Genomic DNA, 56,739 nt, shown 5'->3' with positions numbered 1-56,739 from the left:
ACGGTGCATATGAACAAACAACAGGTTCGAGCACGACTGGTTGAACGGGGCAGCAGCCTGCGCCAGTTCGCGCTTAACGCAGGCTATGAGCCACGAACTGTCACCCAAGCGGTTAGCCGCTGGGCTGGCAAAAATGAGCTTCCTCGTGGACGTTTGACGTATCGCATTCTGCGCGATCTGTCTGTCGTGATCGGCAAAGAAGTTACACCGGGCATCCTTCAGGAGGCGTCATGAGCAAAACAAATATTTCCAGCTCTGGCTCTCGCATATTGCGAGTTCTTAAAGCGCTTCGCGGTCATGCCCTGAACGGTGTTTCAAACGGTGAGTTGGCCTCAGCCCTCGGAGAATCACCGGCCAATATCAACCGGGCGTTGAATACCCTTATTGAAGAAGGTCTTGCTCTTAAACTGGACAACGGCCGCTTTGCACCTGGCGTCCAACTTTTGCAAATCGCCATGGCGCACAGCAGCGAGATGGCTAGGGCACAAGATCGCATCAATGAAATTAACCAGCGCGTCATGGCTGGCAGCCGCTAAGGAGAAATAATGGGACGTACAAAATCACAATCAGTTGAATTAGTTGAAGATGCGCCACTAGGCGGCGACCTTAATATCAGTCTCAATGCAATGACTGAACATCGTCTTGAAATCATGCAGCAGTTTGGTGATGGCCTGCCGTATGAACGAGATCGTATCGTACATGAGACACGTTTTTACATGGCGCAGAGTGCGGAAGCCATGCTGGAAGCGGGCAAGAGGCTTGTTATTCTTAAAGAGAATGAACCACATGGTGAGTTCATTGAAATAGTTGAATCGCAGTTATCTCTACCAAAGCGGACTGCACAGGTAATGATGCAGGCATCACTCAAATATCTTTCCCCAAAACTTGAATCAAAAGCGCAAGCGCTTGCGCTTTTGGGAAAAACAAAACTCTTCGAGTTGATGACCGAAGATGATGACGATCTGGTCGAATTGGCTGATGGTGGCACTGTTGCCGGTATGACACTTGACGATATCGATCGCATGACCAGCCGTGAACTGAAAGCTGCATTGCGTGAAGCCCGCGAAACCAACTCAGCACAGCAGCGTGTTCTCGCTGACAAGAATGAGAAGATTGACACACTCTCCACAAAACTGGAGAAAAAGTCCCGTATTCAGCCGCCCAGACCTGATGAAGAGGTAAAGAAACTGCGGGCTGAAGTAACAGCATTATCCACCGAAGCGGAATCAGCCATAACCGTTCGCCTGTTCAGCGCCTTTGAAACTCTGTGCGCATATTGCGCAGAAAATCAGATTGATACGCCCAAAGATTTTATGGCAGGGCTTATTTGTGAGCTGGAATATGCTGCCCGCAGCCTTCGTTCGACCTTTGACCTTCCAGATACCCCGACAGGCAACGCTGCTCCAGCCTGGCTGACTGAGCCAGAACCTGAGATTAACCGGCAGGAGGCGTAACCGATGAGCGCCGCCCTGACTGAACGACTGGTTTCTGTTGCCCGCGCGGCACGTGACGCGGGGCATGGAAAGCGCGGTGCGGTATATGACGCCGCCTGCGCTGAATTGGGTCTCTCCCGCGCAACGTTGCTGCGCAAGCTGAAGGAGGTATCTGTGACTGATAAACGTAAAAAACGCACTGATGCCGGGCGCAGCGCACTGAGCCGCGACGAAGCTGCACTGATATCTGCAACCCTGCGTGAAGCAACCCGTAAAAACGGCAAACGACTGTATTCCATCGCCGATGCGGTGGAGACCCTGCGCACTAACGGCTTTATCTCCGCAGGCAGAACGGATGAAGAAACCGGCGAGTTCTTCCCGCTTTCTGAGGACACTATCAGCCGCGCCCTGCGTAACTACGGCCTGCACCCGGAACAGCTGGACGCACCGGCTCCGTCTTCGGAGATGGCCAGCCTGCATCCTAACCACGTCTGGGAGATTGATGCTTCACTCTGCACCCTTTATTACCTGAGCAACGGCCACAAGGGATTACAGGTGATGGACAGCGCGAAGTTCTACAAAAACAAGCCTGCCAATATTGCCCGCATCGCCAGTGACCGCGTATGGAGTTATGAGATTACCGACCACACCAGCGGCTGGATTTACGTTGAGTACGTGATGGGCGCGGAGTCCGGTGAGAACCTCTGCTCCGTTCTTATCAATGCGATGCAGGAACGCGGTGGCGCGGATGTGCTGCACGGTGTGCCGAAAATTCTCTACCTCGACCCCGGTTCGGCGAACACCGCTGGTATGACTAAAAATATGTGCCGCTCTCTGGGTATCGACCTGATAGCGCACAAGCCGCATAACGCCCGTGCGACTGGCCAGGTGGAAAAAGCCCGCGACATTATCGAACGCAAGCTGGAGCCGGGGCTGAAGTTCCAGCCTGTCAACAGTCTGGAAGAGCTGAACGCACTGGCCGTGAAATGGCGCAGCCACTTTAACGCCACGGCAGTACACAGCCGCCACCGTAAAACCCGCACGGATATCTGGCTGAAAATTACCGCCGATCAGCTGACGAAAGCGCCAACCGCTGAAGTATGCCGCGAACTTGCAGTTGCCGCGCCGGAGAGCCGCAAAGTGACATCAAAGCTGCGGGTACCGTTCCGGGGCATCGAGTACGACGTCTCTGCGGTGCCGGGCGTGATGGTTGGCGAAAAGCTGATGATTACCCGCAATCCATGGCGCACCGATGCCGCACAGGTTGTGCTGACTGGCGAAGACGGCCACGAGATGTTCTTCCTCGTTGAAGAGGTTAAAAAGAACGAGTTTGGCTTTGCTGAAAGTGCGGCTGTGTTTGGCGAAAGCCATAAGGCAGTGGCGGACACCCCGGCGCAGACAGCGGCAAAAGAGATTGAACAGCTTGTTACCGAAACAGATAACGCCACTGATGCCGCTGCGGCACGTAAAGCGAAGGCACTGCCGTTCGGCGGCAGGCTTGACCCTTACAAGCATATCGACGACGCCACACTGCCGACTTATATGCCTAAGCGCGGTCAGGCGTCAGAGGTACGCGGCCCACGTGTTGAGCAGCGTCCGTTGACCCATGTGGAAGCGGCGAAAGCCCTGCGCGAGAAATTCAGTGCGAACGGCCATACCTGGAAGCCAGAACATTATCGCCAGTTAGCGGCGCAGTACCCTGAAGGCGTACCCGAAGCCGCGCTGGATGAGGTGATGACCGCTATGACCACTCCGGCCCGCAGCAGCGTTATCAGCATCGTTAACGGCAACTGAGGAGGAAAACATGCTGGTACTGAAGCAACAACTGAAAGAGGCCCGCATCCCGCAGGCGGTGGTGGCAAGAGCCGTTGTCGTTTCCGAGGCCACGCTGGCCCAGATTGTGAACCATAACGAGTGGCCCCGCACCCGCCCGGAGGAAGTGCGCCAGCGTCTGGCGTCTTATCTGGAAAGTCAGGGGATTGATACAGCGAAGAGTTTTGATGCTGCACAGGGCGCTGTCACGCCCCGTACAGCGGGCACTACCGATAAAACCAACCTCAGTGAGGAAGAGAACATGTTACTCAAAAAGCAGGTGTTATTTCCAGCAACTAAAAAAGCGTTTGGCCTTTTCCGTGACCCGTTTGCCGATGATGCCATGCAGGGCGCGGAAGATGTATTCACCACGCCCGATATCCGCTACGTGCGTGAAGCCCTTTACCAGACCGCCCGCCACGGTGGCTTTATGGCGGTTATCGGTGAGTCCGGTGCGGGTAAATCCACGCTGCGCCGCGACCTGATTGAACGCATCAACCGTGAGAATGCGCCGGTGGTGGTCATTGAACCCTACATCATCGCTATGGAAGACAACGACGTGAAAGGGAAGACCCTGAAGGCGGCGGCTATCGCCGAGGCCATTGTCAGTACCATCGCGCCGCTGGAGAACATCAAACGCAGCCAGGATGCCCGTTTTCGCCAGTTGCACCGCGTACTGAAAGACAGCTGCTCAGCGGGTTTCAACCACGTACTGGTGATTGAGGAAGCCCACAGCCTGCCGATCCCAACTTTAAAGCATCTCAAACGTTTCTTTGAGCTGGAGTCCGGTTTTAAACGGTTGCTGTCCATCGTGCTGATTGGCCAGCCGGAGCTGGCAGACAAGCTTTCCGAACGCAACATGGAGGTACGTGAAGTCGTACAGCGCTGCGAGGTGGTTGAACTGCTGCCACTGGACAACAGCCTCGAAGAGTTTCTGGCGTTCAAGCTGCAACGCGCCGGTAAGCAGCTGGCCGACGTTATGGACGCCAGCGCGGTTGACGCCATTCGCGCCCGCTTGAGCAATCTGGGCAGCAACCGCAAAAGCATGGTCAGCCTGCTGTATCCGCTGGCCGTCAGTAACCTAGTGATAGCCGCCATGAATCTGGCTGCTGAAATCGGGGTTCCACAGGTTAACGCCGACGTCGTGAAAGGGGTGTAACAATGAAATGCATCACCGATATCAACCAGCAGCTGCACCATTTGCAGTCTGCCATAGCAGCGCTGAACGCCATGAACAGCACCGTTCAGAGCATCATGATTGTAGGCAGTAAGCCAGTCATCCGCATCGCCAGAAACGGCCACTGTGCCCGCCTACTGGCGCAGGGGAAAGCGAGTTATATCCATGTTGGTCATGACGGCTCAGGGCGCTTTCGTCAGGGCGTCTTTGAGTTGCATGGCTGCCGGATTACATGGTCAGAGTCATTACATTAACCACAAGGTGAACCAAAATGAGCGAAATAAACAAAGAAGAATATATGAAAGACCGTAAAGGCCGTCTGGTGCCGGTTGCGCAGGTATCCGATTACGATCTGGCGATGGACTCTTTTGTCAAAGAGCAGGTCGCGGCTGCTAAGGTCAAAAGTGCTGACCTCAGCGACTTCAAGCAGCGCGCTTTTGATGAGTGCTATGCCTGGCTTGACCTGGTGGCCGAGAAGTACGGCAGAACACGTGGCGGGGTTAAGGGTAACGTAACCTTCAGCAGCTTTGATGGCAGTGAACAAATCACTATCCGTGTGCAGGAAACCCTGACCTTCGGGCCTGAGTTGCAGATTGCCAAAGACCTGATTGACGAGTGTGTCACCGAGTGGTCTGAAGGCGCGAACGCCAACCTGCGGGCCATCATCGGCGATGCCTTCCAGGTGGATAAAGAAGGTCAGCTTAACACCGGGCGTATTCTTTCCCTTCGCCGGGTCAAAATTCAGGATGAGCGCTGGAACCGGGCTATGGAGGCCATATCGGAATCACTGCAGGTGGCTATGTCCAAAACTTATATTAATTTCCGGGAGAAAGACAAACACGGGAAGCTAATTAATATCCCGTTAGATATCGCTGCCATTTAATTTTAATTCAATTTCTTTTTATTTCGGCGTCAGCGCCGTGGGTTTCTGCACGCCGAAAACAGCTTTAAGGAATTAAACATGTCCATCAAATGTACCAACTGCCAGAAAGGTATCACCACCATGAAGTTCAGCGAGGCCAGCGTTATTACCTCCGGTAAATACCGTGTCCCTGCGGTTCTCGTCACGCTGGTATGCCCTCACTGCAGCCAGCATTACTACGTGGAAGTCCCTGCCATGGAGTTCATCCCCTGCGAGGCGAAAAAATGAAAGGCATGAAATTATATAACCGCTCCACTATTTATAGCCTGGCCCTTAAAACCTTCGGCCCTGAAGCACAGGCGCTGAAGCTGATGGAAGAAGCCGCCGAACTGGCCGCTGCTGCCGCCCGCAACATGAACGGGCTGGGTAGTGAAGTTGACCTGGCTGGCGAACTGGCCGACGTTGAAATCATGATCGAACAGTTCCGCCTCAACGGAATGGGCCTGATGATTGACTTTCATAAGCAGAAAAAGCTGGAGCGCCTTGCCGAACGTCTGGGGGTGACTTATGCCGCAGAATAATAAGCTAACTGAAGAACGTCTGCTCTTTATCTATCAAAGCCTGAAGCGCTGGGCCGATCATGATGCCGTATTAAACAGCTATATCAGCGGTCAAAAGATAGACCCAATATTTCATGACTGCGTTGTAGCACTGGCTGAGTTGTTAGATCACCGCAAATCAGATACGTCTGAACCTGTTTCATTCGATGCGCTCAACGCAGCAGTAGCAGAGGTTACTGGCGGCAACCAGCATGCCTGGAATGGCAATATTTACAAGGGCCATCAGGAAGTTCCATTTATCAATTACAACTCACTATCGCGCATTGTTGAGAGATTCAGGGCTGCCCAGCCACCAGTACCGGAAGAGATAATGCCAGACCACGATAACACCTATGACTATGTAAACGGCTGGAACAACTGTCGTGCTGCAATGCTTCGTCACGAAGGCGACAACAGGCCGCATCAGCCAGTGAACGAACAGGAAGAGTGGAAGCTGGGGGCTAAATTATGAAGTTTTTACGCAAGAAGAAAGCATCAAAACCATGTCGTACTACTGCTAAATATCTTTTTGCTCGCGCCTTTTTTAAGAACGTAAGGCCTGGTATTCAAATTGGTGTTATTGCAGGACGCGAGCAGGTTAAAAATTACATGTCAGGTGCATGGTGGAATAACAACCCGATTATTACGGCCCGTAATATTCATATCAACTGGGGCGGGATTCATTATGATCGCTGAATTCTATGTCTCCACACTGTTCTGGTACGGTTTTGTTGGGTGGTGTACTGCTCAGTTGCACCTTTATATGGGCTTTTATTCGCGTTATCAGGGGGCGAAACGCTGGATTAGCTGGTCAGTTATTTGCCTGCTCTGGCCATTAACCCTGCCGCTTTTTGTCGACTTTGTTAGCCAACAGGATGCTGGGGGCGACAGCCATGACTAAACAACAGTTAATCCAGCTTATTCACATTGCCCGTAATGACCTGAAGATGGATGAAGATACCTACCGCCAGATGTTGCAGGGGCTAACCGGTAGGGCTTCAACCAAAGGGATGGATCTTTCGCAGCTAACTAAAGTGCTGGAGTCCATGAAAAAGAAAGGATTCAGGGTTAAGCCTGCCGGAAACGCCAAAACCGGTATTGCGCTGGATGACCATCCACAGTCCCGCAAAATACGCGTTCTCTGGCTGGATATGGCTGCGGCAGGCGTTATCCGTGACAGTTCTGAACTCTCGCTGGCACGTTGGGTGAAACGAGAAACCGGTGTTGACGGATTGCGCTGGCTGAACTCGGAACAGGCCAGCAGTGTTATTGAGAAGCTCAAAAAGTGGCATTACCGGACTACGGGGAAACGAACATGAGCGACCATAGCCAGTTTCGCAGTAAAGGGCCTGAATTGCTGGTTGAACTTGCCCAGCATACCGCTACAACGGTGCGTGAAATCATCGAAATTGACATCGCAGTGGCTGACCAAATCGGCGAGGCAGTCGCTAACCGCATGATGCAAGTCTGGGGCGGGCAGAACGTGTACTTCCCGATGGGCATGGTCTGGAAGGTCAGCCAGCGTGACAGGGAAATCTTCCTGGAGTTCGACGGACGCAACCATCACGAGCTGGCCCGCAAGTTTGGCGTTTCGCTACAGTGGATCTACAGCGTGGTGAAACGGGTTAAAAGGGAAGAGCTGGATCGGATGCAGGGTAAGCTGTTTGATGGTGAACCTGATGACGATGCCGGAACAAGGGAGTAAAATCACAATCCAGGCTGGTTCGAACTTGTTTTTTTTCGGGCCGGTCTGATTTTCACATACTGTAAGGTTATTGCACATTCCATCCAGTCTCTTCCCATGTTGACCCAGTTCATCCCATAATTATCTCACTAACTCCCTGTCATTTATCTCAAGTCTAATCATCTGCCATCAAATGATGAATCAGCTTATCGGTGAATGCCTGAGGGAGTTCTAGCCGCTCGCCGGCCGTTTGATAGAAATCGATCACCGATTGCCCGTTTTGGGTGGTGGCTTCCAGCAAGGCTTCGCAGGCGTTGTACACCAGCGTTCCCATTTGAGCCACATTGGCCATAAAACGCGTAATGCTGGTGGTACTGGCTAGGGGCGGGCTTTGATCCAACTGAGCCTGATCGATACCCACATCGTGGCAAGCGGCCATAAATAACCGGTAATGATCCCACTCTTCGCTGAGATGACGAAATTGGATGCCATGCCCGATTTGGTCATCGGCATAGTGAATAGCCCGAGGCATATGCGACATAACGCTGCGAGTGTAATGCATATTTTCCTGCGCCCAGCCGATAAGCACCGACGGCGATTCTTTACCATCATACAAATCTTGCCATATCTGTTGGTCATACATCTTATGCACCCAAATGGGCAGCCAGCGGTTGAATTCCGTCAAAAAAAGTGGCGTAGGAATCGCCTGATACGCTGGCAGACACCAGATGAAGCCTGCGGACTCCAGAGATGCCAAAGTATGATTAACGGTGGTGATGTCGAGTGATAGGTGTGTAGCGATTTGTTGTGGGGTTTGTGTGCCGTCACAGCATTCAAGCAGGCGTTTGAAGTTATCCCATTGATTGAGGTCTGCGATAGTTAGCGTCACTCCCGCTCGCGAGGCCGTCTTGTCTAAAACTACCGTATTGGGCAGTAATAAAGGCTTGTTGATACCTTCCATGATTCGCTCTCCAGATCATAAATTGTTTTATAAACGTCAGTATGAGCTAACCTCCCTAATATTTTAGGGAGGTCTTGACCGTTATTGTTCGGCTGCTGGTCGAGGTTTATTCTGCTCTGGTAGCTTGGTTTCAAGAATAATAATTTCCATTTTAAAATCCTCCGTGATTTTAAATAAATCCATATATAACATCATGTTAATCAATGTTACTTGAGCGCTTTTCTGCGCGTATTAATCTTTATAACTCGCCGTATAAAAAGTCAACACAGTCTGTCTTAATGTGAAGTTATGACCGTCGAGATAGGTAAAATTTGAGGCATGGCTCGAGTAAACAACCTGGCGTAATCTGAGGGAAGACAACGTATTGATGATAAGTTACGTTATATTGGATGACTGAATACCCAACCCGTGTTGAGTGGATAAGAGAATGTCGAAAAGTAATTACATCACCCGCGAAGGCTGGCAGGCTCTGGACCTCGAACTAAAATATCTATGGCGAGAAGAACGGCCAAGGGTGACGCAGGCAGTTTCAGAAGCAGCCGCAATGGGCGACCGTTCTGAAAATGCCGAATATATTTATGGGAAAAAACGCCTGCGGGAAATCGATCGTCGGGTGCGTTTTTTATCCAAACGTCTGGATGTGTTGAAAATCGTCGATCCCGATCCGCGTCAGGAAGGAAAAGTTTATTTTGGCGCTTGGGTTAGGGTGGAAAATGAACTGGGAGAAGAGCGGTTTTTTCGATTGGTTGGCCCAGATGAATTCGATCCGGCCAAAAAATGGATCTCAATTGACTCGCCGGTGGCGCGAGCCTTGATTGGTAAACAGGTAGATGATGAAATCACGGTTCAGACACCCAACGGCGAGGCAACCTACTGGATATTAGAGATTCGGTACCGGCCATTTGACGAAAAGTGTTGATTATTAGGTAGAACAATAAGCTTTGTAACAATTTCGACTAGAATATATACCATAAATAGCTGTCTGTTAGCGTGAGTTTTTCTAACAATATTCAGGTCGGGCAATACAGCCTTTGGGAGTACTAAAATGCAAGAGAATCACAAGATTCTGGTCGTCGATGATGACATGCGCCTGCGTGCGCTTTTGGAACGCTATTTGACTGAGCAAGGTTTTCAAGTCCGCAGCGTAGCCAATGCTGAACAGATGGACCGCTTGCTAACCCGTGAATCATTCCACCTGATGGTTCTGGACCTGATGTTGCCGGGCGAAGATGGGCTATCTATTTGCCGCCGCCTGCGTAGCCAGAGCAATCCAATGCCAATCATTATGGTGACCGCGAAAGGCGAAGAAGTTGACCGTATTGTTGGTCTGGAAATCGGTGCAGATGACTATATTCCTAAGCCGTTTAACCCGCGTGAGCTGTTGGCGCGTATTCGTGCGGTGTTGCGCCGTCAGGCCAATGAACTACCGGGTGCACCTTCTCAGGAAGAGGCGATTATCTCCTTCGGCAAATTCAAACTGAATTTGGGGACCCGCGAAATGTTTCGCGAAGATGAACCTATGCCATTGACCAGCGGCGAGTTTGCCGTGCTAAAGGCATTGGTGAGCCATCCGCGTGAGCCGTTATCCCGCGATAAATTGATGAATCTGGCTCGCGGCCGTGAGTACAGCGCCATGGAACGTTCCATCGATGTTCAAATCTCCCGTCTACGCCGTATGGTGGAAGAAGATCCTGCTCATCCGCGTTATATCCAAACCGTTTGGGGCTTGGGCTACGTATTCGTACCGGACGGCAGTAAAGCATGAGGCGATGGCGCTTTTCTCCGCGTAGCTCGTTTGCCCGTACCCTGTTATTGATTGTGACCTTGCTGTTCGTCAGTTTGGTCACAACTTATTTAGTGGTACTAAACTTTGCCATTTTGCCTAGTTTGCAGCAGTTCAATAAGGTTCTGGCTTACGAAGTTCGTATGCTGATGACCGACCGGCTGCAACTGGAAGACGGCACGCTACTGGAGGTCCCGCCCGCTTTTCGGCGTGAAATCTACCGTGAGTTGGGAATTTCTTTGTATACCAATGCTGCGGCGGAGGAGAGTGGCCTGCGTTGGGCTCAGCATTACAAGTTTCTCAGCGATCAAATGGCCCAGCAGCTTGGAGGGCCAACGGATGTGCGGGTTGAGGTTAATAAAAACTCGCCGGTCGTCTGGCTGAAAACCTGGCTATCGCCAGACATCTGGGTGCGGGTTCCTCTGACTGAAATTCATCAGGGTGATTTCTCGCCGCTGTTCCGTTATACGCTAGCGATTATGCTGCTGGCGGTAGGCGGAGCCTGGCTGTTTATCCGCATTCAGAATCGGCCCTTGGTGGAGCTGGAGCATGCGGCGCTACAGGTGGGGAAAGGCAATATTCCGCCGCCGCTGCGGGAATATGGCGCGTCTGAGGTGCGCTCGGTAACCCGGGCATTTAACCAAATGGCCTCCGGAGTAAAGCTGCTGGCAGATGACCGCACGCTTCTGATGGCGGGCGTCAGCCATGATTTACGTACACCGCTGACCCGTATTCGCCTAGCGACGGAAATGATGGCAGAAGAGGATGGTTATCTCTCTGAATCCATTAATAAAGATATTGAAGAATGTAATGCCATCATCGAACAGTTTATTGATTACCTGCGCACCGGGGAGGAAATGCCGACGGAAACCTGCGATCTGAACGCCATTTTGGGCGAAGTCATTGCAGCAGAAAGCGGATATGAGCGGGAAATTGAAACAGATTTATGCGACGGCGAAGTGAAGGTCGAAGTGCATCCGTTATCGATTAAACGTGCGTTGGCGAACATGGTGGTTAACGCAGCTCGTTATGGTAATGGCTGGATAAAAGTAAGCAGCGGCACTGAGTTACAGCGCGCCTGGTTCCAAGTGGAAGATGATGGGCCGGGTATCAAACCGGAAGAATTGAAGCATCTGTTCCAGCCATTCGTTCGCGGCGATAGCGCTCGTAGCACCAGCGGCACCGGTCTGGGACTGGCAATCGTACAGCGTATTCTTGATGCTCACTCAGGTATGCTGGATATCGGCACCAGTGAGAAGGGCGGGCTGTGCATTCGCGCTTACCTGCCATTGCCCTTAGACGTGAAATCGGTGGCACCGGGCAAACACGGTTGACGGTGTGAGCGACTAATATCAGTAAGAATCAGCAAGATCAAAAAAGGGCACGAATATCGTGCCCTTTTGCATAAGTAAAACAGATTAGATTTTCGGCCCGGCGCTGACTAAAGCTGCGCCAGCAGGGGTATCGGTATACTTATCGAAGTTGGTGACGAAGCGTTTTGCCAGATCTTCCGCTTTTTCCTGCCACTGCTCAAGACTGCTGTAGGTTTGACGCGGGTCCAGAATCTCTGGATTCACGCCCGGCAACGCCGTCGGTACCGTCAGATTAAATATTGGTAAGGTGAATGTCTCAGCCTTATCAATATCGCCATTCAGGATGGCATCAATAATCCCACGCGTATCTTTAATCGAAATACGTTTACCTGTGCCATTCCAGCCGGTGTTAACCAGATAGGCCTGAGCGCCCGCCGCCTGCATGCGTTTTACCAGTACTTCGGCATACTGAGTTGGATGCAGCGACAGGAAAGCCGCGCCGAAGCAGGCAGAGAAGGTTGGCGTTGGTTCGGTTACGCCGCGTTCGGTACCGGCCAGCTTGGCGGTAAAGCCAGACAGGAAGTGATACTGAGTTTGATCAGCGGTTAAACGAGATACCGGTGGTAAAACACCAAACGCATCGGCGGTCAGGAAAATGACCTTGGTTGCGTGGCCAGCTTTGGATACTGGCTTAACGATGTTTTCGATATGGTAAATCGGATAGGAAACTCGTGTATTTTCCGTTTTCGATCCATCGTTAAAATCAACGGTACCATCGGCCAGTACCATGACGTTTTCCAGCAGAGCGTCTCGCTTAATAGCGTGATAAATATCTGGCTCGGCTTCTTCGGAAAGTTTGATGGTTTTGGCGTAGCAGCCGCCTTCAAAGTTAAACACGCCGTCATCATCCCAGCCGTGTTCATCATCACCGATGAGTTTACGCTTAGGATCGGTAGACAGGGTGGTTTTGCCGGTGCCAGACAGGCCGAAGAAGATCGCTACATCGCCTTTCTCGCCCACGTTGGCAGAACAGTGCATGGAAGCAATGCCTTTCAGCGGTAGCAGGTAGTTCATCATTGAGAACATACCTTTCTTCATCTCGCCGCCGTACCAGGTGCCGCCAATCAGCTGCATGCGTTCGGTCAGGTTGAATGCCACAAAGTTTTCGGAGTTAAGACCCTGCTCTTTCCAGTTCGGGTTCGTGCATTTAGCGCCGTTCATCACGATAAAATCAGGCTCAAAATTGGCCAGTTCTTCATCAGTAGGGCGGATAAACATGTTTTTCACGAAGTGTGCCTGCCACGCAACCTCGGTAATAAAACGAACCTTCAGACGAGTATCAGCGTTCGCACCGCAGAAAGTATCAACCACAAACAGACGCTTACCGGATAATTGTTCGGTAACCAGCCCTTTCAACTGGGTCCAGGTTTCCTGACTCAGCGGTTTATTATCATTCTTGCCTTTGCCCTGATCGGCCCACCACACGGTATCTTGAGTGATGGTGTCGCGAACGATGTATTTATCTTTCGGGGAGCGGCCGGTAAAAATGCCGGTATCAACGGCGACAGCGCCTAAATTGGTGACAGTCCCGCGCTCATAGCCTTGCAGATCAGGCTTGGTTTCTTCCTGAAATAAAAGCTCATAACTAGGGTTGTAAACAATCTCGCTTACACTATGGATGCCATAATCGGCGAGCTCTTGCGGGGTGATTCCTTTAACACTCATGTCTAACTCCTAGGGTCGTCTTATTTTTATGCCACCGATTGTAAATCCTCAGCCTCGATTAACAGCGATTGCTATCAAAGATTTTAATAAATGACCTATTTTTAGCTAGGTTATGAGAGATAGCACACGAATTATAGCAAGCGTGAAACGGCAGGAATCACCGGGCACAGTAAATGTGCCCGGAAAGAACAGAATAATTAATGGATTTGATCGTCAGACGGGCTGTTTCCGCTGAGCAAATTGGCGATATCTACAGCGTCAAAAATATGGTGAGTGCCACAATATTCGCAGTGCATATCAATTTGACCATCCTGCTCAAGCATTTCCTGCACTTCTTCAACAGGCAGAGTCACTAAAGCGTCCATGCATCGTTCACGGGAACAGGTGCAACGGAAGCTGACATTCTGCGGATCATAAATAGTCACTTCTTCCTGATGATACAGGCGATACAGCACTTCATTGGCTGGCAGGGTGAACAGTTCTTCCGCCTTGATAGTGGTTGTCAGCTGCGCCAAATGGTCGAATTCGTCTTCATTTCGCTCTTCGGCAGGCAGAACCTGCAACAGCATACCCGCTGCCGCCGCTTTACCTTCGACTTCACCGGTACGGATAAACAGGCGGGTCGGTAGCTGTTCGGACTGCATGAAATAGCTTTCCAGACATTCGGCCAGAGTGTCGCCTTCCAAGCCAACAACACCCTGATAACGTTCACCTTTAGCTGGTGTAATGGTTATCACCATATAACCATTACCAATCATTTGCTTCAGCGAGCTGTCTTCGGCAATTTCGCCGTTGGTGCGAGCCACGCCTCTTAGTTCCTGCTGGTTATTGCCGTTGATTACGGCCAGAGTCAACGGGCCATCGCCCTGCAGCTGTACGGTGATATCGCCGTCAAATTTCAGAGTAGCGGTCAACAGGCTGGTAGCGACCAACAGTTCACCCAGCAGCTTTTTAACCGGCGCGGGGTAATCATGGTTCGCGATAATCTGTTGATAAGTTTCATTAACGGTTACCAGCTCGCCGCGTACCGCATGATGGTTGAATAGATAGCGGTGTAATTGGTCGTGATTAGACATAGTTTTCTCTCTTAAAAGCAGCCGGTTATTCCGACTCGCCGTATTTAAATTTGATCAGATTGCGACGCTCTTTTTTATCCGGCCGTCGATCCGGATGGGGCATGGTCAGAGCATTGAGTTTACGTGCCTGAGCTACTTTCTCCCGGTTGGCGATACTGGTTTCCGTTTCTTCATACATTGCCTGCGCTTCCGCCGCACCGCGCCGCTGGCTGTGTATGGACAGAATTCGAACCGTGCGCTCGTCATTCCCTTGTCGCAACCGAATTTCCGCATTCAATTCAACCAGTTTACTGGGTTTCCCCCGCTGGCCGTTGTAATGAACTTTACCGCCATCAATCATCTCTCTGGCCATTGCGCGGGTTTTGTAAAAACGCGCAGCCCATAGCCATTTATCCAGACGAACGGCGTCATCGGGAGCGGATTTTTCTTTCACAGAATCTCCTGTCTGCTAAGCCGCGCTGTGGTGCCGAATGGCTGGCAACAGTTGGCGATAGTCGCTGATGGCGGGATGGCTTTGAAACACTTTGCCCGCGCAGCTTGAATCAGGGTTTTCAACGCCCAAACAGTAACGGATACCAAAGGTTTTTGCCGCGTCCAAAATGGCTTCGCTGTCATCCACAAATAAGGTTCTGGCGGGGTCAAAATCGATATGTTGAGCCACGGCCTGCCACAAACGCTGATCTTCTTTCGGATAACCAAATATATGGGTGGAAAGTAACAAATCAAGGTGCTGATCGAGACCGGTATGCTGAACTTTAGTATTCAGGCTATGGGGATGAGCATTGGTCAGTAAAATGGTTTTCCGCCCGGAGTCGCGTAATTCCTGCAAAAACGGCAGTGTATCCTGACGCAAACTGGCGCGCGACCCGACCTGCGTCGTCATGGCATAAATATCCAGATCTAGTCGTTGGCACCAGTAATCGAAGCAATACCAGCTCATGGTGTGCTGCACCGCGTGGTATTCATCGTTAATCATTGCCTTGGCCTGCTCCAAAGGGATATTCCGCTGCTGGCTTAGAGCTTCAGGCACCAGTTTTAGCCAGAAATAGCTGTCGAACTCCAGATCCAGCAAAGTACCGTCCATATCCAATAATACGGTATCGATATCTTGCCAGTTAACATTCAGTGGCATGGTCACTCCAATAAAATAAGCAGGCATTCTGGCTGTTTGAGGGGGAACAGCGACGGACGATTTAGCAGATAATATTTAGCCTAGCATACCAAAATGACAAGGTCTGCGCGTGGCTGATGCTGCGTAGGCGGATTCTGGCGCTTAGCGAAGATAAGGCGTAGCGGTAAGGTGAGTGCTAAAGCAGCTATCATAATAGCGTTGAATATCTTCCATGCGGGTGCGATTTTGGCGCATACGCTTAATGACCAGGTAGCCGTTGACGGACAGGCAAATAATCAAGGCGAATAACAACAGGCTGGTGCCTAAATAGCGGCTGAGCGTGATAACGTCCGGTTCGCTATGCAAAGTAACATGACGCGTACCGTTGGCATCAACGGTAATGCTGGTGATGACTCCTTCAGCTTTAAACGGGGTATTCAGCAGCAAACCAGAGAGCCGCTGAAGTTCTCGCCACTGCTCTAACGCACTGTAATCAAACAGCGGAACGGCAGGAATAGGATGGTTGACCAGTTGTTTGCCTTCATCGCTGCTGATCAGGAAACCGCCCGGCGGCGGGCTATTTAATGCCTCGGTAGCCAGATGAGTTTCGCGGTAAACGAAGGAAGAGGTAGCGGTATTCACCAAACTTTCCAACGCATCGGCGCTGACCGGACGTAATAACACGTTCATACCTTTGAGCGCGCCAGACTGTGCTTTTTTGGTGAGCGCCGCCCAGTTCTTGGCGTTGCCTAAATTGACCAAGGCGTTTTTCAGACGTACGCAATCGGCTTCGCTTCTGCATAACTCTTTGGTTTTCAGTACAATATCGGAAAAGTTATTCAGCAGAATCATCCCGGACTTTTCAATCGCTGTCGCTAACTGTGGGTTAACGTTAGGATCGCTGCTGTCCTGCGGGTGCAATTGCTGATTGACCGTCGCCAGCAGTGCAGCGGCTTTTTCAATAGTTTCCGACTCAGGCTGTGGTAGCGGAGATGCGGTATTCCAGTAAATGCTAGAGCAATCGAAAGGCGTAAAAGCAAAATTATGCGGGCCGAGAGCGTTAGGCGGCACATAGCACATACCCGTTCCCTGAGCTTTCAGCATATCGCCAATGCGAAGCGGCATCTTTTCCAAAGCTTGTACACTAGTGACCTGCTGGCTTTGTGCACCCTGAATCCACGCCATGCTGAGTTTTAGCGGCAGACCGAGCGGAACATAAACGACCAGCAATATCAGAATCGCTAATGAACCGAGCATTAACGTCAGGTTTTTGCCCCAGCGCTGCAATGGAAAATTTTTCATTTCATCATGCAGGGATAAATAGCGTCCCTGACGGACGACCTGCCGATTTAGATAAATATCAACGTTGGTTTTCTTACCCAGATCGTGGGCGAAATAAGCCTGCCAGTGAGGCGGATAAATCAAGTCGATAATGCCCAAAGAGATGTTATTCATCTGCCCTTGATTGGACTCGCCAAATAATCCCCAACGCTTTGGCGTGCCACTCAGGCAATGAACTTCCTTTAAATCCGATTCTGAAAGTGGTCGGAATAACTTCCAGCAGGCCCAGGAAAGCAGGGCGATAGAGACAAGAATCAGCCATGGCAATACTACCCCAGGACTAATAAGGCTGAGGAATAGAAGCAGCAAAGCCAAACAGATAGTCGCCGCTTCTCTCAGGCCGGTAGGCCCGTAAATCGCATGTTCTTCCGGCGTTTCCTTGCGAATATTGACCAAGGCGACGTGTTCGCTGTCTTCTTTACGGATAGACGCATTTTGTGGCGCAGACTGGGCGACTCGCGGCGTTGGGGCTTCCAACGTGTGATCTTTAAGGGAGTGACCATTTAAAGAGATCACCAATGGGATAGTTTTTGTCTGAATGACTTCGACGTAATTATCCTGCGCGATGAATTGTTCCCAGAACGGGGGTAAATGCACTTCGGTGGCATCAAGGTAGTAACGCCATTTATTCGGTTCATCGCTAGCCACGCCGTAGCGGGTAATAGCGCGGGTGACGGCATAGACATTATCGCTTTCCGGGATCAACGCCAGCTCGTTAGACGAGGACGAATGCCCTTGATCCAGATGTGAATCCAGACCCGGCAGCTTTTTAAAGGTGCCATTTTCGGATTGATTAAGCAGGTAATTCTCGACGGCGACGCGTTCTTCAGGCGTAAGGGTACGATGCGTGGGTTTGACAAACGGGAGCGCCACGGGAACGGCAGAGATTTGGTGATATTTGAACCACCATAGCAATGCAACAGCGACAAGGCTGGTCAAGAGTAAGGCCAATATCAACACTATTGTGCTCATCCCATCCCCATCCGAGTGCTACCAAACCTCGTTAACTCTATGAAAGAATGCATATTATGCATAAAAATCGTGTCGAGGCATACGGAAGAGTTATTTCGTGAGCGGGTATAGCGGCATTCTGCTCAGCGATATGATCTGGTGTAGGGGCTCTTCAACTGCCTGTTAGGCGACAAAGATAACAGGGGTAATACGCGGGTAATATCAGCATATTCCTATTTTCATCTTCATACTTTAACGTTCTTGCTGCCTAAATAGGCCAGTTTCTAACCGACTAAATTTTGACTAAACCGATTGTCATGTTAAAAACGGGTAAATTATATCTAACGGCGTTGCGATAAAGGTTCTCATTAACGCACAATGTGATCAAGTTTTAAAACTATCCCTGCACCCAAGACGTTAGCATTATTCTGGACAGGAAAAGATTGGCCTGAAGCACATTTTGGCAGGCTGGTACGCCCTAATAAAACGTCATATTAGAGGTGAATTATTCATTCGGGGCTATCATGAAACACCTGCAAAAACCTAAAATTCTTAATGTCGAAACGGTTGCCCGCTCCCGCTTATTTAACGTAGAGGCGGTCGATCTTGAGTTTAGTAACGGCGTCCGTCGTCTTTACGAACGAATGCGCCCCTCCAATCGCGAAGCGGTTATGATCGTGCCGATTATCGGCGAAGATCTGTTGCTGATTCGCGAATATGCCGTGGGAATTGAATCCTATGAGCTGGGGTTCCCTAAAGGGTTAATCGATCCGGGAGAAGAAGTTCTGGATGCGGCGAACCGTGAATTGATGGAAGAAGTTGGCTTTGGTGCCAAGCGTTTTGATTATCTGACCAAGCTGACGATGGCCCCATCTTACTTTTCCAGCAAAATGAATATTGTCGTCGCACGAGATTTGTACCCGCAAAGTCTGGAAGGGGATGAGCCAGAACCTTTGCCGCAGGTGCGCTGGCCGATTGCGAATATGATGGCGTTGCTGAAAGATCCTGATTTTAATGAGGCGCGTAATGTGAGCGCGTTATTCCTCGCTCAGGCCTTCTTTAATTCGACTCTCTCACGTTAACTTTCTCTTTTGGAATGATAAAAAAAACCGGCCAATCCTGAAGACTGGCCGGTTTTTTATTCGCGAATACCGTTAAAACTGTTTCCGGCTAGCGCGGCTCCCAACTAGAACAATTCCTGACTCTGGCCGTTGTCCATGAGCGTCGTACCCACTTCCTGAACCGCGTGTTCCGTCGGCTGCGTTCCTTCGATAAAGTACTCAGGTCGGCTACCCGAACCGCCGTCAGACAGCTTGCCGGTACGTTTATCGATCACCACGGTAACCACGCCCGGAGGCGGCGTTGTTTTCTGTTCAGGGATACCTTCCAGAGCGACTTTCATGAAATCATTCCACGCAGGCTGAGCGGTTTTCGCTCCACCTTCACCGCCGGCGATCTGGTCTGGAATAGCGCCAGAAGCGGTACTGCGGCCGAGGTTACGTCGATGGTCATCAAAGCCGATCCACACTGACGTTACGGTATCCGGGCCATAACCAGAGAACCAGGCATCTTTCGAGCTGTTGGTAGTACCAGTTTTACCGCCAATATCGTGTCGTTTCAGATCGCGGCCCGCGCGCCAGCCGGTTCCCATCCAACCTGGCTCGCCGAAGATGTTGGTATTCATCGCATCTTTAATCAGGAACGCCAGCGGAGTGCTGATAACGTGCGGTGCATACTGCTGATCGCTATCTTGTTTAACCTGAGACGGCGAAACCTGCTCTAGCTCCGGCATCGGAACGGTGCTTGCGGTATTATTCTGCGAGGTTGCCACGTTCTCTACGTTGTCGTCAGAAAGCACCACAGAACGCTGCGTATCGCCGTAAATAACAGGCAAATTGCAATCATTGCACACAATCTTCGGTTTGGCTTCGAACAGGACATTATTGGCTTCATCGGTGATTTTAGTGATGAAGTAAGGGTCAACCAAATAACCACCGTTTGCCATCACCGCGTAACCGCGCGCGACCTGCAATGGAGTAAAGGACGCGGAACCCAGCGCGAGCGACTCGGAATGTACGATATTCTGCGCAGGGAAACCGAAGCGTTGCAGATATTCCGCAGCATAATCGACGCCCATGGCGCGCATGGCTCGCACCATAACGACGTTTTTCGATTGACCTAAGCCTTGACGTAAGCGGATTGGACCATCGTAGCTCGGCGGGGAGTTTTTCGGCCGCCAGTCAGTGCCTGCACCGGCATCCCAACGAGTAATCGGCAAATCGTTGAGAATGGTCGCCAGCGTTAAGCCTTTATCCATCGCAGCGGTATACAGGAAAGGTTTGATATTCGAACCAACCTGACGCAATGCCTGAGTTGCACGGTTAAACTTGCTTTGGTTAAAGTCAAAACCGCCAACCAACGCTTTAATTGCACCGTTATTGGGGTCGATTGAAACCAATGCGGAGTTCACGTCCGGCACCTGCGCCAGCCACCAGATATCGCCGACCTGACGCACCCAGATTTGTTGTCCAGCTTGTACTACATCAGTCACGCGTTTCGGCGTAGGGCCTTGAGCCGTATCGGATTTAAACGCCCGCGCCCAACGCATCCCGGCCATTGGCAACGTGACGCTGCTGCCGTCGGCTAATATAGCTGTCGCCTGTTCAGCCGTCGTCTGAGTCACAACCGCAGGGCGCAGCGGGCCGTAAACCGGCAGAGTTTTTAAAGAATCGACAATCTGTTGCTGCGTCCAGGCGGCTTCACCCACTTTCCACAGTACGTTTGACGGGCCGCGATAACCGTGGCGCATGTCATAGGCCAAAACGTTGGCTCGTAGAGAATCCACAGCGGCTAACTGGAGTTTTTTGGTGATAGTGGTGTAAACCTGATAACCATCGGTATAGGCATTCTCGCCATAACGTTTGATCATTTCCTGACGCACCATTTCAGCCAGATAAGGCGCTGAGAAGGCGATTTCTGGCGCATGATAATGAGCGACTAGAGGTTCACTGCGTGCCTGATCGTATTGCGCCTGAGTAATGTATTTTTCATCCAGCATTCGGGATAACACAACATTACGACGCGATACGGCACGATCGTGCGAATAAAGCGGGTTAAAGGTCGACGGCGCCTTCGGCAAACCGGCGATCATGGCAATTTCGCTCAGAGTTAACTGATTAATTTCTTTGCCAAAATATACCTGCGCCGCAGCACCAACGCCATAGGCGCGGTAACCAAGATAAATTTTGTTCAGATACAGTTCAAGAATTTCATCCTTAGTCAGTAACTGCTCAATACGCACTGCCAGAAAGGCCTCTTTGATTTTACGCATCAAAGTCCGTTCCGGGCTAAGGAAGAAGTTTCTCGCCAGCTGCTGGGTGATGGTACTGGCTCCCTGAGAGGCGCGGCCAGAAACTAAAGCGATGGATGCGGCACGCAATATACCGACCGGATCAACGCCGTGGTGCTCATAGAAACGGCTATCTTCCGTCGCAATAAAGGCGTGCACCATTTCAGGCGGAATTTGCTTTAAAGACAGCGGAATTCGGCGTTTCTCACCAAATTGGGCGATCAATTCGCCATCGGCGCTATACACCAGCATAGGTGTTTGTAACCGGACGTCTTTCAGCGTGGCAACGTCGGGTAGCTGAGGCTCAATATATTTGTACAGGCCAAATATCGAGGCTGCTCCCAGTAAAATGCAACACACCGTAAGGATCAAAAAATACTTTACGAACTTCACCTGAGATTTCCCATTCAATGTCATTTGGGCAGTTTATAAACAACCGCGCCGTAGTATAAAGGCAAGCCATGCACCGTGGATACGTTCTTTTATGCTCTCTCGATATGGAGGTCGATGAAGATGTGCGCACAGAAAATATGGCAGGTTGGGCTGGATATTCAAATGAACTGCGTCCGGGCGTTAGCGGTATTGAGGCGACGATATGGCTGGCAACTGCGCCATTGGTGGCAACAGCCATTACCGGACGGCGTTTTACTGAATGGGAATTTACAACATTTAGAGGCGTTGAGCGAGTTGCTTTCGCATTTACGCCGGCAATTACCAAGACATATTTCTTTACGTATTGCCTTGCCGGTTCAGCGCATATTACAGCAAAGCTTTCCTCGCCCGGATAAACGGCTGAGAGAACCTGAGCGCAGCCAGTTTATTTATAACGCCGCCGCTCGGCAGTTTCCTTTGAGTGGCCAAACTCTGGCGTTGGATTACCGCACAAATAGCGCCGATGAACGGCAGCTGTTAATCACTGCGGCTCGCCAGCAGGATATTTCTCGCTGGCAGGATTGCCTGCAGCAGGCAAACTTCATGCCTGATGCGATTGATATTTCACCCTGCGCGCTTCGTTATATGGCCGTAGCCGCCAAATTACCGCCTCGACATCTACTACTTCACCGTATTGAGCGGGAATGGCTATGGACTACCTCTGCGGATATGCCTTTTCGCTATGGTTTGATTACGGCGCAGGAGGGAAGCGATACCAAGGCTATTTTGACGGAATTACATCGGTTGAACCCGCCAACCGGTGAGCCAGCTTTCGGTGTTTATTACAGCAGTATTGGCGATGAACCTATCCCTGAGAATACGCTTCCCTGGTCTCCTTTTATTGCTTTTAGACAGCAACAGCCGCCACTTCCTATTTTGCCCGGAGCTTTTGCTTTAGCGGGAGGGTTGGCTATTCGCCCGGAGGACACCGATGTATCAAGTTAACTTTTTGCCCTGGCGCGTTAGCCGACAACAGGCACGCTATCGTTTATGGCGAAATTTGCTGATAGGACATTTAGCGATGACAGCCTTGATATTGGCATGTATTACTTTTTTGTTGCGTTATGAAAGGGTTGAGCGTGGGGCGGAGATCGGCAAATTATCCCATCGTCAATCAGCGCTGGACTCGTTGCATCAACGAATTCAAAAACGGGTGACTGAGTTGCAAAAACTCAAAGAACATCACCATCGCGATAGGCAAATCTCCCGCCGAACTCAGCATTATCTTGTGTTGTTGAATACTCTGTCTCAATCCATGCCGACAGATTGTTGGATCACACAATTAGTACATGACCAAAAAACGACGGATTTTGATGCCATCTGTCGTGACTATCCAGCAATTGGTCAGCTATATGAAAAATTAACGGAGACAAAGGAGAAAACCGCAAACCATTGGGATAACGCGCAGGTTCACGATATACAGCAGCGAGAAAACAATGGGGGTTTTGCGATCAAGGTTCGCTGGATTTCGGGGAGTCTGGTCGATGAATAATTATTATCTACGCTGGATGAGTCAATCGGGCGGGGTGCTTTATCTCTGGCTAATCATTACAACCTTATTTATCGGTTTTACGTGCTACGCCGTGCTCATCAGACCGGAGCTGTTGCTCAGAGTCAACGAAAGGGAACACATTGAAACGCAACGAATTTCTCTGGCGCAGCGGCAACAGGACATCGCCCAGATGCCCACGCTGGATCAGCTTGGACAGCAGCGCGAAGCGTGGCATTTGTATCAGCAACTAAAAACGGCTGAAAACCCGACTAAATCTTTAATCAGCCATATTGGGGAGTGGGTGGTTGCAACCGGTGGCCAGGTATTACGATGGCAACAGTTAGAGGTAAAAAACAAAAATAAGGTAGGAGTATCGCAATGGGAGGGGCTTCTCAGTATGGATTACTCTGGAGCCATTCACTTGCTGGGGAGCCTCAACGCTCTTTATCCCCCCTTTTTGATAGAGCATTTACATATTACTGCGGAAGCGTCGGGATTAAACCTCAGACTGAGGTTAAGAGGGCAGTACGAGGAGGATGAGAATGACAAGGAACGGTCAGAAAAACTTACTATTAATAGCGTCGGTGATGGTAATGGCATCGATGATGGCGGTCAGTCGAGCCACTTCTGAGTTTGTTCCACTCCGTAATCCGTTCCAACCGGTCATCACGCTTTCCTGCCGAGAGCGTGCTGATGCTGCTATGAGCCAATGGTCGCTGCGAGGGATAGTCGGCGCACCGGGTGAATATCGTGTCTGGTTGGAAAAGTCGGATGGCGAATGGCGTCGTTTGGCTGAAGGCGAATTTATTCAGAGTCACTGGCGCGTAACGCACATAGGGCTGCGGCAAATCAATATGAGTTACAGCGGAATGGACGGTTCCTGCAAGATGATGTCACCGCCGGTATCCTGGTTTCTAATGGAACCGGGTAATAAAGGATGAAACAACGGTATTAAAAGGATGTTTGCCTATGTGTTTACCAATATTGTATTTAACCACGTTGTATTTAATAACATTTTTGCGTTGGGCGGGGCTATCTCTGCTATTTATCCTCTGCTTATTAACACGCAGTGAAGCTCGTGAACCCTCGGTGTCTCTGACATTTCAACAGACCCCGGTATCCGTCATATTGCAAGCCTTAGCCGATTATCAATATATGAATCTGGTGACGTCCGCCAGCGTCGGCGGTAGCCTGAGTTTACGTTTGGAAAACGTTCCATGGTCGCAGGCGTTAAAAACCGTCATGCGCATGGGTAATCTGGTTGCCGAACAGGAAGGGAATGTCCTGTTGGTGATGACCAGACAGGAAGCTTCAGAAAGGTTAATGGTTGATGAAGCTGCGGCTAAGGCCAGAAAAGCAGTGCAACCTGATTTACTCAGCAATTATTCGCATATTTTGCAGCATGCCAACGTAGAAGATGTTGCCGCCAGCCTGAACAACGGGCAGGGCGGATTACTGTCCGATCAGGGGCGGGTAATGGCGGATAAACGTACCAATAGATTGCTGATTCGTGATACCGCAGAATCGATAGAAGTTATGAAATCTTGGCTGGCAGAATTGGATTCGCCACTACAGCAGGTGCAACTTGCTGCCCATATCGTCACCATCGGCAGTGAAAGCCTGCATGAACTGGGTGTTCGCTGGGGGCTACCTGCCAGTGAAGGGCAAAGTGCCCCACTCAAAATAAATAATTTTAACGTCGGTTTACCTATTCAAAACAGCGCGTTGACCGCCGGGTTTCACGTGGCGCGTATTAGTGGCCGCCTGTTGGATTTGGAGCTAAGCGCTTTGGAGCAAGAAAATCAGGTGGAAATCATTGCCAGCCCGCGGCTGATGACTTCTCACCAGCAAACCGCCAGCATCAAACAAGGTACCGATATTCCTTATCATGTCACCAATGGCAAAAACGGGGGAACCACTATTGAATTTAAGGAAGCCGTATTGGGAATGGAGGTCACGCCGAGAATTTTGGCTGCGGGAAAAATTACCCTGAAATTAAAAATTAGCCAGAATATGCCCGGAATGGCGATTAAACGCGGTGAAGGTGAGGCACTGGCGATCGATAAACAGGAAATTAAAACGCAAATTACCGTTCATGACGGTGAGACGATTGTTCTGGGTGGTATCTTTCAGCAAAAAAATACTCAGGGTGCAAATAAAGTGCCGGTTTTGTCCAATATCCCTCTGCTGGGCAATTTGTTTAAACAGGATGCCAACGCGCAGAGCAGGCGGGAGTTGGTCATTTTCATCACACCCCGATTAATTAACACTTAGCGCACTTGGGTAGGCAATAGATAAAAAGAGTCTATTCTTGATGATGATCTACAACTTTTTGTGTGATTGGGGACTTCTAAGTTTGACGCTGCGACGTATTTAGCTTACAAGGGTTACCGAATTGAGCTCCGAGGTTTTAAGTAACGTTGATACGCCGATAAAAACGTATGGTTTCCCTCCCACGACGTGTACAACGATTTATTCGGTTGCCAAACTACCAGAAGTGCTGAGATAATTTTCCGTCTGATCTCGCACTATCGCTTATGAGGTTTCAGTTTAGGTCCCGCCGCTGGTGTGATTGGCGGGGCGGGTTATCATTAACGAATAGTCTTAGTAATACCAAAAACATGGCAGAGAAACGCAATATCTTTCTGGTTGGGCCTATGGGTGCCGGCAAAAGCACTATTGGTCGTCAGTTAGCTCAGCAACTCAATATGGAGTTCTTCGACTCCGATCAAGAAATTGAGCGACGTACCGGAGCTGACGTGGGCTGGGTATTCGACGTGGAAGGCGAAGAAGGTTTCCGCGATCGCGAAGAAAAAGTTATTAATGAACTAACGGAAAAACAGGGCATTGTTCTGGCGACCGGTGGGGGTTCTGTGAAGTCTAAGGAAACCCGTAACCGTTTGTCAGCCCGTGGCGTTGTGGTGTACCTGGAAACCACGATCGAGAAGCAACTGGCTCGTACTCAACGCGACAAAAAACGTCCGTTGTTACAGGTTGATGCGCCTCCACGTGAAGTGCTTGAAGCACTGGCAAAAGAACGTAATCCGCTGTACGAAGAAATTGCAGATGTCACCATCCGCACTGACGATCAAAGCGCGAAAGTTGTTGCTAACCAGATCATCAACATGCTGGAAAGTAATTGATTTTAGCATTCTACTTATGCCTTCGGGTGTCAGTTAAGTTACGTTAAGAAGGTCACTGAGCGCGACATGGAGAAGATTACTGTCACGTTAGGGGAGCGTAGCTACCCTATTACGATAGCCGCAGGATTGTTTAACGATCCGGCCTCTTTTAAACCGCTGAAGGCGGGTGATCAGGTAATGCTGGTTACCAACCAAACGCTTGCTCCTCTCTATCTGGATTCTATCCGGGCAGTGCTGGAGGAAGGCGGTATTCGAGTTGATCAGGTGATTCTGCCTGATGGCGAGCAGTATAAATCTCTCAGCGTTCTGGAGCAGGTATTTTCTGCCCTTCTGGAAAAACCGCACGGTCGTGATACTACGCTTATTGCTTTAGGCGGTGGTGTAGTAGGCGACCTGACCGGTTTTGCCGCTGCCTGTTATCAGCGTGGCGTCCGCTTTATTCAAGTCCCTACCACACTTCTCTCTCAGGTGGATTCATCTGTGGGCGGAAAAACTGCGGTTAATCACCCGTTAGGCAAAAACATGATCGGAGCGTTTTACCAACCCGCTTCGGTCATTGTTGATCTCGATTGCCTGAAAACCCTGCCATCTCGTGAACTTGCTTCTGGCCTGGCCGAAGTGATCAAATATGGCATCATTCTTGATTCCGAATTCTTTGTCTGGCTGGAAAACAACATCGACGCGTTGCTGGCGCTGGATATGGATGCGCTGGGTTACTGCATCCGCCGCTGCTGCGAGCTGAAAGCCGAAGTGGTTGCTGCCGATGAGCGAGAAGAGAATGGGCTGCGTGCGCTACTCAATTTAGGTCATACTTATGGCCATGCTATCGAAGCCGAAATGGGCTACGGAGTGTGGTTGCACGGCGAAGCCGTTGCCGCAGGTATGGTTATGGCTGCGGAAACCGCCCGATTAATCGGGCAGTTCTCTTCCAGTGATATTGAACGAATTAAACGACTGTTGGTTCGTGCCGGTTTACCGGTCAGCGGCCCGCAGGAGATGACACCAGAATCTTATCTGCCGCACATGATGCGCGATAAAAAAGTATTGGCGGGTGAACTCCGGCTGGTACTGCCTACTGCTATTGGCAAATCAGAGGTACGCGGCGGCATCTCTCACGAGATAGTCCTTGCTTCTATTGCCGAGTGTCTGGCAGGGTAAATGGCATAAGTATTATGATGTTGTATGCTATAAACATCATATTCTTCGCAAAGGCCCGTTCTGGTCTCTTTGTTGTCAGTCAACTTAATCTGCCGGACCGTCGCTGTATGCAACGGTAGGCTTTTGCCTCGAGTTGGAGGGTTTAGATGGATGAGTTAAAACCGGAAGACGATCTGAAGCCTGATACCAGCGATCGCCGTCCTACGCGTTCGCGCAAGACTTCGAACGGCCCCAAAATTGCTCTCTCACGCCAGCATTTGATGATTGGTATTGGTATTTTGGTGTTGCTGTTGATCATCATTGCTATCGGTTCCGCGTTAAAAGCGCCAACGCAGCATGAAGCTTCTCAGCAGAATCCTAACGTTGCGGCCAGAGATATCAATCTTTCTGATTCCTCTTCACTGACCAACGGCAGTGGCGCTCAGCCGGGTACGGCGAGCAACACCAGCGATGGTCATGACGGCAACGGCGTACAGAATAGTGGCCAGCCGCAAGAGTTGACGGCTCCGCCGGTTTCATCCACCCCTACTGAAGCACAGCCAATGGCGAATGGTAATGCGCCAACCCAGCGCGTTGATTTACCGGGAAACATGTCTGATGCACTGTCTCAGCAGCAGGGGCAGGTGGATTCGGTTTCACAGAATATGAATGGCGCGCTGACATCGACGTTGCCAACGGCACCGGCTACCGTATCTTCTTCAAAAGAGATCAAAACGCCAGCAGTACGTGATAACACCACGCGTCCCGCGCAGAAAACTGCCGCTAAACCTGTGGCTAATGCGCATAAAAATACCCAAGCAGCGGGTACTGGTAGTACAGCGGCCAAAAATACTGCAGCACCAGCCAGCAGCGGTGGGGCATTGAAGAACGCGCCAGGTAGCCACTTTACCTTACAGTTAAGCAGCGCCTCTCGTTCCGATACGCTGAATGCCTATGCGAAACAGCAAAAATTAACTCACTATCAGGTTTACGAAACTAAACGTGATGGTAAGCCTTGGTACGTGTTGGTCAGTGGAAATTATGCTACTTCAGCGGAAGCGAAGAAGGCGATTTCGAGTTTGCCAGCCGACGTTCAGGCGAAAAAACCGTGGGTCAAACCTGTGCACCAAGTGCAGCAAGACCTGAAAAAATAAATCATTTTTATTTGTGCGCTGATGTGCTGTCTGAAACAGAGTACAATCTGCGGCTCTGAATTATTAAGTAGCTAACTGACGGCATGAAGAAAAACCGCGCTTTTTTAAAATGGGCTGGTGGGAAATATCCGCTGGTTGATGACATTCGACGCCATCTGCCAGCGGGAGACTGCTTGATTGAGCCATTCGTAGGTGCGGGTTCAGTGTTTTTGAACACTGAGTATGAATCGTATATTTTGGCCGATATCAACAGCGACCTAATCAACCTCTACAACATAGTGAAGTTACGCACGGATGATTTTGTGCGTGACTCTCGTCTTTTATTTACCGATGAGTACAACAATTCCGATCAGTTTTACCTGATTCGGCATGAGTTTAATGCCTGTGAAGATCCTTACCGGCGCGCATTGTTGTTCCTCTATCTGAATCGTCATTGTTATAACGGTCTGTGTCGTTATAATTTGAGCGGTGAGTTCAACGTACCTTTCGGGCGTTACAAAAAACCGTATTTCCCTGAGGCCGAGTTGTATTGGTTCGCGGAAAAATCTAAAAATGCGGTTTTTGTCTGCGAGCACTATCAGGAAACCTTGCTAAAAGCAGCTTCCGGCTCCGTTGTTTATTGCGATCCGCCTTACGCGCCGCTATCTGCAACGGCGAACTTTACGGCGTACCACACCAATAACTTTGGCATTGCAGATCAAAAAAATCTGGCTCGTCTGGCTTATCAGCTTTCATCTGAAAACCGGATTCCAGTGCTTATTTCTAATCACGATACTGAATTGACGCGAGATTGGTATCATCAGGCGTCATTACATGTGGTGAAAGCGCGCCGCACTATCAGCCGTAATATTCTTGGTCGTAGCAAAGTGAACGAGCTTTTGGCGCTGTACAGCTAAGTGGGATTTCCCGCCTGGTAAGGATACAAACCCTCGTGCTTCCCGAAGCCTATGTGAGCTTTGTGGGGCAGATAAAAAGTTTGGAGAAGCGGATGAAAAAGTTTTTGATTGCCCCGTCCATTCTGTCGGCAGATTTTGCCCGGTTAGGTGAAGATACCGCGAAGGTGATTGCTGCGGGCGCTGATGTGGTTCATTTTGACGTGATGGATAACCATTACGTTCCCAATCTGACGATGGGTCCCATGGTGTGCCAGGCGCTGCGTGATTATGGTATTACCGCGCCGATTGACGTGCATCTGATGGTTAAACCTGTTGATCGCATCGTTCCAGATTTTGCCAAAGCGGGCGCCAGCTATATTTCTTTCCATCCTGAAGCCAGCGAACACATCGATCGCACTCTGCAACTGATTAAAGACCACGGCTGTAAGGCCGGTTTGGTATTTAACCCTGCAACGCCTTTGAGCTACCTCGATTATGTCATGGATAAACTGGATGTGATTTTGCTGATGTCCGTAAACCCAGGCTTCGGCGGTCAGTCGTTTATTCCTGAAACCTTGAATAAACTGCGTCAAGTGCGCCAACGTATCGATGCCAGCGGTTATGACATTCGTCTGGAAGTCGATGGCGGCGTGAAGGTCGATAATATTCGTGAAATCGCCGCCGCAGGTGCAGACATGTTTGTTGCCGGTTCGGCTATTTTCGGTAAATCTGATTACGCTGCGGTGATTGACGCAATGCGCAGCGAGCTGGCGATGGCGGCTCATGACTGAATTTAACTCTATACGCGGGCTGGCTTTTGATCTGGACGGCACTTTAGTTGACAGTGCGCCGGGCTTGGCCAGCGCGATGGATATGGCATTAGAGCATCAGGGGTTGCCTAAAGCAGGTTTGGAGCGAGTTTCCACCTGGATAGGCAACGGTGCCGACGTCTTAGTTGAGCGCGCGCTGCGTTGGGCTGGCGTAGAGCCTCAGGATGAGATTTGCCAGCGCACTCGCGTACTCTTTGATGGCTACTACGCCCAGACAGTTGAGCGCGGTAGCCAATTGTTTCCTCAGGTAAAAGACACGTTGGCACAGTTAGCCGCCTCCGGTCTGCCGATGGGGCTGATTACCAACAAACCGACGCCGTTTGTCGCGCCGCTGCTGGCTTCTTTAGGTATCGCAGATTATTTCTCACTGGTTATTGGTGGGGATGATGTTGTCGAGAAGAAACCTCACCCGGCTCCGCTGTATCTGATGCTGGGAAAACTGGGGCTGCGCGCCAGCGAATTGCTGTTTGTCGGAGATTCCCGCAATGACATTATGGCCGCTCAGGCCGCCGGTTGCCCTTGCGTAGGGCTGACCTACGGATATAACTATGGCGAATCTATTGCCACGAGTCATCCGGATCGCGTTTTAACGCACTTTGCCGATCTGTTGCCCACGATTGGGCTGTCATCTTTAAAAAATCAGGAAGCGTAAAATGAGTAAACCCATTGTATTTAGCGGCGCTCAGCCGTCCGGTGAACTGACCATTGGCAACTACATGGGTGCTCTGCGTCAGTGGGTACAGATGCAGGATGACTATGATTGCATTTATTGCATCGTGGATCTGCATGCCATTACTGCCCGTCAGGACGCGACTTTACTGAGAAAAAGAACGCTGGATACGCTGGCGCTGTATCTGGCCTGCGGTATCGATCCGCAAAAAAGTACCATTTTTGTTCAGTCCCACGTACCCGAGCACACTCAACTGGGCTGGGCGCTGAACTGCTATACCTATTTTGGCGAACTGAGCCGCATGACTCAGTTTAAAGACAAGTCACTGCGCCATGCGGACAATATCAACGCCGGTCTGTTTGACTATCCAGTGCTAATGGCGGCGGATATCCTGCTGTACCAAACCAATCAGGTGCCGGTGGGTGAAGATCAGAAACAACATCTGGAGTTAAGCCGCGATATCGCCGGTCGTTTCAACGCGATTTACGGTGACATCTTCAAGATTCCAGAGCCTTTTATTCCTAAAGCCGGCGCGCGAGTGATGTCTTTGCAAGATCCGACCAAGAAAATGTCTAAATCCGACGATAACCGTAATAACGTTATCGAACTGTTGGAAGACACCAAATCTGTGGTTAAGAAAATCAAACGCGCCATGACCGATTCCGATGAACCGGCGGTAATTCGCTATGACGTGAAGGAAAAAGCCGGGGTTTCCAATTTGCTGGATATTCTGTCTGGCGTGACCGGCCAGTCTATTCCTGAGCTGGAAGCACAATTTGAAGGCCAAATGTACGGTCATTTGAAAGGTGCGGTAGCAGAAGCGGTCTCTGGCATGCTGAGCGAGCTTCAGGAGCGTTATCATCAATATCGCAATGATGAGGCTTACCTTCAGTCAGTAATGCGTGATGGCGCTGCTAAAGCGCGTGCGCGTGCGCAAGAAACGTTGGCGAAAGTGTATGAAGCCATTGGTTTTGTCGCTCATCCGTAAGCGGTAACGATTCAAGAGCGTTTTCTCACTGAATCGCATCAATAAGAAAAGGGACGATAAGCTCGTCCCTTTTTTCATGGTCAATTTTTATAACTATCAGGATTAACCGGCTTGTTCAGCCTGTTCCTGCTGCATATTTGGGTTGGTTTGTTCTTGGGATGAAAACCAGTTCAGTTTTTCCCGTAGGCTGACCACGCTGCCGACAATAATCAGGCTTGGACTGCTAACCTGCTGAGATAGCAGCGCTAATTGACTAAGTTCCCCACTGACGACACGCTGACGACGCGAGGTTCCGTTTTCTACCAGAGCGACCGGCGTTTCGCTGCTCATACCTTGGCGAATCAGCTGCCGCTGAATTTCACTCGCCTGCGATAACCCCATATAAAACACCAGCGTTTGCTCCTCCGCCGCCAGATTAGCCCAATCTAACTGACCGTCGGCTTTGGCATGACCGGTAACCAAACGTACGCTCTGAGCGTGATCCCGATGAGTGAGAGGAATACCGCTGTAAGCTGAACAGCCGGATGCGGCCGTAATGCCCGGAACCACTGAGAAAGGAATGCCGCTGTCGGACAGGGTTTCCAGCTCTTCGCCGCCGCGACCAAAAATAAAGGGATCGCCGCCTTTCAGCCGCACCACGCGTTTACCTTGCTGCGCTTGTTCCAGCAGGATTTGATTGATTTGATCTTGCGGTACGCAGTGATGTCCGGCGCGTTTACCAACAAAAATGCGCTCGGCGTCACGGCGTACCAGATTCATCACCTCATCGGAAACCAGCCGATCATAAACCACTACATCGGCCTGTTGGATTTGCTGCAAACCTTTCAGCGTCAGTAAACCAGCGTCGCCGGGGCCTGCGCCGACCAGAACCACTTCGCCGCGATCTTCTAATGGCGTGCTAAAGAGCTGCTCGACTAATTGATTAGCCTGAGTTTGATCGTCATTGGCCAGAGACTGTGCCAACCGGTCGTGAGACAGTAGTTTTTCCCAGAAACGACGGCGGGCGGTCATGGCGGAGAACTGCCGTTTGACTCGCTGACGCAGATTACCGGCTATACGAGCGAGCTGGCCGAGATGCTGTGGCAGCATGGCTTCCAGTTTTTCACGCAGCAGGCGCGCCAAAACTGGCGCTTTACCGCCGGAGGAGATTGCAATCATGATCGGCGAGCGGTCGATGATCGACGGCATGATAAAGCTGGCGCGTTTAGGATCGTCCACCACGTTGCAGAAAATTCGTTGCTGATTGGCGCTTTGATACACCAGCGCATTAACCTCAACCCGATCCGTGGCGGCAATCACTAGCCACTTTTCTGCCAATAATTCTGGGGCAAATTCCCCATGCACCAGCGTTATCCGGTTCTGTTCTGCCCACAGGTGAAACTGGGGCGAAAACTCACAGGCGTTGACGGTCACCCATGCGCCAGCGTCTAACAGCAGGCGCGCTTTGCGTTCGGCAATATCGCCACCGCCTACCAGCAGGCAGTCTTTGTGGTGCAGTTGGCAGAAAATCGGTAGGTAATCCATCAGCAATCCTTAATTCTGTGGCGGCATATGCCAGCCCCGAAGTAGGGCTGGCCGTCGCAATTATGACTTCGCGGTTTGTGGCGCAGTGGCGCTGACCGCTGCCGGACGCTGATCTTTCGGCGTAGCGTACCAGTAACCCAGACCCATAAAGACCGCACCGGACAGAGTGTTACCCAGAGTGACCCACAGCAGGTTGTGGCCTATGCCGCTCATGGTGTAAGCCTCGCTGTGATTACCAAACCAGGACAGAGCAAACAGAGTCATGTTAGCGACGGAGTGCTCGTAGCCTGAAGCGATAAAGGCCAGCAAACACCACCAGATAGCGAGGAATTTGGCTGCGCCTTCAACGCGAATTGCCATCCAGATTGCCAGGCAAACCAACCAGTTACACAGTACACCTTTGAAGAATAAGGCCATAGCTGGGGCGGTGGTTTTAGCCAATGCCGCAGCGTGAACCAGACTGGTATCTACCGGTAACAGGCTGCCGCCAGCGTAGTAGTAAAGCAGGGCGACAAATACCGAGCCCAGCAGATTACCTAGCCATGTTTGCGGTAATACGGCCCACATCTGGCTGGATTTGATGGTGCCTGCTTTGACGCCGAGAGTCAGGAACATGGTGTGACCGGTGAACAGCTCTGAGCCAGCGATAATGACTAATGTCAGCGCCAGACCAAAGGTTGCCCCCATGACTAAAGGCCGCAGCGCCGGATCGACCAGGTTGCCTAAGGTGAAAATCAAAATGATGGCTAGCCCAACATAGGCTCCCGCCATTGCCGAGCTAATCCAAAAGCCCAGCGGGCTTTCTTTTGCCAGTTTTACGATGCGCGCTGCATTAGCGGCACATTTATTCAAAGTATCTGCGTACATAATTGATCCAAAAGATAAAAATAATTATTTTGATCGTCGACGACGCGATAATTTTTACCGTGTCGCCGCATCAGATCGCTTAAGCCTTCACTTGCACCATGCCGTCGCGAACCCGAACGTCGAAGTGACGTACCGAGCGGCTTTCATCTTCCAGACAGAAGCCGTCATGTAGACGAAAATGCTGTTTTTTCAACGGGCTGGCGACCCACAGGTCACCTTGATGTTCGGCTATCAATCCGCGAGACAGCACGCTAGCTTCGGTAAAAGGATCGATGTTACTGATGGCAAAAACCTGCTCATCTTCGTAAGGGCGAAATATCGCCACCTGTTCTTCCCCGACCAGCGCACAGACGCCGGTGCCGGTTAAAATGACCTCTAATGGACATACAGTGATCCACTGGCTCATTGGTTATTCTCCAGTTCAAGTATCCGCACCGGAATGCGTTCATCAGGGCGGGCAGGGCGGTGTTGTTCGCGCTCGCTAACCACCTGAACGTTCGGGTCACGTAATGGACTATTGATAAAGTGAGCAAAACGTACCTGAGCCGCTGGGTTTTCCACAGTGGCTTTCCACTCGCAGATGACAGCTTCGCGCAGACGGGCAATATCGGCCTCTAACTGATCGTTAATGCCGAGTTTGTCGTCAATAATGACTGAACGCAGATAGGCGATGCCGCCTTCCAGACTCTCCAGCCACACCGAGGTGCGTTGCAGTTTGTCGGCGGTGCGGATGTAGAACATCATAAAGCGGTCGAGATAACGCATCAGCGTGGCTTCGTCCAGATCGGCGGCCAGCAGGTCGGCGTGGCGTGGTTTCATGCCACCGTTACCGCACACATACAGGTTCCAGCCGTTTTCCGTTGCAATGATACCGACGTCTTTCCCCTGCGCCTCAGCACACTCACGGGTACAGCCAGAAACGCCGAACTTCATCTTGTGCGGAGTGCGAATACCTTTATAGCGATGCTCCAGCTTCACGCCGAAGCCTACGCTGTCACCGACGCCAAAGCGGCACCAAGTGCTACCCACGCAGGTTTTTGCCATACGTAAGGCTTTGGCATAGGCGTGGCCGGTTTCGAAGCCAGCGTCGATTAACTTGGCCCAAATTGCGGGTAAATCGTCTTTCTGTGCGCCGAACAGGCCAATACGCTGTGAACCGGTAATTTTGGTATACAGGTTATATTCCCGCCCGATATTCCCGATAGCGACCAGACCTTCTGGAGTGATTTCCCCGCCGGCGGAGCGTGGAATGATTGAGTAAGTCCCGTCTTTTTGGATATTGCCAAGGAAGTTGTCGTTAGTGTCTTGCAGCGGGGTTAATTCAGGCTGCAACACATAATCGTTCCAGCATGATGCCAGTAGCGAGCCAACGGTCGGTTTACACACTTCGCAACCGTAGCCTTTACCGTATTTGCTCAGCAGTTCGCTAAAGGATTTAATCCCTTCAACGCGAATCAGGTGATAAAGCTCCTGACGGGAATAAGCGAAGTGTTCACACAGATGGTGATTAACTTCGATCCCCTGCTTACTCAGTTCAGCATTAAGTACCTGAGTGACCAGTGGGATACAACCGCCGCAGCCGGTACCGGCTTTGGTCGCCGACTTGATAGCTGCCACGGTATGGCAACCATTATTGACTGCCTGAATAATATCGCCTTTGGTGACGTCGAAGCAGGAGCAGATCTGAGCCGTTTCCGGCAGAGAGTCTACGCCGATAGCCGGTTTACTGCCTGCGTGAGACGGTAAAATCAGGCTGTCCGGGTTTTCCGGCAAAGTGATTTTGTTCAGCGCCAACTGCAACAAGTTGCCGTAATCGCTGGTATCGCCCACTAGCACCGCACCCAGTAGGGTTTTGTTGTCTTTGCTGACCACCAGACGTTTGTAGATTTCTTTGCTTTCATCCAGATACACGTAGCTGCGAGCGCCTTCGGTGCGTCCATGAGCATCACCGATGCCGCCGACGTCTACGCCCAGCAGTTTCAGCTTGGCGCTCATATCCGCGCCCTGGAAGGCATTTTCCCGGTTTAGCAGGTGGTCGACGGCAACCTGCGCCATTTTGTAGCCCGGAGCAACCAGACCGAAGGTGCGTTCCTGCCATGATGCGCATTCACCGATGGCATAAACGTCGGGATCGGAGGTCTGGCAGTAATCGTTGATGGCAATCCCGCCGCGGCGCGCCGTAGCCAGACCGCACTGGTGAGCGAGTTTATCCTGCGGGCGAATACCGGTAGAGAAGACGATAAAGTCCACTTCCAGCGAGGTGCCGTCGGCGAAAATCATCGTTTTACGGCATTCGGTGCCGCTATGAGCGATTTCCTGAGTGTTTTTACCGGTATGAACCCGAACGCCCATGCGTTCAATTTTTTGCCGCAGTTGATCCCCGCCCATAGGATCAAGCTGCTCGGCCATTAATACTGGAGCAAATTCAATTACATGAGTTTCAACGCCCAGATTTTTCAGCGCGCCAGCGGCTTCCAGACCCAGCAAACCACCGCCGACCACGGCACCGCGCTTACTGCGGCGGGTACAGGCTTCGATTGCATTCAGGTCTTCAATAGTACGGTAGACGAAACAATCCTGACCTTCGCTGCCTTTAATCGGTGGAATCCACGGATAAGAGCCGGTGGCCATGATCAGTTTGTCGTAATAGAGAGTGCGACCGCTGTTGGAGTGGATCACTTTCTCTTTACGATTGATAGTGATAGCCCGTTCGCCTACTAATACCTTGATACCGTGTTTCTCATAAAATCCTTCCCGCACCAGAGAAAGCTCTTCAGCGGTATGGTGAGAAAAATAGGACGAGAGATGAACCCGATCGTAAGCGATGCGAGGCTCTTCGCAGAATACAGTGATGTCGAATGCGTCTTTGTCTGCTTTATCGAGTAAATCTTCAATAAAGCGATGCCCGACCATTCCGTTGCCGATGACGGCAAGTTTGACTTTGCTCATTTTTGCCTCAATTTTTAGTTTTCTACGCTTACCTTAATCTCCCCGCTATTGCGCTTATTGATGCAAATCAATTTGCCCCTCATATACCTCTAAGGTGGTAGATTGATGATTTATAACGTTTTTTGATAAGTTGTGGATTTTATTCATCTTTAGCTGAATGGTGTCAGTTCTGTGGTTTTTTTACCTTAAATAAATAAAAGGCAACGTGGGGAAGCGAGTTAGGTAAGCTAAAGGAAAGCGATATTTTTTACCGTCAAAGCGGTTAGGGCAGCAGGAGGAAGGATGACTGGGAAGAAGGTGCGAATTATCCACAGTGTGCGGCGCGTCGATCGCCCCGGTTTATGGCAGTTCAACCTGTCGCAGGGCAAGATTATCGGCATTGATGAGCAGCTAACTCAACCGCCTTCCGGCGATGAGGTGCTGGATGGGGAGGGCGGGCTGATTCTGCCACCTTTTATTGAGCCACATATTCATTTAGATACCACGCAAACGGCGGGAGAACCGGCGTGGAATCAGTCCGGCACGCTGTTTGAAGGTATAGAACGCTGGGCAGAGCGCAAGGCGTTGTTGACTCACGAAGATGTTAAACAGCGTGCCTGGCAAACGCTGAAATGGCAGATAGCCAACGGTATTCAGCATGTGCGAACCCACGTGGACGTTTCCGATCCCACCCTGACCGCGCTAAAAGCCATGCTGGAGATAAAGCAAGAAGTTAGCCCGTGGGTCGATATGCAAATCGTGGCTTTTCCGCAAGAAGGGATTTTATCTTATCCCGATGGCGAAGCCTTGCTGGAAGAAGCATTGCGTTTGGGAGCCGATGTGGTGGGTGCGATTCCGCATTTCGAATTCACCCGCGAATACGGCGTGGAATCCTTGCATAAGACCTTCGCACTGGCGCAAAAATATCAGCGGTTGGTGGATGTACACTGCGATGAAATCGATGATGAACAGTCGCGGTTTGTGGAAACCGTTGCGGCGCTGGCTCATAAAGAAGGGATGGGCGCTCGGGTCACTGCTAGCCATACCACCGCCATGCATTCCTATAATGGCGCTTATACCTCGCGTTTATTCCGGCTATTAAAGCTATCCGGCATTAATTTTGTTGCCAATCCGTTGGTCAATATCCATCTGCAAGGTCGTTTTGATACCTACCCTAAGCGGCGGGGGATTACGCGCGTTAAAGAGATGCTGGAATCAGGGATTAATGTCTGTTTCGGCCATGACGATGTTTTTGATCCCTGGTATCCGCTAGGTACTGCCAATATGTTGCAGGTGCTGCATATGGGTCTGCATATTTGCCAGCTAATGGGCTACGGGCAAATTAATGACGGGCTGAAGCTAGTGACTCACAATAGCGCCAGAACGCTGAATTTAAGCGGCTACGGTTTAGCCATTGGGCATCAGGCTAATCTGATCATTCTTCCGGCTGAAAATGGGTTTGAAGCGGTGAGGCGGCAGGTACCGGTGCGCTATTCTCTGCGTGCGGGGGAAATTATCGCGCAGACGCTGCCAGCGCAAAGCCGGATATATGTGGGAAATGAAGAACCTATTGATTTTCGTCGCGAGAAATAAAACCGCCTTCCCACGGCGCTGGCTGGGAAGGCGGTAATAATGGTGACTATTTTATGATGAGGGTAATGAGTTTATTACCGACGGTTAGTGAGTCACATGGCCGTGGCTACGGTGCTTGGTAAAGAAGCCCAGAGCCAGACACATCACGAATACGGCCAGATACAGGCCGTTAGCCGTTGCCAGCGCGGCGTGAACGCCTTTCTCTGCCACGATAGGCCCTGTGACCACGAAGGTCAGCATGGTCCCCACGGTGCCGCAGGTCAGGATAAAGTTAACCAGTTTCGGTGAGGAAACTTTGGTTTGCAGTGAGCCCAGAGTAATCAGGGTGGTGTAAATCGCGCTGGAAACAAAGCCTAGAGTCAGAATGTAGTAGCTCAGGTACTCCGGGCTTTCGGCAGACACAAACATGTACATGGCACCGGTAGCCAGTGCGGCCAGTACGGTAACGATACGTTGCAGGTCAAAGAAGCGCAGGATAAAGCTGAATACCCACATCCCGATCATGTAAGAGATCCAGAAGTTACTGACAAGCTGGCCAGCCTGACCGATGTCCATGCCGAAGGTTTTGGTCGCGTATTCCGGAACCCACTGGATAAAGCCGAGCTGGCCCAGGATGTAGCACAGGGCCGCAATCGCCAGGAACAGAACGCCGATGCCCCATTTTTCTTTCGCTACGGGTTTGCCCGCGTCGGTCGCTTTGTGGCCCAGAACCGGGAATTCGGAGAAAAGAGTCAGCACAAAAATAGCCAGGTACAACAGACCAATACAGGCGTAAACCCAATACCACTCAACGCTGCGAGCTAACAGCATCGCCGCGACTACCGGGAAAATCATCCCCGCCATACTAAAGAAGGAATCGGTAAACAGCAGGCGTGAACCGCGCTGACGGCCTTCGTACATATGGGTTACCAGGAAGGTACCAATAGACATGGTAATACCGCTGACCACCCCGAGAATAAACATGCTCGCGGAGAATATCATCAGGCTATGGCCAATCATCAAGCCAGCGATGGCAATCAGCATCAGAATAAAGCCGAAGATAAGTTGACGTTTCAGCGGGATGATTTCCATCAGCCAGGCGTTCAGGAAGATAGAGATCAGAATACCGGCGTTCAGAAAGGTAAAAGTGTTACTCATGCTGGCAATTGGCAGATTGAAATACTCTGCGATGTTGCCCATCACCATCCCAGTGACGATAACTAACGCACCGGTCAGCGCGTAAGAAAAGTAACTGATCCATGTGAGCCGAATGCGATTGCTGTTGTTCATAGATAGGGCCTGCGTGTCAGTAATAAAAGACGAGTTAGGATTAACTGGCATAGGGCTAAAACGGAACCAAACCGGTTTTCAGCGCTAAGGCGGCGAATCCTAGCACAGGCATGGCTCGTTTTTGTGACTTGTATCCGAATTTTAGTGCAATACATGAAAATTAGTGATGAAAAATGGCGAGTCATCACAAATAAAATGCGTTAATAACCACCGGATGAGCTTATCTCCAGTAAGCTCTCGCCTTTATTATGGTTCGTGTCAGCGCTATTTTTCAGTGCGGGAAAACTCAGGGTTGGAATGCTCTGAGGCCATGATATCGATATTTTATTATTCATCTGGATAAAGGGATTGTTTTGGTGAAGGGATTGACACCCTTGGGCAGCGCGTGACGTTGAGCCGGATAGGTTATCAGCGACGGCGTTTTTCTGCCTGGTTGGGGATATTCGCAATATTAATGCTGTTTATAGCGCCGATGGTGTCTATAACGCTGGCCTCTGCTCAAAACGCCGATTCAGCCGCACTGCTACCGAACATCGACACCGATGATTCGGCCATGTCTGATTATCATTCACACCCATCCAACTCTTATCATGATTCGGTAGCGATGGCGGCAATGAATCATTCCGACGTTATGCCGATGTCGAATCATTCGCCGATGATGAACCATGCGGCCTGTGATTATTGCCTGCTGCTGATCCATCTGCCGTTACTGAATGCGACGGATAAACCTGATATTCGCAGCGTGTCTTTATTGGCCGCGACGTTGCCGGTTTTGTTTATTTCAGAACCTATTGTCACCAAAGACGTTTATTCCAAATTACAGCCACGCGCCCCGCCAGTTTTTTATTCCTGATAGTGAAAATAACCAAATAACCATTCTAATGGCATGGATAAAACCTTGCCGGATGAACCTATTTCGTTTTAGGAATAATAATGTCTAACAAATATAACACCTGCAAAAAAAACAAACTGGCTTACGCCATAGCGTCCTCCTGTTCATTATTGGCTTTCAGCGCTATCAGTGCGTCTGACGTTCGCCATCAGCCTGCGTCGAATGTTGTGAATCAACCGAATGATGCCGAAGTGATTACCGTCACCGCGCCGCAGTATTCACCATTAACCATAGTGACATCGCCTAAAACGCCGCGCCAACCGGTTCCGGCCAGCGACGGTGCTGATTATCTGAAAACCATTCCCGGTTTTTCTCAGATTCGTAACGGCGGCACCAATGGTGATGTGGTATTTCGTGGGATGTTCGGTTCCCGCTTGAAGATCCTAACCGACGGTGCGGAGACGCTTGGCACCTGTCCATCGAGAATGGATGCGCCAACCTCTTATATTTCGCCAGAAAGCTACGATTTGCTGACCGTGGTAAAAGGGCCGCAGTCGGTACTGTGGGGCGCGGGAGCATCTGCGGGAACCGTGCTGTTTGAACGTGAACGACCACGCTTTGAGCAAACCGGCGTGACCGGTAATGGCAGTCTGCTGGTGGGTTCCAACGGTCGTTGGGACAAAAATCTCGACCTGAGTTTAGGCGGCGATCAGGGTTATTTGCGCATGATGGGCAATCAATCCCAAGCTGGCGACTATAAAGACGGTGTAGGCAATCGGGTGCCATCCCGCTGGGATAAGTGGAATGCCGATCTTGCCCTGGGCTGGACGCCGGATGAAGATACGCTGTTGGAAATGACGATGGGTAAAGGCGATGGCGAGGCGCGGTACGCCGGACGCGGTATGGATGGTTCTCAGTTTAAACGAGAAAGCCTGGGGCTACGTTTTGAGAAAAATCATATTGGCGAAGTGCTGGATAAAATTGAAGCCAAAATCTATTACAACTATGTCAATCATGTGATGGATAACAGTACCTTACGTACGCCACCGCATATGGCGATGTCCAGTAATCTGGATCGCCGCACCCTCGGTGGGCGCATGATGGGAACCTGGCTCTGGCAGGATATCAAACTAGAGGCCGGAGGCGATGCGCAAACCGATACTCATCGTAAAAACAATAAAACCCACTGGAGCAAAAACGCCAGTTTCACTCATTACGGCGTGTTTAGTGAGTTGACCTGGGAAATGAATGAGCAGGATAAAGCGATCGTTGGTGCTCGCCTCGATCATCATTCAGTCACTAACTATAAACGCGCTGATGAACCGGAGCGCACTGCCACGCTACCCGCCGGTTTTATCCGCCTTGAGCATAATTTGGCTGATTCGCCGGTGATGCTGTATGCAGGCATCGGTCATACCGAACGTTTCCCCGATTTCTGGGAGCTATTTTCCCCGACCTTTGGGCCTACCGGTTCTGCCAGCGCTTTTGACGGTGTGAAAAGTGAAAAAACCACCCAATTGGATATCGGCGGTCAGTATAGCGGTGAGCAGTTTAACGCCTGGGTTTCGGCCTACGCTGGGAAGGTTAATGATTTCATCCTGTTCAAATACGATCCTAAGAATCTGCGGATCAGTCAGGCAGACAATATCGACGCCACCATTATGGGCGGTGAGGCTGGGATGGCTTATGCCTTTAATGACCGTTGGAAAACCGATGCCAGTCTGGCTTATGCCCGTGGGCAAAATAATACCGACGGCCGACCATTACCGCAGATTTCACCATTAGAAGCCCGATTTGGACTGACTTATGAGAACGGTAATTGGAGCAGCACCGCGCTGTGGCGTTTGGTCAGTAGCCAGCACCGGGTCGCAATTAACGAAGGTAACGTGGTTGGGAAGGATTTTGCCAGCAGCGCCGGTTTTGGCGTACTTTCGGCCAACGTGGCCTATAAGTTTAACCCGCAGATAAAAGTGAGTACTGGTATCGATAATTTGCTGAATAAGGATTACAGCGAGCACCTTAATTTGGCGGGTAATAGCGGCTTTGGCTATTCAGCCAATACTCCGGTGAATGAGCCTGGGCGAACTATTTGGGCAAAGCTCAACGTCACTTTCTGATAGAAACGCATAGATAACCAAGGGCGTGGCGGTTTGGTTGCCGTCACGCCTGAGGCTTATTTCGGCGGTAATACGGATTCGCGGGTTATCACCGTGGGGACGAAGCTCATGGCGGGCGTTTGCGGGTTAATCAACAAACGCGTGGCGTACTGAGCCATTTCGACAATTGGAAAATGTAGGCTGGTGAGTGCCGGAGAAACAAAAGGCGCGCGTTCGCCGCTGTCGTAGCACAGCAGAGAGATATCTTGCGGAACCTGCAAATGATGCTTATTGATAGCCAGCAATGCGCCCAGAGCCATTTCTTCATTACAGCAATAGATCGCCGTCGGAGCTTGAGACTGGCGCAGCGCTTCATCCGCCCGCAGATAGCCGCTTTCCAGATCGTAAACCCCTTGCAGACAGGCGACCGGCGTTAAGTCGGCTGCGGCCATCGCATCCAGAAAACCTTGTAATCGTAATTGACTAGACTGACGTTCAGCGGAGCCGCTGATGCAGGCGATACGTTTATGACCGGCGTCGATCAAAACCTGTGTGGCAATCTGGCTGGCGCGGCGATGATCAAAGATAACGCAGCGTTCTTCCAGACCGCTTACCAGTCTGTCCAGTAACACAAAAGGGCGCTGGGTGGCCGCCAATTGTCTGAGCCGCTCATCGCTGAGGAAGCGAACGTGCAGAATTAATCCATCGCAGCGTAGGTTAAACAGTCGTTGAATAGCTTGCCATTCTTTCTCGGCGTTATCTCGCCCTTGGGTCACCAGTAATTGTTTGCCGTGAGATTCGGCTTCGGTTTGTACAAAATCCATCAACGCGCCAAAAAATCCACCACGGTAAGAGGTGGTGACTAACCCGAGAGTATTAGAGTGACTGGATGCCAATGCGCGCGCCGCAGGATTGGGGGTATAGCCCAATACGGCCACCGCTTGCTCGACTTTTTCTCGGGTCAGGGGTTTGACGTTGGTATCACCGTTGACCACGCGGGAAACCGTAGCTCGGGATACCCCGGCCAGTACCGCGACGTCTTCCAGCGTAACCATGTGCTGCTCCTGTTTTTCCAAACTTCAACCGCCAGCAAAACTGGCGGTTGAAAGCGGGTTGTTATCCCTTTACATCATTTAAACTGAGGTAAATAAGGCTTATTGGCCTCCAAAACCTCCTCTAATAGAGGCTGAGCGATACTGGCATTGGCGACCAGTGGGTTGGTGACCAGAGCCAGCAATGCGCTGCCGCGATCGCCATGGACCGCAGCCTCGATCGTTAAACGCTCATAGGCTTTCACCTGCTGAATTAATCCATGCATTGAGTCAGGTAATTGACCAAATGTCAGCGGATGTGCGCCTTGAGCATCAACGATACAGTTAGTTTCTACCACAGCATCGTCTGCTAAACCGCGAATTGCACCACGGTTTGCAGTATTCACTACTAATTGTGTGCCCAGATTATTATAAATCGACCGAATTAGCTCTAGGGCAACTTCCGAATAGAAAGAACCGCCGCGGAAACTGAGTTGCTCCGGTTTGGTATCCAGCTCTGGATCGGCATAGAGTTCGAACAGCTCTTTCTCCACCTGCATAACCTGCTCGGCACGGGTGCCGCGCTCGGCCGCTGCCGCCACTTCTTCGGTCAGCATATCCTGCGTTTGGTAGAAATAACGGTGGTATGGGCAAGGAATTGCGCCCATTGCTCGCAGGAATTCTGGTGGCCACGGCGCTTCTTTAATGTTGTTCATGGTTAGAGACGCGCCGTCGCACAGCATTTTCAGCACGTCGGCGGTCACATCTTTGCCCCGTTGCAGCACTTCATGCACCCAAACCATATGATTCAGTCCGGCAAAGCGCAGTTGAATATCTTCGTAAGGCGCGTGAAGCAGATTGGCGATCATGTGATGCATACTGATTGGTACATTACACAAGCCAATGATTTTAGCTTTGGTATAGCGGGAAACCGCTTCGGTGACGATGCCGGCCGGGTTGGTGAAGTTAATGATCCAGGCATTGGGCGCCAAACGTTCAACCCGATGAGCGATGTCCATCATCACTGGAATGGTGCGCAGCGCTTTAGCAAAGCCGCCGACGCCAGTGGTTTCCTGCCCAATCAGGTTGTATTTCAATCCCAAACGTTCATCCGTGGCGCGAGCAGGGAGCTGGCCGACACGGAATTGGGTCAGAACAAAATCGGCATCGCGAATGGCGTCATCCAGTGAGAAATGTACGCTGACCTTAACCTGCTCCAGGCCGTGGCGTGCCAGCATGCGCTCGGTGAGTGCGGCGATGATTTCGACTTTTTGACGGCCCTGTTCGACGTCAACCAGTGCTAATTCTGTCACCGGTAACTCATTGATTCGTTGAATTAAACCGTCAACTAACTCCGGCGTATAACTGCTGCCGCCACCAATAATGGCGATTTTAAACTTTTTCACTGTTGGCCTCCAAACGGCTCTGGCGAGGGTAAAGTTCGATCACGTAAAGATTGAATCCCACATGACCAAGGCATTGATAAATGTTGCCGGGTATAAACCAAAGCGATAAGCAATGTGCCGTTTCCTCGGTCATACCTATTAATCGAGTTGTATCTAATCGAGTTGTATCCGCTGCGCTCGCCGGTTTTTCGTCATGTATGTATCAGAGGAAGCTACGAGGAGGTTTTCGGCCAATGTCTATGGGTAGCTACTGTTTTCTACCGACAGAGATTCCGCACTAATCATCCTGTCGCCATGTCCCTCATCGCGTAACTCTGACTAGGTAAATTCAAAATGAGAGCGCTCTCATTTGTAGATGATTAACGATTAACCAAAATCAAAACGAGATGAAGCTCGCAAAAACGGCGGATGAAATGAAAATGGGTGGGCAAGGCGTGATCTGGCCTGCAAAACTATTCACTTATATTGGATGTATAAACGGCTTATTTCGGGCATTAACCGCAATTACACGAGTTTTTATCAGAAATGTCCGTTGTGTTAAGTAAATATTGGTAAATGGGTAGCGCTGAGGGGGACAGCTCTTTAGAATCAAGGCGCTTTTCCGTTGTTTGTCTCTAAGAGAAAGGAACCGTAATGTTTAAACGTACTTTAGTGACCTTCGCTACGCTGATCTCCCTGACTGCCATGGCTCCAGCCGCTTCTGCAGCCGCTGCTCCCCATGTATTGCTGACCACTTCGGCAGGGAATATTGAATTAGCGCTCGATAATCAGAAGGCACCGGTTTCCACCCAGAATTTTGTTAATTATGTTAATAGCGGATATTACAACAACACGGTTTTCCACCGTGTAATCCCAGGCTTTATGGTGCAGGGTGGTGGCTTTACTGCGGATTTGCAGCAAAAAGCGACCAATCCGCCAATCAAGAACGAAGCGGATAACGGCTTGCGTAATCTGCGCGGCACCATTTCTATGGCACGTACCGCCGATAAAGACAGCGCAACCAGTCAGTTCTTCCTGAACGTGGCGGACAATGCATTCCTCGATCACGGTCAACGTGATTTTGGTTATGCGGTATTTGGCAAGGTAGTAAAAGGCATGGATGTCGTCGATAAAATATCGCAAGTGCAAACGGAAAATATCGGGCCGTACCAAAACGTGCCGGTTAAACCAATTACCATCCTGTCAGCCAAAGTTTTACCTTAGTTCTCGACACCCCGTTGCTGTAATAACTAGCCGCGGGGTTTTCACTACTCTCAGCGTTAATTCCGTCCAATCATCCCTTTCTTAGCATCGAATTAAGCGCGACTCTCACCGCTTTTTTAGTCCTCATTATTGCCACATCTTTGCTGTATATTAACCCAACTTGGTTAGGGATAACGTTGGCCGGAATAGAATCCATATTGGGATAGCCCAGGAATCACCACAATAGTATCTGAGTAATTAGCCGAGCAGGGTTGTATGGATTATTTTCTGCGGTGACAAGGTAGTTAATTGACTATGAATCAGGATATTAAAGATCGTCGGCCAATACGTGCCAGAAATACAGCGTGGGCGACGACCTTCGCCAGAGTATTACAACAGCGCGGCGCAACGCCCAACGGCATTTCCCTCTTTAGCATTCTCTTTTCTGCATTGGCTGGGCTCAGTTTCTTCTGCGCTTTTCGTCAGGATTCAGCGCTGGTCAGCGGCCTATTGCTTATCGCCGCGGCTTTCATGATTCAGGCTCGGTTAATCTGCAATTTATTAGACGGCATGGTCGCGGTAGAAGGCGGATTACGAAGCCCTGTGGGCGCGGTATATAACGATTTACCGGATCGCATCTCCGATACTTTGATTTTAATTGGCGTGGGCTACGGTTTAACCGCTTTTACCGATGCAATAACGCTAAGCTGGGCCGCAGCACTATTCGCCGCAATGACGGCCTATGTCCGCGTTTTGGGCGGTAGCTGCGGTTTAGCTCAACAATTCAGTGGGCCAATGGCTAAGCAACACCGCATGGCTCTGTTAACCCTCGGCACAGTGATTGCCGCAGTTGTGCCTGCCTATAACCAATGGATTTTATATCTCTGCCTGTGGATTATTGGCCTCGGGACCATTGTTACCGCGATTTTACGTACCCGCGCGGTAATGAATGAACTCCAGCGGAAGGAATTGCCACCTAATGATTAAATTTCCTTTTATTCTCAGTAGCAAACTGGTGGCGACCATTCTGGTGTCTTTATGCCGTTTGCTGACCGGAATTCGAGCTCGCTGGCTTGCTCCGTTACCAGATAAACAGGTCAGAATTTACTATGCCAATCATTCCAGTCATTTAGATGGGCTGGTGATCTGGGCGAGCATGCCGCGCCATTTGCGCAGTCAGGTTCATCCAGTGGCAGCAGCGGATTATTGGTCGAAAACACGGTTACGCCGTTATCTGGCGAAGTATGTTTTTCACGCGGTGCTGGTGGAGCGCCGTACGGTGGAGGGTCGCGCTGAAGCGCGTAAAAATCCGCTGACGCCGCTATTGGAAACGTTGGAGAACAATCAGTCGCTAATTTTATTCCCTGAAGGCACGCGCGGTGATGGAGAAAATATTCAAAGCTTTAAAAGTGGGATTTATCACTTGGCTCGCCAATGCCCAGACGTCGAATTAGTTCCCGTGTGGCTGGAAAACCTCAATCGCGTATTACCGAAAGGTTCCAAACTGGTGGTGCCTTTTATTTGCTCAGCGACCTTTGGCGTACCGGTGACAGGCTTGCAGGCGGGAGAAGATAAAGCGGCTTTTCTGGCGCGAATTAAAGCGGCACTAGAGGAAATGGCACCATGATGGCGTTTGATAATGAATTAAAATTGCTGCTGTGCGGTTTATTCGGTTTATTGACGATCGCCAGTTTGATTGGCTTTATTCTTTCCCGCGTGAACGTTTCTCCTGCGGCACGTAGCACTATTTTAAACCTGAATGCCCGCATTCGAGCCTGGTGGTTGATGTGTATTATTTCCGTGCTGGCGATGGCGCTGGGCACTATTGGTTCTGTGGTGTTATTTGCTCTGATGTCATTTTTTGCCCTGCGAGAATGCATCACTCTTACGCCAACCCGACGCGGCGATCATGAAGCGCTGTTTTGGTGTTTCTTCATTATGCTGCCGGTACAGTATTTATTGGTTGGTATGGAAGCCTACGGGATATTTGCGGTATTTATCCCGGTTTACGCTTTTCTGTTTATTCCAACCCGCATTGCTTTATCCGGTGATACCCAGCATTTCCTCGAGCGAACGGCGAAAATTCAGTGGAGCATGATGATTGCGGTTTACTGTATTAGCCACGCGCCAGCGCTGCTGATGCTGAATATTCCCGGCTATGAAAATCAAAATATCAAACTGCTGCTGTTTTTGATGATAGTGGTGCAGCTTTCGGACGTTCTGCAATATGTATTCGGTAAGCTTTTTGGCAAACGTCCTATTGTGCCGAAATTAAGTCCGAATAAAACTGTGGAAGGTTTTATCGGCGGAATTCTCAGCGCCAGCCTGATTGGCGCCAGTTTATGGTGGGCGACGCCGTTTAGCTTCTGGCAGGCCGGATTAATCTCGTTGCTGATTACCTTATTGGGCTTTGCCGGCGGCTTGTGTATGTCGGCGATCAAACGAGATCGCGGAATTAAAGATTTCGGCGCCATGATTGAAGGGCACGGTGGCATGATGGATCGTATTGATTCTTTATGTTTTGCCGCTCCGGTGTTTTTCCATGTGGTACGGTATTTTTATAGCTAGATACCTTACTCGCAAGCGGGGGGCTGCAGTTTGGCAAACAGAGGATGTTACTGAGATTCGCGCCTATAATTTCGGCATAAAGCTATCGTTTCTGAATAAAATCGTTTCAGAATAAAAAAGGTGAAGGCAAATGAGTGAGCAGCCGTTAGTCATTGCTAAAACTGGAGGCCGAACCGCTTCTGCAACCGGTGAGCTGGCGATTTTGCCGGCTTTGGCCAACCGGCATGGTTTGATTACCGGCGCTACAGGCACCGGTAAAACGGTGACATTGCAAAAAATGGCCGAGCAATTCTCCCGCATTGGCGTACCGGTATTTTTAGCCGATGTGAAAGGTGATTTGTCCGGTATTGGTGCCGAAGGCGCGGGATCTGAAAAACTCTTGGCTCGTTTGGCTGCGATTGGCGTCAATGACTGGGAGCCGCAGGCTTGCTCGATTATTCCGTGGGATATCTTTGGTGAAAAAGGGCATCCGGTTCGGGCAACGATTTCCGATCTTGGGCCTTTGCTGCTAGGCCGTTTGTTAGATCTGAACGATGTGCAAAGCGGCGTGCTGCAATTGGTATTTAAAATTGCCGATGACAGAGGCTTATTGCTGTTGGATATGAAAGATTTGCGCGCCGTGGTGCAGTTTGTGGGAGATAACGCCAAAGATTTCCGCACTCAGTACGGCAATATCTCGCCGGCTTCTATCGGGTCGATTCAGCGCGGTTTATTGACCTTGGAGCAGCAGGGGGCGAACCAGTTCTTCGGTGAACCCATGCTGGATATTCAGGATTTAATGCGAGTAGATAGCAATGGGCGGGGGATTATCAACCTGCTGGCTGCGGATAAGCTGATTAATCAGCCGAAACTCTATTCCATTTTCCTGCTGTGGTTGCTGGCGGAACTGTTTGAGCAGTTACCAGAAGTGGGTGATGTAGAGAAACCAAAGCTGGTGTTCTTCTTTGACGAAGCTCATTTGCTGTTCAACGATGCGCCAACGGCGTTGCTGGACAAAATTGAACAGGTGGTGCGCTTAATTCGTTCAAAAGGCGTGGGAATTTACTTTGTTACGCAAAATCCGCTAGATATTCCCGATAAAATTCTCGGCCAGCTTGGTAATCGGGTGCAGCACGCTTTACGCGCGTTCACTCCTCGCGATCAGAAAACGGTAAAATCGGCAGCGCAAACGATGCGAGCCAATCCGGCTTTTAGCGCGGAACAAGCCATAACCGAATTGGGCGTGGGTGAGGCTTTAGTCTCTTTTCTCGATGAAAAGGGACGGCCAAACGTCGTGGAGCGGGCGATGGTGATAGCGCCGCAATCGAAAATGGGTGCTTTAGATGATGCCGCTCGAAATCATGCGCTGAATCATTCGCCATTGTACGGTCGTTATGAGGAAATGGTGGATCGTGAATCCGCCTATGAAAAACTGGCCGCAGACGGTTTTTCTACGGTTGGACAGGCTGCCGAAGCGGGCAAAACTGTGCCGTCATCGCCTAATGAACCGGCAGCTGGCGGTGGGCTGATGGCTGGATTGAACGATTTGCTGTTTGGTTCTACCGGCCCGCGCGGCGGCAAGCGTGATGGTATTGTCCAAACTGCGGCTAAAAGCATGGCGCGAGATTTGGGGCGGCAAATTTTGCGCGGTGTATTGGGTTCGATTACCGGTGGCCGTAAACGCTAGGTTTTGCGACAAACTCATCAACGAATGACGTGAAAATCAGTAAGATGGCAGGGTCATGATTTAGGTTGGATTGAAAATGCTATTACTGATTGATAACTACGATTCGTTTACTTACAACCTTTACCAGTACTTTTGCGAATTGGGTACAGAGGTGCTGGTAAAGCGTAATGATGAACTGCAACTCTCTGATATAGAAGAACTCGCGCCTTCCCATCTGGTGATTTCGCCCGGCCCCTGTACGCCGAACGAAGCCGGTATCTCGCTGGCGGCGATCGGTCATTTTGCCGGCAAAATGCCGATTCTAGGCGTGTGTTTGGGGCATCAGGCGCTGGGGCAAGCTTTGGGTGCCAGCATCGTGAGAGCGCGTCAGGTTATGCACGGGAAAACCACGGCTATTAACCATAATAACCAGGGTGTCTTCCGTGGATTAAATCAGCCACTTACTGTGACTCGCTACCATTCTCTGGTTATCGCGCCAGAAACGCTGCCAGATTGCTTTGAAGTGACGGCGTGGACCGAGCGAAACGGTGCGTTCGATGAAATTATGGGGATACGCCACCGCACGCTTCCGCTGGAAGGCGTGCAATTTCATCCGGAAAGCATCCTCAGCGAGCAAGGTCATCAGCTGCTGGATAATTTTCTTAAAAATTAATGCATTACGATTGTTTTCGTGTTCGTAGCGTTTTTTGTTTGCCTGTTTGTGATTTTTTATGCATATTTTGTGATTATATTTTCACTAATGGCGAGCGGTATCAGCGCGTATCATCAAGGCGGACAGCGGAATGACAGAAAAATCAGCGGTAAATCGGAGCACGTTTGATCGAGTGATTCTACCGGTTTATGCACCAGCTCAGTTTATTCCCGTTAAAGGAAAAGGCAGTCGGGTCTGGGATCAGCAAGGCAATGAATATATCGATTTTGCTGGCGGAATTGCGGTCACGGCTCTAGGCCATTGCCATCCAGCGTTGGTTGCTGCGCTGCATCAGCAAGGGGAAGCCTTGTGGCATACCAGCAACGTTTTCACCAATGAACCCGCATTACGCCTGGCTGAGAAGCTGATTGACGCTACCTTTGCCGATCGGGTGTTCTTCGCCAACTCCGGTGGCGAGGCCAATGAAGCCGCTTTCAAACTGGCGCGCCACTACGCCATTGAGCGCCATAGTCCGTATAAAACCAAGATTATCGCTTTCCATAATGCTTTTCACGGACGCACGTTGTTCACCGTATCCGTCGGTGGGCAACCTAAATATTCCGACGGTTTTGGCCCAAAACCCGCTGATATTATCCACGTGCCTTTCAACGATTTAGCCGCAGTAAAAGCGGTGATGGACGACCATACCTGCGCCGTCGTATTGGAGCCGATTCAGGGAGAAGGCGGCATCACCGCAGCGGATCCGGTATTCATGCAGGGGCTGCGTGAACTGTGCGATCGTCATCAGGCATTGTTGGTATTCGATGAGGTTCAAAGTGGCATGGGACGCAGCGGCAAGCTGTTCACCTATATGCACTACGGCATTACGCCGGATATCCTGACCACGGCGAAGGCGCTGGGTGGTGGTTTCCCAATCAGCGCAATGCTGACAACGGAGGAAATTGCCTCGGTGATGACCGTTGGCACCCACGGTACGACTTACGGGGGTAATCCTTTGGCCTGTGCAGTGGCAGAAGCGGCGCTGGATGTGATTAATACCCCACAGGTGTTAGATGGCATAGCGCAGCGTCACGACCTGTTTGCGGAGGCATTAACGGCTATCGGGAAGCAATACGATCTGTTCACCGATATTCGCGGGATGGGATTGCTTATCGGCGCTGAGCTGAAGCCACAGTATCATGGGAGGGCGCGTGATTTCCTGACCGCAGCAGCGGCCAACGGATTGATGATTTTAAACGCCGGGCCGAATGTGCTGCGTTTTGCACCATCGTTAGTGATTGAATTAGAAGACATCGAGCAGGGTATGGCGCGATTTGCGCAGGCTGTTGCCGCAGTTCTAGACGCTGAATAACGGCAAGTCGCCGCTTTGTTGCGTGGTCATCACAGAGACAGTATGGATCGGCTTGGCGTTGGGCAACTGCAAGATGTGCATCTCCAAAAGTTAGTCAGTGGCGTCCTGTAATTAGGACGCCTCATCAGCCCGGTAATTTATTCCTCAATTATGTTCCGCTAGTGTTTTTTTAAACACTCAGCTATCCCGAAGCTTTCTGCTCAGCCAAATGCCATGATGTGGTCGTTGTCGCCAGGCTAAAGACGAGATGGTGTGCATCACGCTTAGATGGGACAAAATGCGCCTGAGATGGCGTTCCATTTCGGTGATTGGCATATCCGGATGTAGCTCTGGTGGACGCATAAAGCTATTTTCGCTGCTCGGCCCGTCGTATTCCAACCGCTGCTGACAGCTTTGCAACGCAATTTCACAGCGCTGTAAATACTCTTCCGCCAGTTTCTCAGTCAGCATGTAATGATCCCGCGCCAGAATTGTCATCGCGTTGATATGCTCGACGATAAACTGGCTGTGAGTCACCCACAGACGCATATCGGCCAGATAACGGGAGTTAAAGCCCGGTTCCTGCATTGCCTGATTAAGGGAAGTAAACACCGCGTTATGTGCCTGATTAACCTGCATTCGTTCATTTGCCAGCTCGCCAAGGTTAGGCGTCTTTTTGAGTAATAACTGCAGGATATTTTGATCGCTTTCCAGTGCCTGATGAGCGTTTTTACGCAGCAGACCGCTTTGCCATTGCGGCCACAGCCAGATGGTGCTCCCAAAGGCCAGCGCACAGCCAATCAGAGTATCAATCAGGCGCGGAACCAGAAAATGCAGGCCATTGAGTGCCAGCAGTTGCAACGTATACACGGCGGTAATAGTCAGCCCAATGACCGCCAGGCCGTAGTTTTTCCGCAGAACCAAATACGCGGCTAGCGTGATAAACAGCATAATGGTCAGCGTGGTACCTTGTGGAAGCTGAAGTTGCAGCAGACCGGCTGCAATAACCAGCCCGACCAACGTTCCCAAGGCTCTGTGCTGAATTCTTACCCGCGTCGCGTTATAACCGTTTTGGGTGACCAACATCACGGTCAATAAAATCCAGTAGGGTTTAGGCAGATTAAATGCCATTCCCAAACTGCTGCCGACGGCTAGCGTAACGGCCAGACGGCCGGCATTACGCAGCGCGACGGATTTAAACGAAAGATAACTGGCGAGCGCTGGCCAGAACGGCAACCGGTGTTGGTCCGACATTAAATCTCGCCGATAGAGCGGCCGTTGGTTACGCAGCAAGCGCGCGATGCGACGGAAATGATAATAACAAAACTGGCCAACCGGATTATCCGGGTGCTGTCCGGCGATTTTTTCCAGCGCTGCCAGCTCGTTGGTCATGGTAAAACGCTGTAATTCATGGCGGTGATACAGAAGATTATCAGCGACGACCCGCAAACGATGAGCAATGACCTGCGCATTCCGCCGGATGACCGCTTCTGCATGGCTTTGTTCCACCAGTTTTTGCACTTCTTCCGGTTGGTGCAGACTGACAGTAATGTGCTCCTGCAAATCCAGCGCCACCTGAAACATTAATCGTAGCCGCTTTTGCTCCCTTTTATGAGTATGAGGAAGCATATTAAGTTGCTGATAAAGCTGGGTTATTAAATCCATTACGCCCTGCTGGCGTTGTAGCAACGGCGGCAATGCGGTTTCCGGATCGATATGTTGAGTCAGCAAACTGTATTTGGCTTCTAAATAATCGGCTAACTGGCGATATAGCTGGCTCAGGGTTTCTCGCATCGGCTGTTCTTTCCACAGGCGGAACCACAGGCCGGTAAATAGCCCGTACCAGGCGGTGCCAACGATGAAAAGTAGCGGAGTGTGCCAAATTGGGAAGCGGCCAATCATGCTTAGTGTGAATATCGCAGCGACTAGCGCAGCGGGCAATAAACGGGCGTGCAGGGGGCTGATGGCTCCGTTAACGCCTAAAATGAGAGTCAGGCCAAACATAATCAGGGGGAGGGGAATATGCCACAGCAGGAATTGTTGAATCAGAAAACTGCTGAGGGCGAATAAAGTTCCGCCAACGACTAAGCGTTTGGTGAAGTGCTTATGGGGGGTATCTAGGCCAGCGATATTGCAGCAGGCAGGGACTAAGGAAAATAACAGGCCAAGCTGCAAATTACCGAGCAACAAAGCGATAGCCACAGGCAAACACAGCACCAGCGTTTGCCGTAATGCATAGTTTACTTCAGGGTGGTAAATCAGCCGACGCCACATCAGGTCAATATCCGTCGTCCATATGCAGACAAAGAAAAAACCGGTGCCATGTTAAGCACAGGGAACCGGTTTTTTTAGGTAATTAACGGGTGCCGTAAACGACAATCGTTTTACCATGCGCAGAGATCAGGTTTTGATCTTCGAGCATTTTCAGGATTCGACCGACGGTTTCGCGGGAGCAGCCAACAATCTGGCCAATTTCCTGGCGAGTAATCTTAATCTGCATCCCATCTGGGTGTGTCATTGCATCAGGCTGTTTTGCCAGATTAAGCAGCGTTTGCGCGATACGCCCGGTCACATCAAGGAAAGCAAGGTTGCCCACTTTCTCGGATGTAATTTGCAGGCGATTCGCCATCTGCGAAGACAGACGCATCAAGATATCTGGATTAACCTGAATCAGCTGACGGAATTTTTTGTAAGAAATTTCAGCCACTTCACAGGCGGTTTTTGCACGAACCCAAGCACTACGTTCTTGGCCTTCTTCAAATAATCCAAGTTCACCGATGAAATCCCCCTGGTTTAAATAGGAGAGAATCATTTCTTTACCTTCTTCATCTTTGATCAGAACCGCAACGGAACCTTTCACGATGTAGTAAAGCGTTTCGGCTTTTTCACCCTGGTGAATCAGCGTACTCTTCGATGGATACTTGTGAATATGGCAATGAGACAGGAACCATTCGAGAGTTGGGTCTGTTTGTGGCTTGCCGAGAACCATTCGCTGTTATCCTCTGTTGTTATCGCTGCCTAACTTAACAGGGCTCAGAGTTCCCTGTACGGCGTGTTTATAAAATACACTTTCTATTAGCATATTAATTTGCTCAACTACCGAAAGGTATAGCCAATATACATCTCAGATAGAGACCCTTCACTGAGTCTTGATCTCTACCCTTTTTATTCTAAGAAACATCTCTTCGGCTCTGTTTGTAGCACAGGATGAGGCCAGTGTCTTGTGTTGTATCGCTTCAGCATGATGAGGGTCTGGTTACATTGCCACTTTATGAATGAAAGAGTAGTCTGATTCGGAAAAACTAATAGGGAGTGACGGGTATGCAGGCACGAGTAAAATGGGTTGAAGGTCTGACTTTTTTGGGTGAATCCGCCTCTGGTCATCAGGTTTTAATGGATGGTAACGCCGGAGATAAAGCCCCAAGCCCGATGGAAATGTTGCTGATGGCGGCCGGTGGCTGTAGCGCTATCGATGTGGTGTCCATTTTGCAAAAAGGGCGCAACGATGTGCACGACTGCGAAGTAAAATTGACCTCCGAGCGTCGGGAGGAAGCCCCTCGCCTGTTTACCTTGATTAACCTGCATTTTGTCGTCAGTGGTAAAGATTTGACCGAAAAAGCCGTCGAGCGAGCCGTTGAGCTTTCCGCGGAGAAATACTGCTCGGTAGCCCTGATGTTGGGTAAGGCTGCCAAAATCACCCACAGTTTTGAAATTCGCTCTCTAACCTGACCATATTTATCAACGCCCGGTTTATTCGCTCCGGGCGTTGTATTTATAGGATTCATATACGTACAGAATTGCTTGTATCACTGCCTGTTTATCCGGAAACTGCTACTCAAAGACTCAAAGACTCAAAGACTCAAAGACTCAAAGACTCAAAGACTCAAAGACTCAAAG

57 protein-coding genes are annotated in these 56,739 nt (G+C 50.5%); 41 read left to right on the top strand and 16 right to left on the bottom strand.

Annotated elements, in window-relative coordinates:
- The first annotated feature begins 9 nt into the window (after positions 1–9).
- From ACQ4OC_RS13485 to ACQ4OC_RS13420, 14 genes are all read left to right on the top strand, one after another.
- Entirely contained in the window at positions 10–234 is a 225-nt protein-coding gene (locus ACQ4OC_RS13485; RefSeq protein WP_032636378.1) for a phage-associated protein, BcepMu gp16 family, read from the top strand.
- A complete protein-coding gene (locus tag ACQ4OC_RS13480; RefSeq protein ID WP_032636376.1) occupies positions 231–536 on the top strand; it encodes a helix-turn-helix domain-containing protein in 306 nt (101 codons plus the stop codon). Before ACQ4OC_RS13485 ends, ACQ4OC_RS13480 begins: the two co-directional genes overlap by 4 nt.
- A gap of 9 nt (positions 537–545) precedes the next feature.
- On the top strand, positions 546–1,454 hold the full coding sequence (locus ACQ4OC_RS13475) for a DUF3102 domain-containing protein (RefSeq protein ID WP_430971244.1): 909 nt from the start codon (positions 546–548) through the stop codon (positions 1,452–1,454).
- Positions 1,455–1,457: 3 nt separating this feature from the next.
- The gene (locus ACQ4OC_RS13470; RefSeq protein ID WP_430971243.1) at positions 1,458–3,227 is read left to right on the top strand and encodes an integrase catalytic domain-containing protein; all 1,770 of its coding nucleotides are present in this window, start codon (positions 1,458–1,460) and stop codon (positions 3,225–3,227) included.
- A 10-nt stretch (positions 3,228–3,237) separates the two neighbouring features.
- Positions 3,238–4,404, top strand: a complete 1,167-nt coding sequence (locus ACQ4OC_RS13465) for an ExeA family protein (protein WP_430971242.1) — start codon at positions 3,238–3,240, stop codon at positions 4,402–4,404.
- A 2-nt stretch (positions 4,405–4,406) separates the two neighbouring features.
- Positions 4,407–4,676: a hypothetical protein gene (locus ACQ4OC_RS13460; protein WP_063616857.1), complete on the top strand. Its 270-nt coding sequence runs from the start codon at positions 4,407–4,409 to the stop codon at positions 4,674–4,676.
- 17 nt (positions 4,677–4,693) lie between these two features.
- Complete coding sequence (locus ACQ4OC_RS13455; RefSeq protein ID WP_197825802.1) at positions 4,694–5,305, top strand: DUF3164 family protein; 612 nt, start codon at positions 4,694–4,696, stop codon at positions 5,303–5,305.
- Between the two features lie 78 nt (positions 5,306–5,383).
- Entirely contained in the window at positions 5,384–5,572 is a 189-nt protein-coding gene (locus tag ACQ4OC_RS13450) for a hypothetical protein (RefSeq protein WP_032636369.1), read from the top strand.
- Positions 5,569–5,865: a hypothetical protein gene (locus ACQ4OC_RS13445; protein ID WP_427191402.1), complete on the top strand. Its 297-nt coding sequence runs from the start codon at positions 5,569–5,571 to the stop codon at positions 5,863–5,865. Before ACQ4OC_RS13450 ends, ACQ4OC_RS13445 begins: the two co-directional genes overlap by 4 nt.
- Complete coding sequence (locus ACQ4OC_RS13440) at positions 5,852–6,355, top strand: hypothetical protein (RefSeq protein WP_430971241.1); 504 nt, start codon at positions 5,852–5,854, stop codon at positions 6,353–6,355. Before ACQ4OC_RS13445 ends, ACQ4OC_RS13440 begins: the two co-directional genes overlap by 14 nt.
- Positions 6,352–6,579 (top strand): hypothetical protein, encoded by a 228-nt coding sequence (locus ACQ4OC_RS13435; RefSeq protein ID WP_430971240.1) that lies wholly within the window; start codon positions 6,352–6,354, stop codon positions 6,577–6,579. Before ACQ4OC_RS13440 ends, ACQ4OC_RS13435 begins: the two co-directional genes overlap by 4 nt.
- A complete protein-coding gene (locus tag ACQ4OC_RS13430; RefSeq protein WP_430971239.1) occupies positions 6,569–6,784 on the top strand; it encodes a hypothetical protein in 216 nt (71 codons plus the stop codon). Before ACQ4OC_RS13435 ends, ACQ4OC_RS13430 begins: the two co-directional genes overlap by 11 nt.
- Complete coding sequence (locus ACQ4OC_RS13425) at positions 6,777–7,202, top strand: gp16 family protein (RefSeq protein ID WP_430971238.1); 426 nt, start codon at positions 6,777–6,779, stop codon at positions 7,200–7,202. The genes ACQ4OC_RS13430 and ACQ4OC_RS13425 overlap by 8 nt, the downstream gene beginning before the upstream one ends.
- Positions 7,199–7,588: a Mor transcription activator family protein gene (locus ACQ4OC_RS13420; protein WP_032636363.1), complete on the top strand. Its 390-nt coding sequence runs from the start codon at positions 7,199–7,201 to the stop codon at positions 7,586–7,588. Before ACQ4OC_RS13425 ends, ACQ4OC_RS13420 begins: the two co-directional genes overlap by 4 nt.
- Before the next feature lie 154 nt (positions 7,589–7,742).
- Here ACQ4OC_RS13420 and ACQ4OC_RS13415 read toward each other — a convergent pair whose 3' ends face one another.
- Positions 7,743–8,528, bottom strand: coding sequence for a MarR family transcriptional regulator (locus ACQ4OC_RS13415; RefSeq protein ID WP_430971237.1), 786 nt, complete (start codon positions 8,526–8,528; stop codon positions 7,743–7,745).
- A gap of 427 nt (positions 8,529–8,955) precedes the next feature.
- Here ACQ4OC_RS13415 and greB point away from each other — a divergent pair, with 427 nt between their 5' ends.
- The 3 genes from greB to envZ all read left to right on the top strand — a co-directional run bounded on the left by greB (position 8,956) and on the right by envZ (position 11,645).
- Positions 8,956–9,447, top strand: coding sequence for a transcription elongation factor GreB (gene greB / locus ACQ4OC_RS13410; protein WP_064515658.1), 492 nt, complete (start codon positions 8,956–8,958; stop codon positions 9,445–9,447).
- A 126-nt stretch (positions 9,448–9,573) separates the two neighbouring features.
- Entirely contained in the window at positions 9,574–10,293 is a 720-nt protein-coding gene (gene ompR / locus ACQ4OC_RS13405; protein ID WP_049597277.1) for an osmolarity response regulator transcription factor OmpR, read from the top strand.
- Positions 10,290–11,645, top strand: a complete 1,356-nt coding sequence (gene envZ, locus ACQ4OC_RS13400) for a two-component system sensor histidine kinase EnvZ (protein WP_430971236.1) — start codon at positions 10,290–10,292, stop codon at positions 11,643–11,645. The genes ompR and envZ overlap by 4 nt, the downstream gene beginning before the upstream one ends.
- A gap of 84 nt (positions 11,646–11,729) precedes the next feature.
- Here envZ and pckA read toward each other — a convergent pair whose 3' ends face one another.
- From pckA to ACQ4OC_RS13375, 5 genes are all read right to left on the bottom strand, one after another.
- The gene (gene pckA, locus ACQ4OC_RS13395) at positions 11,730–13,349 is read right to left on the bottom strand and encodes a phosphoenolpyruvate carboxykinase (ATP) (RefSeq protein WP_430971235.1); all 1,620 of its coding nucleotides are present in this window, start codon (positions 13,347–13,349) and stop codon (positions 11,730–11,732) included.
- A 197-nt stretch (positions 13,350–13,546) separates the two neighbouring features.
- On the bottom strand, positions 13,547–14,425 hold the full coding sequence (gene hslO / locus ACQ4OC_RS13390) for an Hsp33 family molecular chaperone HslO (RefSeq protein ID WP_064515655.1): 879 nt from the start codon (positions 14,423–14,425) through the stop codon (positions 13,547–13,549).
- A gap of 25 nt (positions 14,426–14,450) precedes the next feature.
- Positions 14,451–14,858, bottom strand: a complete 408-nt coding sequence (gene hslR / locus ACQ4OC_RS13385) for a ribosome-associated heat shock protein Hsp15 (protein ID WP_064515654.1) — start codon at positions 14,856–14,858, stop codon at positions 14,451–14,453.
- 15 nt (positions 14,859–14,873) lie between these two features.
- Entirely contained in the window at positions 14,874–15,557 is a 684-nt protein-coding gene (gene yrfG / locus ACQ4OC_RS13380) for a GMP/IMP nucleotidase (RefSeq protein ID WP_430971234.1), read from the bottom strand.
- A 141-nt stretch (positions 15,558–15,698) separates the two neighbouring features.
- Positions 15,699–17,849 (bottom strand): intracellular growth attenuator family protein, encoded by a 2,151-nt coding sequence (locus ACQ4OC_RS13375; protein WP_120805340.1) that lies wholly within the window; start codon positions 17,847–17,849, stop codon positions 15,699–15,701.
- 503 nt (positions 17,850–18,352) lie between these two features.
- Between ACQ4OC_RS13375 and nudE the strand changes: the two genes are divergently transcribed.
- A complete protein-coding gene (gene nudE, locus ACQ4OC_RS13370) occupies positions 18,353–18,910 on the top strand; it encodes an ADP compounds hydrolase NudE (RefSeq protein WP_179207946.1) in 558 nt (185 codons plus the stop codon).
- 104 nt (positions 18,911–19,014) lie between these two features.
- On the opposite strand, the gene mrcA is transcribed toward nudE, so the two are convergent.
- Entirely contained in the window at positions 19,015–21,570 is a 2,556-nt protein-coding gene (gene mrcA / locus ACQ4OC_RS13365) for a peptidoglycan glycosyltransferase/peptidoglycan DD-transpeptidase MrcA (RefSeq protein ID WP_064518400.1), read from the bottom strand.
- A gap of 114 nt (positions 21,571–21,684) precedes the next feature.
- On the opposite strand from mrcA, the gene pilM reads away from it, so the two are divergent.
- From pilM to trpS, 12 genes are all read left to right on the top strand, one after another.
- Positions 21,685–22,554 (top strand): type IV pilus biogenesis protein PilM, encoded by an 870-nt coding sequence (gene pilM / locus ACQ4OC_RS13360; protein WP_084414328.1) that lies wholly within the window; start codon positions 21,685–21,687, stop codon positions 22,552–22,554.
- 76 nt (positions 22,555–22,630) lie between these two features.
- Positions 22,631–23,101: a hypothetical protein gene (locus ACQ4OC_RS13355; RefSeq protein WP_162975145.1), complete on the top strand. Its 471-nt coding sequence runs from the start codon at positions 22,631–22,633 to the stop codon at positions 23,099–23,101.
- Entirely contained in the window at positions 23,094–23,732 is a 639-nt protein-coding gene (locus tag ACQ4OC_RS13350; RefSeq protein WP_162975146.1) for a hypothetical protein, read from the top strand. The genes ACQ4OC_RS13355 and ACQ4OC_RS13350 overlap by 8 nt, the downstream gene beginning before the upstream one ends.
- Positions 23,695–24,042 carry a DNA utilization family protein gene (locus tag ACQ4OC_RS13345; protein WP_158513763.1) on the top strand — a complete coding sequence of 116 codons (348 nt, stop codon included), beginning with the start codon at positions 23,695–23,697 and terminating at the stop codon, positions 24,040–24,042. The genes ACQ4OC_RS13350 and ACQ4OC_RS13345 overlap by 38 nt, the downstream gene beginning before the upstream one ends.
- Positions 24,043–24,070: 28 nt before the next feature.
- Positions 24,071–25,375, top strand: a complete 1,305-nt coding sequence (hofQ, locus tag ACQ4OC_RS13340; protein ID WP_430971233.1) for a DNA uptake porin HofQ — start codon at positions 24,071–24,073, stop codon at positions 25,373–25,375.
- Positions 25,376–25,722: 347 nt separating this feature from the next.
- Positions 25,723–26,244, top strand: coding sequence for a shikimate kinase AroK (aroK, locus tag ACQ4OC_RS13335; protein WP_004718471.1), 522 nt, complete (start codon positions 25,723–25,725; stop codon positions 26,242–26,244).
- 66 nt (positions 26,245–26,310) lie between these two features.
- Positions 26,311–27,402: a 3-dehydroquinate synthase gene (gene aroB, locus ACQ4OC_RS13330; RefSeq protein ID WP_430971232.1), complete on the top strand. Its 1,092-nt coding sequence runs from the start codon at positions 26,311–26,313 to the stop codon at positions 27,400–27,402.
- Positions 27,403–27,548: 146 nt separating this feature from the next.
- On the top strand, positions 27,549–28,535 hold the full coding sequence (locus tag ACQ4OC_RS13325; protein ID WP_430971231.1) for an SPOR domain-containing protein: 987 nt from the start codon (positions 27,549–27,551) through the stop codon (positions 28,533–28,535).
- Between the two features lie 83 nt (positions 28,536–28,618).
- A complete protein-coding gene (gene dam, locus ACQ4OC_RS13320; RefSeq protein ID WP_064515643.1) occupies positions 28,619–29,431 on the top strand; it encodes an adenine-specific DNA-methyltransferase in 813 nt (270 codons plus the stop codon).
- A 92-nt stretch (positions 29,432–29,523) separates the two neighbouring features.
- Positions 29,524–30,201, top strand: coding sequence for a ribulose-phosphate 3-epimerase (gene rpe, locus ACQ4OC_RS13315; RefSeq protein WP_064515641.1), 678 nt, complete (start codon positions 29,524–29,526; stop codon positions 30,199–30,201).
- The gene (locus tag ACQ4OC_RS13310; RefSeq protein ID WP_064515640.1) at positions 30,194–30,892 is read left to right on the top strand and encodes a phosphoglycolate phosphatase; all 699 of its coding nucleotides are present in this window, start codon (positions 30,194–30,196) and stop codon (positions 30,890–30,892) included. The genes rpe and ACQ4OC_RS13310 overlap by 8 nt, the downstream gene beginning before the upstream one ends.
- Position 30,893: 1 nt before the next feature.
- Positions 30,894–31,898, top strand: a complete 1,005-nt coding sequence (gene trpS / locus ACQ4OC_RS13305; RefSeq protein ID WP_064515639.1) for a tryptophan--tRNA ligase — start codon at positions 30,894–30,896, stop codon at positions 31,896–31,898.
- 102 nt (positions 31,899–32,000) lie between these two features.
- On the opposite strand, the gene cysG is transcribed toward trpS, so the two are convergent.
- From cysG to nirB, 4 genes are all read right to left on the bottom strand, one after another.
- Positions 32,001–33,422, bottom strand: a complete 1,422-nt coding sequence (gene cysG, locus ACQ4OC_RS13300) for a siroheme synthase CysG (protein WP_064515638.1) — start codon at positions 33,420–33,422, stop codon at positions 32,001–32,003.
- 60 nt (positions 33,423–33,482) lie between these two features.
- Entirely contained in the window at positions 33,483–34,289 is an 807-nt protein-coding gene (gene nirC, locus ACQ4OC_RS13295) for a nitrite transporter NirC (RefSeq protein WP_120805350.1), read from the bottom strand.
- A 79-nt stretch (positions 34,290–34,368) separates the two neighbouring features.
- Entirely contained in the window at positions 34,369–34,695 is a 327-nt protein-coding gene (gene nirD / locus ACQ4OC_RS13290) for a nitrite reductase small subunit NirD (RefSeq protein WP_064515636.1), read from the bottom strand.
- Positions 34,692–37,238, bottom strand: coding sequence for a nitrite reductase large subunit NirB (nirB, locus tag ACQ4OC_RS13285; RefSeq protein WP_120805354.1), 2,547 nt, complete (start codon positions 37,236–37,238; stop codon positions 34,692–34,694). The genes nirD and nirB overlap by 4 nt, the downstream gene beginning before the upstream one ends.
- 282 nt (positions 37,239–37,520) lie before the next feature.
- On the opposite strand from nirB, the gene ACQ4OC_RS13280 reads away from it, so the two are divergent.
- Positions 37,521–38,810 carry a cytosine deaminase gene (locus ACQ4OC_RS13280; protein ID WP_064515634.1) on the top strand — a complete coding sequence of 430 codons (1,290 nt, stop codon included), beginning with the start codon at positions 37,521–37,523 and terminating at the stop codon, positions 38,808–38,810.
- 84 nt (positions 38,811–38,894) lie between these two features.
- Here the strand turns inward: ACQ4OC_RS13280 and tsgA are convergent, their stop codons facing one another.
- Entirely contained in the window at positions 38,895–40,079 is a 1,185-nt protein-coding gene (tsgA, locus tag ACQ4OC_RS13275) for an MFS transporter TsgA (RefSeq protein ID WP_064515632.1), read from the bottom strand.
- Between the two features lie 454 nt (positions 40,080–40,533).
- Between tsgA and ACQ4OC_RS13270 the strand changes: the two genes are divergently transcribed.
- On the top strand, positions 40,534–40,932 hold the full coding sequence (locus tag ACQ4OC_RS13270; RefSeq protein ID WP_084414326.1) for a DUF2946 family protein: 399 nt from the start codon (positions 40,534–40,536) through the stop codon (positions 40,930–40,932).
- Positions 40,933–41,012: 80 nt separating this feature from the next.
- Positions 41,013–43,028: a TonB-dependent copper receptor gene (locus ACQ4OC_RS13265; protein ID WP_430971230.1), complete on the top strand. Its 2,016-nt coding sequence runs from the start codon at positions 41,013–41,015 to the stop codon at positions 43,026–43,028.
- Positions 43,029–43,084: 56 nt separating this feature from the next.
- On the opposite strand, the gene ACQ4OC_RS13260 is transcribed toward ACQ4OC_RS13265, so the two are convergent.
- Positions 43,085–44,062 (bottom strand): LacI family DNA-binding transcriptional regulator, encoded by a 978-nt coding sequence (locus ACQ4OC_RS13260; protein WP_064515629.1) that lies wholly within the window; start codon positions 44,060–44,062, stop codon positions 43,085–43,087.
- Between the two features lie 74 nt (positions 44,063–44,136).
- Positions 44,137–45,444, bottom strand: a complete 1,308-nt coding sequence (locus ACQ4OC_RS13255) for a 6-phospho-beta-glucosidase (protein ID WP_064515628.1) — start codon at positions 45,442–45,444, stop codon at positions 44,137–44,139.
- 633 nt (positions 45,445–46,077) lie between these two features.
- Between ACQ4OC_RS13255 and ppiA the strand changes: the two genes are divergently transcribed.
- From ppiA to argD, 7 genes are all read left to right on the top strand, one after another.
- The gene (gene ppiA / locus ACQ4OC_RS13250; RefSeq protein ID WP_120805360.1) at positions 46,078–46,647 is read left to right on the top strand and encodes a peptidylprolyl isomerase A; all 570 of its coding nucleotides are present in this window, start codon (positions 46,078–46,080) and stop codon (positions 46,645–46,647) included.
- A gap of 294 nt (positions 46,648–46,941) precedes the next feature.
- Positions 46,942–47,613 (top strand): CDP-alcohol phosphatidyltransferase family protein, encoded by a 672-nt coding sequence (locus ACQ4OC_RS13245; protein WP_064515626.1) that lies wholly within the window; start codon positions 46,942–46,944, stop codon positions 47,611–47,613.
- The gene (locus ACQ4OC_RS13240) at positions 47,606–48,253 is read left to right on the top strand and encodes a lysophospholipid acyltransferase family protein (RefSeq protein WP_064515624.1); all 648 of its coding nucleotides are present in this window, start codon (positions 47,606–47,608) and stop codon (positions 48,251–48,253) included. Before ACQ4OC_RS13245 ends, ACQ4OC_RS13240 begins: the two co-directional genes overlap by 8 nt.
- Positions 48,250–49,194, top strand: a complete 945-nt coding sequence (locus tag ACQ4OC_RS13235; RefSeq protein ID WP_064515622.1) for a phosphatidate cytidylyltransferase — start codon at positions 48,250–48,252, stop codon at positions 49,192–49,194. Before ACQ4OC_RS13240 ends, ACQ4OC_RS13235 begins: the two co-directional genes overlap by 4 nt.
- A gap of 130 nt (positions 49,195–49,324) precedes the next feature.
- A complete protein-coding gene (locus ACQ4OC_RS13230) occupies positions 49,325–50,860 on the top strand; it encodes a helicase HerA-like C-terminal domain-containing protein (protein WP_120805364.1) in 1,536 nt (511 codons plus the stop codon).
- A 76-nt stretch (positions 50,861–50,936) separates the two neighbouring features.
- A complete protein-coding gene (locus ACQ4OC_RS13225; protein WP_064515618.1) occupies positions 50,937–51,512 on the top strand; it encodes an aminodeoxychorismate synthase component II in 576 nt (191 codons plus the stop codon).
- Positions 51,513–51,642: 130 nt separating this feature from the next.
- The gene (gene argD / locus ACQ4OC_RS13220) at positions 51,643–52,863 is read left to right on the top strand and encodes a bifunctional acetylornithine/succinyldiaminopimelate transaminase (RefSeq protein WP_064515616.1); all 1,221 of its coding nucleotides are present in this window, start codon (positions 51,643–51,645) and stop codon (positions 52,861–52,863) included.
- Between the two features lie 177 nt (positions 52,864–53,040).
- On the opposite strand, the gene ACQ4OC_RS13215 is transcribed toward argD, so the two are convergent.
- Both ACQ4OC_RS13215 and crp read right to left on the bottom strand, forming a co-directional pair.
- Positions 53,041–55,116 carry a YccS/YhfK family putative transporter gene (locus ACQ4OC_RS13215; protein ID WP_120805366.1) on the bottom strand — a complete coding sequence of 692 codons (2,076 nt, stop codon included), beginning with the start codon at positions 55,114–55,116 and terminating at the stop codon, positions 53,041–53,043.
- An 82-nt stretch (positions 55,117–55,198) separates the two neighbouring features.
- Positions 55,199–55,831 carry a cAMP-activated global transcriptional regulator CRP gene (crp, locus tag ACQ4OC_RS13210; protein ID WP_002212297.1) on the bottom strand — a complete coding sequence of 211 codons (633 nt, stop codon included), beginning with the start codon at positions 55,829–55,831 and terminating at the stop codon, positions 55,199–55,201.
- Between the two features lie 332 nt (positions 55,832–56,163).
- Between crp and ACQ4OC_RS13205 the strand changes: the two genes are divergently transcribed.
- Positions 56,164–56,571: an OsmC family protein gene (locus ACQ4OC_RS13205; protein WP_064515613.1), complete on the top strand. Its 408-nt coding sequence runs from the start codon at positions 56,164–56,166 to the stop codon at positions 56,569–56,571.
- Positions 56,572–56,739 lie beyond the last annotated feature (168 nt).

It is taken from the genome of Yersinia sp. J1 (genome assembly GCF_050586585.1).
GTDB classification, from domain to species: Bacteria; Pseudomonadota; Gammaproteobacteria; order Enterobacterales; family Enterobacteriaceae; genus Yersinia; species Yersinia entomophaga.
The sequence above is the reverse complement of the archived record's forward strand: the minus strand, read 5'-3'. Positions and strand labels throughout refer to the sequence as shown.

Excerpts from the sequence above, each read along its gene's own strand:
- ACQ4OC_RS13485 (WP_032636378.1), top strand. The coding sequence starts at position 10 with ATGAACAAACAACAGGTTCGAGCACGACTGGTTGAACGGGGCAGCAGC.
- ACQ4OC_RS13480 (WP_032636376.1), top strand. The coding sequence starts at position 231 with ATGAGCAAAACAAATATTTCCAGCTCTGGCTCTCGCATATTGCGAGTT.
- ACQ4OC_RS13475 (WP_430971244.1), top strand. The coding sequence starts at position 546 with ATGGGACGTACAAAATCACAATCAGTTGAATTAGTTGAAGATGCGCCA.
- ACQ4OC_RS13470 (WP_430971243.1), top strand. The coding sequence starts at position 1,458 with ATGAGCGCCGCCCTGACTGAACGACTGGTTTCTGTTGCCCGCGCGGCA.
- ACQ4OC_RS13465 (WP_430971242.1), top strand. The coding sequence starts at position 3,238 with ATGCTGGTACTGAAGCAACAACTGAAAGAGGCCCGCATCCCGCAGGCG.
- ACQ4OC_RS13460 (WP_063616857.1), top strand. The coding sequence starts at position 4,407 with ATGAAATGCATCACCGATATCAACCAGCAGCTGCACCATTTGCAGTCT.
- ACQ4OC_RS13455 (WP_197825802.1), top strand. The coding sequence starts at position 4,694 with ATGAGCGAAATAAACAAAGAAGAATATATGAAAGACCGTAAAGGCCGT.
- ACQ4OC_RS13450 (WP_032636369.1), top strand. The coding sequence starts at position 5,384 with ATGTCCATCAAATGTACCAACTGCCAGAAAGGTATCACCACCATGAAG.
- ACQ4OC_RS13445 (WP_427191402.1), top strand. The coding sequence starts at position 5,569 with ATGAAAGGCATGAAATTATATAACCGCTCCACTATTTATAGCCTGGCC.
- ACQ4OC_RS13440 (WP_430971241.1), top strand. The coding sequence starts at position 5,852 with ATGCCGCAGAATAATAAGCTAACTGAAGAACGTCTGCTCTTTATCTAT.
- ACQ4OC_RS13435 (WP_430971240.1), top strand. The coding sequence starts at position 6,352 with ATGAAGTTTTTACGCAAGAAGAAAGCATCAAAACCATGTCGTACTACT.
- ACQ4OC_RS13430 (WP_430971239.1), top strand. The coding sequence starts at position 6,569 with ATGATCGCTGAATTCTATGTCTCCACACTGTTCTGGTACGGTTTTGTT.
- ACQ4OC_RS13425 (WP_430971238.1), top strand. The coding sequence starts at position 6,777 with ATGACTAAACAACAGTTAATCCAGCTTATTCACATTGCCCGTAATGAC.
- ACQ4OC_RS13420 (WP_032636363.1), top strand. The coding sequence starts at position 7,199 with ATGAGCGACCATAGCCAGTTTCGCAGTAAAGGGCCTGAATTGCTGGTT.
- ACQ4OC_RS13415 (WP_430971237.1), bottom strand. The coding sequence starts at position 8,528 with ATGGAAGGTATCAACAAGCCTTTATTACTGCCCAATACGGTAGTTTTA.
- greB (WP_064515658.1), top strand. The coding sequence starts at position 8,956 with ATGTCGAAAAGTAATTACATCACCCGCGAAGGCTGGCAGGCTCTGGAC.
- ompR (WP_049597277.1), top strand. The coding sequence starts at position 9,574 with ATGCAAGAGAATCACAAGATTCTGGTCGTCGATGATGACATGCGCCTG.
- envZ (WP_430971236.1), top strand. The coding sequence starts at position 10,290 with ATGAGGCGATGGCGCTTTTCTCCGCGTAGCTCGTTTGCCCGTACCCTG.
- pckA (WP_430971235.1), bottom strand. The coding sequence starts at position 13,349 with ATGAGTGTTAAAGGAATCACCCCGCAAGAGCTCGCCGATTATGGCATC.
- hslO (WP_064515655.1), bottom strand. The coding sequence starts at position 14,425 with ATGTCTAATCACGACCAATTACACCGCTATCTATTCAACCATCATGCG.
- yrfG (WP_430971234.1), bottom strand. The coding sequence starts at position 15,557 with ATGCCACTGAATGTTAACTGGCAAGATATCGATACCGTATTATTGGAT.
- ACQ4OC_RS13375 (WP_120805340.1), bottom strand. The coding sequence starts at position 17,849 with ATGAGCACAATAGTGTTGATATTGGCCTTACTCTTGACCAGCCTTGTC.
- nudE (WP_179207946.1), top strand. The coding sequence starts at position 18,353 with ATGAAACACCTGCAAAAACCTAAAATTCTTAATGTCGAAACGGTTGCC.
- pilM (WP_084414328.1), top strand. The coding sequence starts at position 21,685 with ATGAAGATGTGCGCACAGAAAATATGGCAGGTTGGGCTGGATATTCAA.
- ACQ4OC_RS13355 (WP_162975145.1), top strand. The coding sequence starts at position 22,631 with ATGACAGCCTTGATATTGGCATGTATTACTTTTTTGTTGCGTTATGAA.
- ACQ4OC_RS13350 (WP_162975146.1), top strand. The coding sequence starts at position 23,094 with ATGAATAATTATTATCTACGCTGGATGAGTCAATCGGGCGGGGTGCTT.
- ACQ4OC_RS13345 (WP_158513763.1), top strand. The coding sequence starts at position 23,695 with ATGGCATCGATGATGGCGGTCAGTCGAGCCACTTCTGAGTTTGTTCCA.
- hofQ (WP_430971233.1), top strand. The coding sequence starts at position 24,071 with ATGTGTTTACCAATATTGTATTTAACCACGTTGTATTTAATAACATTT.
- aroK (WP_004718471.1), top strand. The coding sequence starts at position 25,723 with ATGGCAGAGAAACGCAATATCTTTCTGGTTGGGCCTATGGGTGCCGGC.
- aroB (WP_430971232.1), top strand. The coding sequence starts at position 26,311 with ATGGAGAAGATTACTGTCACGTTAGGGGAGCGTAGCTACCCTATTACG.
- ACQ4OC_RS13325 (WP_430971231.1), top strand. The coding sequence starts at position 27,549 with ATGGATGAGTTAAAACCGGAAGACGATCTGAAGCCTGATACCAGCGAT.
- dam (WP_064515643.1), top strand. The coding sequence starts at position 28,619 with ATGAAGAAAAACCGCGCTTTTTTAAAATGGGCTGGTGGGAAATATCCG.
- rpe (WP_064515641.1), top strand. The coding sequence starts at position 29,524 with ATGAAAAAGTTTTTGATTGCCCCGTCCATTCTGTCGGCAGATTTTGCC.
- ACQ4OC_RS13310 (WP_064515640.1), top strand. The coding sequence starts at position 30,194 with ATGACTGAATTTAACTCTATACGCGGGCTGGCTTTTGATCTGGACGGC.
- trpS (WP_064515639.1), top strand. The coding sequence starts at position 30,894 with ATGAGTAAACCCATTGTATTTAGCGGCGCTCAGCCGTCCGGTGAACTG.
- cysG (WP_064515638.1), bottom strand. The coding sequence starts at position 33,422 with ATGGATTACCTACCGATTTTCTGCCAACTGCACCACAAAGACTGCCTG.
- nirC (WP_120805350.1), bottom strand. The coding sequence starts at position 34,289 with ATGTACGCAGATACTTTGAATAAATGTGCCGCTAATGCAGCGCGCATC.
- nirD (WP_064515636.1), bottom strand. The coding sequence starts at position 34,695 with ATGAGCCAGTGGATCACTGTATGTCCATTAGAGGTCATTTTAACCGGC.
- nirB (WP_120805354.1), bottom strand. The coding sequence starts at position 37,238 with ATGAGCAAAGTCAAACTTGCCGTCATCGGCAACGGAATGGTCGGGCAT.
- ACQ4OC_RS13280 (WP_064515634.1), top strand. The coding sequence starts at position 37,521 with ATGACTGGGAAGAAGGTGCGAATTATCCACAGTGTGCGGCGCGTCGAT.
- tsgA (WP_064515632.1), bottom strand. The coding sequence starts at position 40,079 with ATGAACAACAGCAATCGCATTCGGCTCACATGGATCAGTTACTTTTCT.
- ACQ4OC_RS13270 (WP_084414326.1), top strand. The coding sequence starts at position 40,534 with ATGCTGTTTATAGCGCCGATGGTGTCTATAACGCTGGCCTCTGCTCAA.
- ACQ4OC_RS13265 (WP_430971230.1), top strand. The coding sequence starts at position 41,013 with ATGTCTAACAAATATAACACCTGCAAAAAAAACAAACTGGCTTACGCC.
- ACQ4OC_RS13260 (WP_064515629.1), bottom strand. The coding sequence starts at position 44,062 with ATGGTTACGCTGGAAGACGTCGCGGTACTGGCCGGGGTATCCCGAGCT.
- ppiA (WP_120805360.1), top strand. The coding sequence starts at position 46,078 with ATGTTTAAACGTACTTTAGTGACCTTCGCTACGCTGATCTCCCTGACT.
- ACQ4OC_RS13245 (WP_064515626.1), top strand. The coding sequence starts at position 46,942 with ATGAATCAGGATATTAAAGATCGTCGGCCAATACGTGCCAGAAATACA.
- ACQ4OC_RS13240 (WP_064515624.1), top strand. The coding sequence starts at position 47,606 with ATGATTAAATTTCCTTTTATTCTCAGTAGCAAACTGGTGGCGACCATT.
- ACQ4OC_RS13235 (WP_064515622.1), top strand. The coding sequence starts at position 48,250 with ATGATGGCGTTTGATAATGAATTAAAATTGCTGCTGTGCGGTTTATTC.
- ACQ4OC_RS13230 (WP_120805364.1), top strand. The coding sequence starts at position 49,325 with ATGAGTGAGCAGCCGTTAGTCATTGCTAAAACTGGAGGCCGAACCGCT.
- ACQ4OC_RS13225 (WP_064515618.1), top strand. The coding sequence starts at position 50,937 with ATGCTATTACTGATTGATAACTACGATTCGTTTACTTACAACCTTTAC.
- argD (WP_064515616.1), top strand. The coding sequence starts at position 51,643 with ATGACAGAAAAATCAGCGGTAAATCGGAGCACGTTTGATCGAGTGATT.
- ACQ4OC_RS13215 (WP_120805366.1), bottom strand. The coding sequence starts at position 55,116 with ATGTGGCGTCGGCTGATTTACCACCCTGAAGTAAACTATGCATTACGG.
- crp (WP_002212297.1), bottom strand. The coding sequence starts at position 55,831 with ATGGTTCTCGGCAAGCCACAAACAGACCCAACTCTCGAATGGTTCCTG.
- ACQ4OC_RS13205 (WP_064515613.1), top strand. The coding sequence starts at position 56,164 with ATGCAGGCACGAGTAAAATGGGTTGAAGGTCTGACTTTTTTGGGTGAA.